Origin of the sequence: Falsiroseomonas sp. (assembly GCF_041690465.1) — a bacterium.
Taxonomy (GTDB): domain Bacteria; phylum Pseudomonadota; class Alphaproteobacteria; order Acetobacterales; family Acetobacteraceae; genus Falsiroseomonas.
The window spans coordinates 115,344-170,286 of sequence record NZ_JAWLHG010000005.1 but is presented as its reverse complement, the minus strand read 5'-3'; the positions used below and the strand labels follow the sequence as shown (position 1 = coordinate 170,286).

55 protein-coding genes (2 of these 55 only partly in view) are annotated in these 54,943 nt (G+C 70.9%); 30 read left to right on the top strand and 25 right to left on the bottom strand.

The features are described from left to right. A protein-coding gene (gene ppsA / locus ACESM1_RS08205; RefSeq protein ID WP_372619220.1) for a phosphoenolpyruvate synthase crosses the window boundary here: on the bottom strand, nt 1-1,999 show its 5' portion. The gene continues 392 nt to the left of window position 1, outside the view; 1,999 of the gene's 2,391 nt are visible here — the first part of the coding sequence; the start codon lies at nt 1,997-1,999; the stop codon falls past the left edge of the window. Between the two features lie 151 nt (nt 2,000-2,150). Here ppsA and ACESM1_RS08200 point away from each other — a divergent pair, with 151 nt between their 5' ends. Next, nucleotides 2,151-2,798 (top strand): phosphoribosyltransferase, encoded by a 648-nt coding sequence (locus ACESM1_RS08200; protein ID WP_372619219.1) that lies wholly within the window; start codon nt 2,151-2,153, stop codon nt 2,796-2,798. On the opposite strand, the gene ACESM1_RS08195 is transcribed toward ACESM1_RS08200, so the two are convergent. Beyond that, nucleotides 2,785-3,741 (bottom strand): 1-phosphofructokinase family hexose kinase, encoded by a 957-nt coding sequence (locus ACESM1_RS08195; protein WP_372619218.1) that lies wholly within the window; start codon nt 3,739-3,741, stop codon nt 2,785-2,787. The genes ACESM1_RS08200 and ACESM1_RS08195 overlap by 14 nt on opposite strands. 111 nt (nt 3,742-3,852) lie before the next feature. On the opposite strand from ACESM1_RS08195, the gene ACESM1_RS08190 reads away from it, so the two are divergent. From ACESM1_RS08190 to ACESM1_RS08150, 9 genes are all read left to right on the top strand, one after another. Further along, complete coding sequence (locus ACESM1_RS08190) at nt 3,853-4,860, top strand: LysR substrate-binding domain-containing protein (RefSeq protein ID WP_372619217.1); 1,008 nt, start codon at nt 3,853-3,855, stop codon at nt 4,858-4,860. Between the two features lie 26 nt (nt 4,861-4,886). Then, on the top strand, nt 4,887-5,858 hold the full coding sequence (locus ACESM1_RS08185) for a catechol 2,3-dioxygenase (RefSeq protein ID WP_372619216.1): 972 nt from the start codon (nt 4,887-4,889) through the stop codon (nt 5,856-5,858). A 93-nt stretch (nt 5,859-5,951) separates the two neighbouring features. Next, nucleotides 5,952-6,668, top strand: coding sequence for a PIG-L deacetylase family protein (locus ACESM1_RS08180; protein ID WP_372619215.1), 717 nt, complete (start codon nt 5,952-5,954; stop codon nt 6,666-6,668). Beyond that, the gene (locus ACESM1_RS08175) at nt 6,665-7,504 is read left to right on the top strand and encodes an alpha/beta fold hydrolase (protein WP_372619214.1); all 840 of its coding nucleotides are present in this window, start codon (nt 6,665-6,667) and stop codon (nt 7,502-7,504) included. The genes ACESM1_RS08180 and ACESM1_RS08175 overlap by 4 nt, the downstream gene beginning before the upstream one ends. 22 nt (nt 7,505-7,526) lie before the next feature. Continuing rightward, nucleotides 7,527-8,210 (top strand): 4-carboxy-4-hydroxy-2-oxoadipate aldolase/oxaloacetate decarboxylase, encoded by a 684-nt coding sequence (locus ACESM1_RS08170; RefSeq protein WP_372619213.1) that lies wholly within the window; start codon nt 7,527-7,529, stop codon nt 8,208-8,210. Continuing rightward, nucleotides 8,203-9,066 carry an ABC transporter substrate-binding protein gene (locus tag ACESM1_RS08165; protein WP_372619212.1) on the top strand — a complete coding sequence of 288 codons (864 nt, stop codon included), beginning with the start codon at nt 8,203-8,205 and terminating at the stop codon, nt 9,064-9,066. The genes ACESM1_RS08170 and ACESM1_RS08165 overlap by 8 nt, the downstream gene beginning before the upstream one ends. A gap of 18 nt (nt 9,067-9,084) precedes the next feature. Next, a complete protein-coding gene (locus tag ACESM1_RS08160) occupies nt 9,085-10,053 on the top strand; it encodes a Bug family tripartite tricarboxylate transporter substrate binding protein (RefSeq protein WP_372619211.1) in 969 nt (322 codons plus the stop codon). Nucleotides 10,054-10,057: 4 nt separating this feature from the next. Next, complete coding sequence (locus tag ACESM1_RS08155) at nt 10,058-10,942, top strand: amidohydrolase family protein (protein WP_372619210.1); 885 nt, start codon at nt 10,058-10,060, stop codon at nt 10,940-10,942. Between the two features lie 3 nt (nt 10,943-10,945). Then, complete coding sequence (locus ACESM1_RS08150; RefSeq protein ID WP_372619209.1) at nt 10,946-11,836, top strand: NAD(P)-dependent oxidoreductase; 891 nt, start codon at nt 10,946-10,948, stop codon at nt 11,834-11,836. A 19-nt stretch (nt 11,837-11,855) separates the two neighbouring features. On the opposite strand, the gene ACESM1_RS08145 is transcribed toward ACESM1_RS08150, so the two are convergent. From ACESM1_RS08145 to ACESM1_RS08135, 3 genes are all read right to left on the bottom strand, one after another. Further along, nucleotides 11,856-12,320 (bottom strand): hypothetical protein, encoded by a 465-nt coding sequence (locus tag ACESM1_RS08145; protein ID WP_372619208.1) that lies wholly within the window; start codon nt 12,318-12,320, stop codon nt 11,856-11,858. Nucleotides 12,321-12,490: 170 nt separating this feature from the next. After that, nucleotides 12,491-13,363, bottom strand: a complete 873-nt coding sequence (locus ACESM1_RS08140; protein ID WP_372619207.1) for a pirin family protein — start codon at nt 13,361-13,363, stop codon at nt 12,491-12,493. Between the two features lie 56 nt (nt 13,364-13,419). Further along, nucleotides 13,420-14,394 (bottom strand): hydroxyacid dehydrogenase, encoded by a 975-nt coding sequence (locus tag ACESM1_RS08135; RefSeq protein WP_372619206.1) that lies wholly within the window; start codon nt 14,392-14,394, stop codon nt 13,420-13,422. A gap of 95 nt (nt 14,395-14,489) precedes the next feature. Between ACESM1_RS08135 and ACESM1_RS08130 the strand changes: the two genes are divergently transcribed. From ACESM1_RS08130 to ACESM1_RS08120, 3 genes are all read left to right on the top strand, one after another. Continuing rightward, complete coding sequence (locus tag ACESM1_RS08130) at nt 14,490-15,830, top strand: acyclic terpene utilization AtuA family protein (RefSeq protein ID WP_372619205.1); 1,341 nt, start codon at nt 14,490-14,492, stop codon at nt 15,828-15,830. 1 nt (nt 15,831) lies between these two features. Next, a complete protein-coding gene (locus ACESM1_RS08125; protein WP_372619204.1) occupies nt 15,832-16,152 on the top strand; it encodes a hypothetical protein in 321 nt (106 codons plus the stop codon). A 77-nt stretch (nt 16,153-16,229) separates the two neighbouring features. Further along, the gene (locus tag ACESM1_RS08120; RefSeq protein ID WP_372619203.1) at nt 16,230-16,847 is read left to right on the top strand and encodes an NIPSNAP family protein; all 618 of its coding nucleotides are present in this window, start codon (nt 16,230-16,232) and stop codon (nt 16,845-16,847) included. 6 nt (nt 16,848-16,853) lie between these two features. Here the strand turns inward: ACESM1_RS08120 and ACESM1_RS08115 are convergent, their stop codons facing one another. The 8 genes from ACESM1_RS08115 to ACESM1_RS08080 form a co-directional block, all read right to left on the bottom strand. Next, nucleotides 16,854-17,732 carry an NAD(P)-dependent oxidoreductase gene (locus ACESM1_RS08115; protein ID WP_372619202.1) on the bottom strand — a complete coding sequence of 293 codons (879 nt, stop codon included), beginning with the start codon at nt 17,730-17,732 and terminating at the stop codon, nt 16,854-16,856. Continuing rightward, nucleotides 17,729-20,098 carry a xanthine dehydrogenase family protein molybdopterin-binding subunit gene (locus ACESM1_RS08110; RefSeq protein WP_372619201.1) on the bottom strand — a complete coding sequence of 790 codons (2,370 nt, stop codon included), beginning with the start codon at nt 20,096-20,098 and terminating at the stop codon, nt 17,729-17,731. Before ACESM1_RS08110 ends, ACESM1_RS08115 begins: the two co-directional genes overlap by 4 nt. Continuing rightward, nucleotides 20,095-21,156 carry an ABC transporter ATP-binding protein gene (locus ACESM1_RS08105; RefSeq protein ID WP_372619200.1) on the bottom strand — a complete coding sequence of 354 codons (1,062 nt, stop codon included), beginning with the start codon at nt 21,154-21,156 and terminating at the stop codon, nt 20,095-20,097. The genes ACESM1_RS08110 and ACESM1_RS08105 overlap by 4 nt, the downstream gene beginning before the upstream one ends. 4 nt (nt 21,157-21,160) lie before the next feature. Then, nucleotides 21,161-22,087 (bottom strand): carbohydrate ABC transporter permease, encoded by a 927-nt coding sequence (locus ACESM1_RS08100; protein ID WP_372619199.1) that lies wholly within the window; start codon nt 22,085-22,087, stop codon nt 21,161-21,163. Beyond that, nucleotides 22,087-22,980 carry a carbohydrate ABC transporter permease gene (locus ACESM1_RS08095; RefSeq protein WP_372619198.1) on the bottom strand — a complete coding sequence of 298 codons (894 nt, stop codon included), beginning with the start codon at nt 22,978-22,980 and terminating at the stop codon, nt 22,087-22,089. The genes ACESM1_RS08100 and ACESM1_RS08095 overlap by 1 nt, the downstream gene beginning before the upstream one ends. A gap of 1 nt (nt 22,981) precedes the next feature. Further along, complete coding sequence (locus ACESM1_RS08090) at nt 22,982-24,322, bottom strand: ABC transporter substrate-binding protein (RefSeq protein ID WP_372619197.1); 1,341 nt, start codon at nt 24,320-24,322, stop codon at nt 22,982-22,984. A gap of 143 nt (nt 24,323-24,465) precedes the next feature. After that, nucleotides 24,466-25,371, bottom strand: coding sequence for a polysaccharide deacetylase family protein (locus ACESM1_RS08085; protein ID WP_372619196.1), 906 nt, complete (start codon nt 25,369-25,371; stop codon nt 24,466-24,468). Between the two features lie 59 nt (nt 25,372-25,430). Then, nucleotides 25,431-26,189 (bottom strand): hypothetical protein, encoded by a 759-nt coding sequence (locus tag ACESM1_RS08080; RefSeq protein WP_372619195.1) that lies wholly within the window; start codon nt 26,187-26,189, stop codon nt 25,431-25,433. Nucleotides 26,190-26,409: 220 nt separating this feature from the next. On the opposite strand from ACESM1_RS08080, the gene ACESM1_RS08075 reads away from it, so the two are divergent. Genes ACESM1_RS08075 through ACESM1_RS08060 form a run of 4 tightly spaced genes read left to right on the top strand, consistent with a single transcriptional unit; the run spans nt 26,410 to nt 30,563 of the window. Further along, nucleotides 26,410-27,390: a TRAP transporter substrate-binding protein gene (locus tag ACESM1_RS08075; RefSeq protein WP_372619194.1), complete on the top strand. Its 981-nt coding sequence runs from the start codon at nt 26,410-26,412 to the stop codon at nt 27,388-27,390. Next, on the top strand, nt 27,387-27,851 hold the full coding sequence (locus ACESM1_RS08070) for a TRAP transporter small permease (protein ID WP_372619193.1): 465 nt from the start codon (nt 27,387-27,389) through the stop codon (nt 27,849-27,851). Before ACESM1_RS08075 ends, ACESM1_RS08070 begins: the two co-directional genes overlap by 4 nt. After that, a complete protein-coding gene (locus ACESM1_RS08065; protein WP_372619192.1) occupies nt 27,848-29,122 on the top strand; it encodes a TRAP transporter large permease in 1,275 nt (424 codons plus the stop codon). Before ACESM1_RS08070 ends, ACESM1_RS08065 begins: the two co-directional genes overlap by 4 nt. Then, nucleotides 29,112-30,563, top strand: coding sequence for an amidohydrolase family protein (locus ACESM1_RS08060; RefSeq protein WP_372619191.1), 1,452 nt, complete (start codon nt 29,112-29,114; stop codon nt 30,561-30,563). The genes ACESM1_RS08065 and ACESM1_RS08060 overlap by 11 nt, the downstream gene beginning before the upstream one ends. Here the strand turns inward: ACESM1_RS08060 and ACESM1_RS08055 are convergent. The 4 genes from ACESM1_RS08055 to ACESM1_RS08040 all read right to left on the bottom strand — a co-directional run bounded on the left by ACESM1_RS08055 (nt 30,519) and on the right by ACESM1_RS08040 (nt 35,843). After that, the gene (locus ACESM1_RS08055; protein WP_372619190.1) at nt 30,519-31,022 is read right to left on the bottom strand and encodes a (2Fe-2S)-binding protein; all 504 of its coding nucleotides are present in this window, start codon (nt 31,020-31,022) and stop codon (nt 30,519-30,521) included. The genes ACESM1_RS08060 and ACESM1_RS08055 overlap by 45 nt on opposite strands. Continuing rightward, entirely contained in the window at nt 31,009-31,845 is an 837-nt protein-coding gene (locus tag ACESM1_RS08050; protein ID WP_372619189.1) for an FAD binding domain-containing protein, read from the bottom strand. Before ACESM1_RS08050 ends, ACESM1_RS08055 begins: the two co-directional genes overlap by 14 nt. Next, nucleotides 31,842-34,220: a xanthine dehydrogenase family protein molybdopterin-binding subunit gene (locus ACESM1_RS08045; protein WP_372619188.1), complete on the bottom strand. Its 2,379-nt coding sequence runs from the start codon at nt 34,218-34,220 to the stop codon at nt 31,842-31,844. The genes ACESM1_RS08050 and ACESM1_RS08045 overlap by 4 nt, the downstream gene beginning before the upstream one ends. Nucleotides 34,221-34,295: 75 nt before the next feature. After that, the gene (locus tag ACESM1_RS08040) at nt 34,296-35,843 is read right to left on the bottom strand and encodes a UxaA family hydrolase (RefSeq protein ID WP_372619187.1); all 1,548 of its coding nucleotides are present in this window, start codon (nt 35,841-35,843) and stop codon (nt 34,296-34,298) included. Nucleotides 35,844-35,945: 102 nt separating this feature from the next. Here ACESM1_RS08040 and ACESM1_RS08035 point away from each other — a divergent pair, with 102 nt between their 5' ends. Next, complete coding sequence (locus ACESM1_RS08035) at nt 35,946-36,737, top strand: alpha/beta fold hydrolase (RefSeq protein WP_372619186.1); 792 nt, start codon at nt 35,946-35,948, stop codon at nt 36,735-36,737. A gap of 7 nt (nt 36,738-36,744) precedes the next feature. Here the strand turns inward: ACESM1_RS08035 and ACESM1_RS08030 are convergent, their stop codons facing one another. Beyond that, complete coding sequence (locus ACESM1_RS08030; RefSeq protein WP_372619185.1) at nt 36,745-37,713, bottom strand: Bug family tripartite tricarboxylate transporter substrate binding protein; 969 nt, start codon at nt 37,711-37,713, stop codon at nt 36,745-36,747. Nucleotides 37,714-37,805: 92 nt separating this feature from the next. On the opposite strand from ACESM1_RS08030, the gene ACESM1_RS08025 reads away from it, so the two are divergent. Next, nucleotides 37,806-38,879: a mandelate racemase/muconate lactonizing enzyme family protein gene (locus tag ACESM1_RS08025; RefSeq protein ID WP_372619184.1), complete on the top strand. Its 1,074-nt coding sequence runs from the start codon at nt 37,806-37,808 to the stop codon at nt 38,877-38,879. Here ACESM1_RS08025 and ACESM1_RS08020 read toward each other — a convergent pair whose 3' ends face one another. Both ACESM1_RS08020 and ACESM1_RS08015 read right to left on the bottom strand, forming a co-directional pair. Then, nucleotides 38,880-39,812, bottom strand: coding sequence for an SMP-30/gluconolactonase/LRE family protein (locus ACESM1_RS08020; protein WP_372619183.1), 933 nt, complete (start codon nt 39,810-39,812; stop codon nt 38,880-38,882). 11 nt (nt 39,813-39,823) lie between these two features. Next, complete coding sequence (locus ACESM1_RS08015; RefSeq protein ID WP_372619182.1) at nt 39,824-40,387, bottom strand: carboxymuconolactone decarboxylase family protein; 564 nt, start codon at nt 40,385-40,387, stop codon at nt 39,824-39,826. Nucleotides 40,388-40,490: 103 nt separating this feature from the next. Here ACESM1_RS08015 and ACESM1_RS08010 point away from each other — a divergent pair, with 103 nt between their 5' ends. The 3 genes from ACESM1_RS08010 (at nt 40,491) to ACESM1_RS08000 (ending at nt 42,172) form a co-directional block, all read left to right on the top strand. After that, nucleotides 40,491-41,291 carry an SDR family NAD(P)-dependent oxidoreductase gene (locus tag ACESM1_RS08010; protein ID WP_372619181.1) on the top strand — a complete coding sequence of 267 codons (801 nt, stop codon included), beginning with the start codon at nt 40,491-40,493 and terminating at the stop codon, nt 41,289-41,291. Between the two features lie 86 nt (nt 41,292-41,377). Further along, nucleotides 41,378-41,566 (top strand): DUF3008 family protein, encoded by a 189-nt coding sequence (locus ACESM1_RS08005; RefSeq protein ID WP_372619180.1) that lies wholly within the window; start codon nt 41,378-41,380, stop codon nt 41,564-41,566. Nucleotides 41,567-41,596: 30 nt separating this feature from the next. Further along, entirely contained in the window at nt 41,597-42,172 is a 576-nt protein-coding gene (locus ACESM1_RS08000; RefSeq protein ID WP_372619179.1) for an inner membrane-spanning protein YciB, read from the top strand. Here ACESM1_RS08000 and ACESM1_RS07995 read toward each other — a convergent pair. Both ACESM1_RS07995 and ACESM1_RS07990 read right to left on the bottom strand, forming a co-directional pair. Next, the gene (locus ACESM1_RS07995; protein ID WP_372619178.1) at nt 42,099-43,070 is read right to left on the bottom strand and encodes a dienelactone hydrolase family protein; all 972 of its coding nucleotides are present in this window, start codon (nt 43,068-43,070) and stop codon (nt 42,099-42,101) included. The genes ACESM1_RS08000 and ACESM1_RS07995 overlap by 74 nt on opposite strands. Then, entirely contained in the window at nt 43,067-45,397 is a 2,331-nt protein-coding gene (locus ACESM1_RS07990; RefSeq protein WP_372619177.1) for a penicillin acylase family protein, read from the bottom strand. Before ACESM1_RS07990 ends, ACESM1_RS07995 begins: the two co-directional genes overlap by 4 nt. A gap of 152 nt (nt 45,398-45,549) precedes the next feature. Between ACESM1_RS07990 and ACESM1_RS07985 the strand changes: the two genes are divergently transcribed. The 8 genes from ACESM1_RS07985 to ACESM1_RS07950 all read left to right on the top strand — a co-directional run bounded on the left by ACESM1_RS07985 (nt 45,550) and on the right by ACESM1_RS07950 (nt 53,116). Continuing rightward, on the top strand, nt 45,550-46,053 hold the full coding sequence (locus tag ACESM1_RS07985) for a ferritin-like domain-containing protein (protein WP_372619176.1): 504 nt from the start codon (nt 45,550-45,552) through the stop codon (nt 46,051-46,053). Nucleotides 46,054-46,176: 123 nt separating this feature from the next. Next, the gene (locus tag ACESM1_RS07980) at nt 46,177-47,409 is read left to right on the top strand and encodes a thiamine pyrophosphate-dependent enzyme (RefSeq protein ID WP_372619175.1); all 1,233 of its coding nucleotides are present in this window, start codon (nt 46,177-46,179) and stop codon (nt 47,407-47,409) included. Between the two features lie 3 nt (nt 47,410-47,412). Beyond that, nucleotides 47,413-48,426: an alpha-ketoacid dehydrogenase subunit beta gene (locus tag ACESM1_RS07975; protein WP_372619174.1), complete on the top strand. Its 1,014-nt coding sequence runs from the start codon at nt 47,413-47,415 to the stop codon at nt 48,424-48,426. A gap of 7 nt (nt 48,427-48,433) precedes the next feature. Next, nucleotides 48,434-49,666: a dihydrolipoamide acetyltransferase family protein gene (locus tag ACESM1_RS07970; protein ID WP_372619173.1), complete on the top strand. Its 1,233-nt coding sequence runs from the start codon at nt 48,434-48,436 to the stop codon at nt 49,664-49,666. 1 nt (nt 49,667) lies between these two features. After that, the gene (lpdA, locus tag ACESM1_RS07965) at nt 49,668-51,065 is read left to right on the top strand and encodes a dihydrolipoyl dehydrogenase (RefSeq protein ID WP_372619172.1); all 1,398 of its coding nucleotides are present in this window, start codon (nt 49,668-49,670) and stop codon (nt 51,063-51,065) included. Nucleotides 51,066-51,228: 163 nt separating this feature from the next. After that, on the top strand, nt 51,229-51,597 hold the full coding sequence (locus tag ACESM1_RS07960) for a hypothetical protein (protein ID WP_372619171.1): 369 nt from the start codon (nt 51,229-51,231) through the stop codon (nt 51,595-51,597). Further along, nucleotides 51,594-52,145 carry a hypothetical protein gene (locus ACESM1_RS07955; RefSeq protein ID WP_372619170.1) on the top strand — a complete coding sequence of 184 codons (552 nt, stop codon included), beginning with the start codon at nt 51,594-51,596 and terminating at the stop codon, nt 52,143-52,145. Before ACESM1_RS07960 ends, ACESM1_RS07955 begins: the two co-directional genes overlap by 4 nt. Before the next feature lie 125 nt (nt 52,146-52,270). Further along, the gene (locus ACESM1_RS07950; protein WP_372619169.1) at nt 52,271-53,116 is read left to right on the top strand and encodes a universal stress protein; all 846 of its coding nucleotides are present in this window, start codon (nt 52,271-52,273) and stop codon (nt 53,114-53,116) included. A 15-nt stretch (nt 53,117-53,131) separates the two neighbouring features. Here the strand turns inward: ACESM1_RS07950 and hpxZ are convergent, their stop codons facing one another. The 3 genes in view from hpxZ to ACESM1_RS07935 are tightly spaced (at most 4 nt apart) and all read right to left on the bottom strand, a layout consistent with a single transcriptional unit that may run on beyond the window. Next, a complete protein-coding gene (gene hpxZ / locus ACESM1_RS07945; RefSeq protein WP_372619168.1) occupies nt 53,132-53,509 on the bottom strand; it encodes an oxalurate catabolism protein HpxZ in 378 nt (125 codons plus the stop codon). A gap of 4 nt (nt 53,510-53,513) precedes the next feature. Next, complete coding sequence (locus tag ACESM1_RS07940) at nt 53,514-54,908, bottom strand: AtzE family amidohydrolase (RefSeq protein WP_372619167.1); 1,395 nt, start codon at nt 54,906-54,908, stop codon at nt 53,514-53,516. Continuing rightward, nucleotides 54,905-54,943: the end of a DUF4089 domain-containing protein gene (locus tag ACESM1_RS07935; RefSeq protein WP_372619166.1), read on the bottom strand. 165 nt of this gene lie beyond the right edge of the window; only the last 39 of its 204 coding nucleotides appear in the window; the start codon falls outside the window, past its right edge; it ends in the stop codon at nt 54,905-54,907. The genes ACESM1_RS07940 and ACESM1_RS07935 overlap by 4 nt, the downstream gene beginning before the upstream one ends.

The window sequence follows — 54,943 nt, the reverse complement described above, 5'->3', positions numbered from 1 at the left end:
GCTTCAGCCCGTTCTCCGCCATCAGCGCCAGCACGCGGTCGGCCTCGGCGGGCGTGCGGCAGAACGGCACCATCAGGATGATGTTGTCGAGGCCGATCTCCTCCCGCGCCATCTTCATCGCGCGGCATTCCAGCGCGAAGCCCTCGCGGTAGCGCTCGGAGTAGTAGCGCGAGGCTCCGCGCAGGCCGAGCATCGGGTTCTCCTCCACCGGCTCGAACTGCCGCCCGCCGACCAGATGCGCATATTCGTTGCTCTTGAAGTCGGAGAGGCGGACGATCACGGGATGCGGATGGAACGGGGCGGCGATGCGCGCCACGCCGCGCGCCAGCGTCGTGACGAAGTATTCCGCCTTGTCGCGCCAGCCGCGGGTGATCTGCTCGATCTCGCGCCGCGCCGCGCGGTCCTGCACTTCGTCGAAGCGCAGCAGCGCCATCGGATGGGCGCGCACCACGGCGTTGATGACGAACTCCATCCGTGCCAGCCCGACACCCTTCGCCGGCAGGCGCCAGGCGCGCAGCGCGGCGGCGGGGCTGGCGATGTTCAGCATCATCGCCGTCTTCGTGCGCGGGATGGCGGCGAGGTCGAGCTCCGCGGCCTCGAAGGGCAGCGCGCCGTCATAGACGCGGCCTTCGTCGCCTTCCGCGCAGGAGACGGTAACGGGCTGGCCATCATGCAGGGTTGCCATCGCCGCGCCGGTGCCGACCACCGCGGCGATGCCGAGCTCGCGGCTGACGATGGCGGCGTGGCTGGTCGCGCCTCCATGGTCGGTGACGATCGCGGCGGCCTTCTTCATCAGCGGCACCCAGTCGGGGTCGGTGGCCTCCGCCACCAGTACCGCGCCTTCGGGGAAGCCTTCGATGTCCTCGGGGTTGCGCACCAGCTGCGCGGGGCCGGTGGCGATCGCCTCGCCCACCGCGGCGCCGCGCAGCACCGGCCGCGCCTTCGCCTTCAGCCGCCAGGTCTTCAGCGTGGCGGCCTTGCGCGAGCCATGCACCGTCTCCGGCCGCGCCTGCACGATGGCGAGTTCGCCGGTCTGCCCGTCCTTTGCCCATTCGATGTCCATCGGGCGGCCGTAATGCCGCTCGATCGCGAGCCCCCAGCGCGCGAGCTGCAGGATCTCGGCATCCTCCAGCACGAAGCCATCGCGCTCGCGTCCGGTGGTCTCCACCATCATAGTGCGTGCGCTGCCGCCTTCGGCGTAGACCATCTTGCGCGCCTTCTCCCCGCGCTGCTTCTCCAGGATCGGCACCTTCGCGGGGTCGGCCAGCGGCGGCTTGAACACCAGGTAGCGGTCGGGGTTGACCGCGCCCTGCACGATCGGCTCGCCGAGCCCCCAGGCCGCGCTGATCACCACCACGCCGGGGAAGCCGCTCTCGGTGTCGAGCGTGAACATGATGCCGGAGCCGCCGAGATCGGCGCGCACCATCACCTGCACGCCGATGGAAAGCGCCACCTTCAAATGGTCGAACCCCTGCATCTCCCGGTAGGAGATCGCACGGTCCGTGTACAACGAGGCGTAGCAGTGCCGGCAGGCCTCGAGCAGCGCGCGCTCGCCGACGACATTGAGGAAGGTCTCCTGCTGGCCGGCGAAGCTGGCGGTGGGCAGGTCCTCCGCGGTGGCGCTGCTGCGCACGGCGACGGCCGGATCCGGCGCGCCGCTGCGTTCCGCCAACTCGCGATAGGCGCTGCGGATCGCCTCGGCCGTCGCCTCCGGGAAGTGGGCGTCGAGGAACAGGCGGCGGATCGCGGCGCCGGTCTGCTGCAGCGTGGCGCGGCCCTCGCGCAGCTCCGCCAGCCGCTCGGCCATCGCTTGGCCGATGCCGTTGGCGGCGATGTAGTCGCGGAACGCCTCGGCGGTGGTGGCGAAGCCCGCCGGCACGCGCACCCCGGCCTCGCCAAGGCGGGCGATCATCTCGCCGAGCGAGGCGTTCTTGCCGCCAACGCGCGGCACATCCGCGGAACTGACCGACTCCAGCCAGAGCACCGGCTGCCTTGCCATGCGGGACTCCCCCTTGCTCCGATACGCCGTCCGATACTCCGCGCAGCTTGGGCCAGTGGCCACGGCGCGAAAAGCACGCATGCGTGAAGGCGCAGCTTTATCACGCGGCCACCGGCATCCCGTTTCAGGGCTGACGAAGGAGGCTGCGCCCATGGCCCTTGTTGAGCCAACCCACTTCACCAACCGCGCGGAAGCGGGGCGCCTGCTCGCCGCCCGCGTGCAGGCGCTGCACCCCACCGCCCCGATCGTCTATGCCCTGCCGCGCGGCGGCGTGCCGGTGGCGGCCGAGGTCGCGGCCGCGCTCGACGCGCCGCTCGACCTGGTGCTGGTGCGCAAGATCGGCGCGCCGGGGCAGCCGGAGCTCGGCATCGGCGCGGTGGTGGATGGTGGCGAGATGGTGCTGAACCCCGACATCGTCGCCGTCACCGGCGCCACCGAGGCGTTCATCGCCGCCACCCGGCAGCGCGAACTGGTGGAGATCGAACGCCGCCGGGAACGCTACCTGCCGGGTCGCCAGCCGCTCGATCCGCGGGGGCGCACCGCGGTGGTGGTTGATGACGGGCTGGCGACCGGCGCCACGGCGCGCGCGGCGCTGCGGGCGCTGCGCCGGCGCGGCGGCGCGCGGCTGATCCTCGCCGTGCCGGTGGCACCACCAGAGGCGCTCGCCGACCTGCGGGACGAGGCGGACGAGGCGGTTGCCGTGATCGAGTCCGGCCTGCCCTTCGGCATCGGCGGCTTCTACGATGATTTCCACCAGCTTACCGACGCGGAGGTGATCGAGATCCTCAGCCGCCGGTGAGATGCGGGCGGAGCGCGGCGTGGATCGCCTCCACCTCGGCGCGGCTAGCATGCGCGGTGCCCGCGGCGGCCACTGTCGCCCCCCCGGCGGCGCTGCCCCAGACGAAGGCGTCCTCCGGCACCGCGCCGCCTGCCAGCGCCAGCACCATGGCGGCGACGAAACTGTCGCCGGCGCCGGATGCGCCGCGCACCGGCACGTCGGGCGCCGGAAGCCGCCAGCAGCGCCCCTCCGCCGTCGCCAGCAGCGCACCGCGATGGCCGAGCGTGACTGCAACCAGCCGCGCCGCGCCGGAGCGCGCGAAGGAGATCGCCGCCGCCTCCAGCGCGCCCGGCTCGGAGAGGTCCTGCCCGACCAGTGCCTCGAACTCGCCGAGGCTCGGCTTCACCAGATCCACCAGGCCGCGCTCCTCCAGCGCGGTGCGGAGTGCGGCGCCCGAGGTGTCGAGCGCGACCTGCTGGCCGCGGGCCCGCGCCTCGCGGGCGGCACGGGCGTAATAGCCGGGTCCGACGCCACGCGGCAGGCTGCCGCTGAGCACCACCCAGGCGCCCGCCTCCTCCGCCAGCGCGTCCAGCGCCGCCCGGCATTCGCCATCCTGCAGCATCGGGCCTTCCGGGACGAAGCGATACTCCAGCCCGCTGGCGCGTTCGTGGACCACCTGGCTGATGCGGGTGCGCCCGGAGACCGGCACGCTGCGCCGCGGCACGCCGCACTCGTCCAGCAGTTCCTCCAGCAGCCGTCCGGTCACGCCGCCGGCCAGCACCACGGCCAGAGTCTCACCACCCAGCGATCGCACCACGCGGGAGACGTTGACGCCGCCCCCGCCCGGGTCAACACGCTCACTGAAGGTGCGGATCTTGCGCACGGGCCGCACCGCCTCGGCCTCGCAGGCGAGGTCGATGGCCGGGTTGAGGGTCAGCGTGACGATGCGGCTGTCGCGATCCATGGAGTCCTGAACGTCCTTCCTGGCGGAAGTCTCCCCAAGGCGCCGACCCGGCGCAACGGTGAACCTTCCGCGCCCGGCCCCCAGCTGCCATGGTGGCGGCCGGACAGCACGATGCCACGCCGCTACCTCGACCGGAAACTCAAGCTGTCGCTGCTGCGGCTGGCGGATGCGCTGGACACGCAGGGCAGCCTGCTGAAGGCCGGCGCCGCGCTCGGGCTGACGCAGCCGGCGCTGTCGCGCAACCTGCGCGAACTGGAGGACTTGGCGGGCGAGCGCCTGTTCGAGCGCCATGCGCGCGGCGTGCGCCCGACCCAGGCCGGCGTGGTGGTCATCCGCCTCGCGCGACGCCTTCTGGCCGAGCTTCGCCGCGCAGAGGAGGAGCTGGACGCGCTGGGTGGCGCGGAGGGCAGCACGGTCGCGATCGGCGTGCTGCCCGTCGCTTCGGTGGGGGTGTTGCCGGGCGCGCTGATCCGGCTGCGGCAGAGCCATCCGGGCCTGCGGCTGCGGCTGGAGCAGGGACGCACGGAGGAACTGCTGCCGATGCTCGCCGCGCGCGAGTTGGATCTGGTGGTTGGCCGGCTCTACACGCCCGCCGTGCCGGACGGTTTCCTGCGCCAGGCGCTGTGGGAGGAGCCGATCTCCGTGCTGGCGCGCGAAGGCCACCCGCTGCTGGGCTCACCCGGGCCGGTCACCGCCGCGATGCTGGCGCGGCACGAGCTGGTGCTGCCGACCGTCAGCCAGCGCGTCGGACAGGAGATCGACCAGCTCGTCGCGCTGCTCGGCCTGCCGCGCGACGTGCCGCTGCGGTCGTCGTCCTATGGTTTCATCCGGGAGATGCTGCTGGCGAGCGACTGCCTCTCCATCATGCCACGCTCGATGATGGTGGGAGACCTGTTGCGTGGCGTGCTGAAGGTGGTGCCGCTGCCGGTGCCCGCGCCGCCGAGGCCGGCCGGCATCATCCTGCCGGCCGAGCCGCCGCCCTCGCCCGCGACGGCCGCCTTCATCGGTGCGTTGCGCGGCTTCGTGGCGGAGCTCTCGGCCCATGGGCTGGGAGATATGCCGGAAGCTGATAGCTCTCCGAGCAGAAGCGATAGGACGCGACGCGTCCGAAGCGCCTAGGTTCCGTCGCGATGCGGAGGAACGCCATGCAGGCCGAGGAGCCGGTGATGGACATCGCCCATCTCGGGCATGTCGAGCTGCTGACGCCGAAACCGGAGGAGAGCCTGCGCTTCTTCACCGAGGTGATGGGCATGACCGAGAGCGGCCGCCAGGGCGACAGCGTGTTCCTGCGCGGCTGGGACGATTACGAGCGATTCTCGCTGCAACTCACGGCCTCACGCAGTTCCGGCCTCGGCCATGCCGCCTTCCGCACCCGCAGCGCGCCCGCACTGGAACGCCGCCTCGCCGCGCTGCGGGCCGCAGGCTGCGAGGCGACGCCGCTCGAGGACAATTTCGGCCACGGCACCGGCTGGCGCTTCCGCGACCCCGATGGCCACCCCTTCGAGCTCTACTGGGAGACCGAGTGGTACGAAGCGCCGCCCGATCGCCGCCCGGTGCTGAAGAACCAGCCGGAGCGCTACCCGGCGCGCGGCGTGAACGTTCGCCGGCTGGACCACTTCAACTGCTTGGCGGTGGACGTCCGCGCCTGCCGCACGTTCTTCGAGCGCACGCTGGGATTTCGCTGCACCGAGCGCATCGAGCTGGACAGCGGCGAGGAGGCGGGGATGTGGCTGACCGCCACCAACAAATCCTACGACTTCGCCTTCACCAGGGAAGCGCATGGCGTGCCTGGCCGCTTCCACCATGTGACCTTCGCGCTGGACAGTCGCGAGGCGATCCTGCAGGCCGCGGATACCTTCCTGGAAGCGGGCGTCTTCATCGAGACCGGTCCGCACAAGCACGCCGTGCAGCAGACCTTCTTCCTGTACGTCTACGAGCCCGGCGGCAATCGCGTGGAAGTGGCGCATGCCGGCGCGCGGCTGGTGCTGGCGCCGGATTGGAAGACGATCACCTGGACCGAGGCGGAACGGCGCAAGGGCCAGGCCTGGGGGTTGCAGACGATCGCCAGCTTCCACACCCGCGGGACACCGCCGTTGCCCGATGACGAGCAGCCATGAGGCGCGACCGCCCCCTTGCGCGGCATGGCCATCCGTGCTGCGCCACATTCCTTGATTTCGACCGACTTCGTGACCTGCAGGGAACCTCGTGACATGGCCAACACTGCCCTCGTCGTCAGCGCGCATTCCGCGGATTTCGTCTGGCGTGCCGGCGGCGCGATCGCGCTGCATGCCGCGCGCGGCTGGCAGGTGACGGTGGTCTGCCTCAGCTATGGCGAGCGCGGGGAATCCGCGAAGCTGTGGCGCCAGCCCGGCATGACGATGGAGCGCGTGAAGTCCTCCCGCGAGGCGGAGGCGAAGCGCGCGGCGGAGGCGCTCGGCGTGCACGATATCCAGTTCTGGGACCTCGGCGACTATCCGATCAACCTGACGCAGGACGCCTTCTTCCGTCTGGTGGACGTGTATCGCGCGATCCATCCGAAGTTCATGCTGACCCATTCCGAGAAGGACATCTACAACCACGACCATCCGGCGGTGACCGCCTGGGCGCAGAACGCCCGCATCACCGCGCAGGCGCACGGCCACAACCCGGAGCAGAAGGTGCTGGGCGCGCCGCCGGTTTTCCTGTTCGAGCCGCACCAGCCCGAGCAATGCGGCTGGAAGCCCGACGTGCTGCTCGACATCAGCAGCGTGTGGGAGAAGAAGCGCGCGGCGATCGAGTGCATGGAAGGGCAGGAGCACCTCTGGGAATACTACACCCGCGTGGCCCTGCAGCGCGGCGCACAGGCGGCGCGCAATTCCGAGAAGGCGATCAAGTGGGGCGAGGGCTACCAGTCCGTGTTCCCGCATGTGGTGGAGACGCTGGCGTGAGCGCCGTGACGCAGGCACGCGGCGCTTTCGCCGCCCCGCCCCGCCGCGCCGGCTTCCTTGAGCGTCCGGATTGCCGCATCGCCTATGAGGTCACCGGCGAAGGTCCGCCCATCGTCTTCGCGCATGGCCTCGGCGGCAACCTGATGTCCTGGTGGCAGCAGGTCGCGCATTTCGCGCCGCGCTACACCTGCGTTGCCTTCTCGCATCGCGGCTTCTTCCCCTCCACCGCGCCCGAGGGGGGACCGGATCCGCGGGAATACGCGAACGACCTCGCGGCGCTGGTGGATGAGCTGGGCCTGGGGGATATCCGCATCGTGTGCCAGTCCATGGGCGGCTGGACCGGCGTGGAATATGCGCTGCTGCGGCCGGGCCGGGTGAAGGCGCTGGTGCTGGCATCCACCACCGGCACGCTCGATCCGCGCCAGGTGCCCAACGGCGTGCCGGATGTCGATGTCGCGGCGGCGCGTGGGTCGCTCGCGGCCCGCGGCATCAACCCGGCGGCCGGCGCGCGCATGGCGGAGGAACAGCCGGCACTGCACCACCTCTACAACCACGTCGCGTCGCTTTGCGTCGGGCTGGACCGCGAGGCCGTGCGCAAGCGCATCCACGCCATGCGCAACCGCCCGCCGGCGGACTTCACCGCGGCGAAGTGCCCCGTGCTGTTCGTGCCGGCGGAGGAGGATGTGGTGCTGGCCTATTCCGGGCCCGCCGTCGCGGCCGCCATCCCCGGGGCACGCGCGGTGATGCTGCCCCGCGCCGGCCATTCCGGGCATTTCGAGCGCGCCGCGGAGTTCAACGGCATCGTCGAGGCGTTCTTCGCCGAGGTGGGTGCATGAGCATCGTGCCGGAGGCGCGCTGATGAGCATCGTCCGTCGGAACCCACCGCGCGTCGCGCCGGAGCTGGCTGCGCAGTTCGCGCCCTATGGCGTCGCGACCATCCACGAGGCGCAGGGTCGCAAGGGCCTGCTGCAATCCCACATGCGCCCGATCTATCCGCGCGCGCGGGCGGTCGGCACGGCGGTGACGGTCTCCATCCCGCCAGCCGACAACTGGATGATCCATGTCGCGGTGGAGCAGTGCCGCGCCGGCGATATGCTGGTGGTGGCACCGACCTCGCCGTCCGACGCCGGCTATTTCGGCGAGCTGCTGGCCTGCTCGCTGGCCGCGCGCGGCGTGGTCGGCCTGGTGATCGAGGCCGGCGTGCGCGATGTCGCGGCGCTGCACGAGATGGGTTTCCCGGTGTGGTCGCGCGCCGTCTCCGCGCAGGGCACGGTGAAGGAGACGCTCGGCAGCGTGAATGTGCCGATCACCATCGCCGGCCAGCTGGTCGAGCCCGGTGACCTCGTGATCGGCGACGATGACGGCGTGGTCGTGGTGAAGCGCGCGGAAGCCGATTCGGTGCTGAAGGCCTCCGCCGCGCGCGAGGCGAAGGAGAACGCGACGCGCCTGCGGCTCAAGGCCGGCGAGCTCGGCCTCGACATATACGGCATGCGCGAGGCGCTGGCGAAGAAGGGGCTGCGTTACGAGGATGCAGATGGCTGAGCCCGCAACCCTGCGCGCCGCCATCGGCCGCTATCGGCATACAGAGGCGATCCTCTCGGGCGCCATCGCGTCGCCGCTGTTGAAGCTCGACTGCGCTGACCTGCCGGTGCCGAGCCGCGCCTTCGCGCCGATGGTGCGCGAGGCGCGCTACGACGTCAGCGAGATGGCCATCGCCACCTTCCTGATGGCGAAGGCCTGGGGCAAGAAGCTGGTGCTGCTGCCCGTCACCCTCGCCGCGCGCTTCCAGGAAGGCGCGCTGCTCTGCCGCGCCGATGGCTCCGTGCGCGGCCCGGCCGACCTGGCCGGCAAGCGCGTCGGGGTGCGCGCCTACAGCCAGACCACGGGCATGTGGCTGCGCGGCACCCTGGCTGAGCGGCATGGCGTCTCGCCGGACGCCGTGCGCTGGCTCACCTTCGAGGATGCGCATGTCGCCGAGTACAGCGACCCGCCCTGGGCCGAGCGCGCGGCGAGGGGCGCCGACATGCTGGCGATGCTGAAATCGGGCGAGCTGGATGCGGCGATCTTCGGCAACGACACGCCGCAGGATCCCGCCCTGCGCACCGTCTTCCCGGATGTCACCGCGGCGGGCGAGGCATTTCGTGCGGCACATGGCTTCGTGCCGGTGAACCATCTGGTCTGCGTGCAGGCGGAGATCGCACTCGACCGCCCCGAGCTGGTGGTGGAGCTGACGCGCATGCTGCGCGATGCGCTCGCCGGCTCCGCCTTACCGGTCGGGCGTGCCGCGCTGCGTCCGGCCATGGAGCTGGCCAGCCGCTACTGCGCCGAGCAGGGGCTGCTGCCGCGGCCGCTCGGCCTGGACGAGGTCTGGGAAGGCCTGCCGCCCGCCATCGACTGACGTCACTGGAGGAACGACATGACACGCATCACCCGACGCGCCGCGCTGGCTGCGGCGCTCGCGCTTCCCGCCTTCGGCGCGCGTGCACAGCTCTTCACACGACCGATCCGGATCGTCGTGCCGTTCGGCACTGGCGGCGTCGCCGACCTCACGGCGCGTGCCGTGGCGCAGCACATCGCGCCGCTGCAGGGCCAGCCGGTGGTGGTGGAGAACCGGCCGGGCGCCGGCGGCATCGTTGCCCTCCAGCAGCTTGCGTCCTCGCCGGCCGACGGCCACACGCTGATGGTCGCCAGCAACGGCACCGCCATCAGCCGCAGCCTGTTCCGCAACCTGCCACTCGACCCGCTGACGGACCTGGCGCCCATCGTCACCATGGGCGCCTTCCCGATCGCCGTGGTCGTCAAGCCGGACTCGCCGATCCGCGACATCCGTGATCTCGTCGCACGCATGAAGGCGGAGCCCGGCAAGCTCAATGTCGGCAGCATCACCCGCGGCAGCACGCAGAACCTCTCGGCCGAGCTGTTCAAGATCCGCACCGACACACAAGCCGAGACGGTGGTCTTCCCGCAGACGCCGGCGCTGGTCACCGCCCTGCTGCGCGGCGACGTGGACTTCGCCTTCGAGATCACCGGCCCGATCTTCGGCCAGATCCAGGCGGGCGCGCTGCGCGTGCTGGGCGTCACCTCGGCCGAGCGGGCCGCGAACCTGCCGCAGGTACCGACGCTGCAGGAGCAGGGCGTCGCGAATTACGACGTCGCCTCCTGGAACGCACTGGTCGCGCGCGCCGGCGCGCCGGCCGAGGCGATCACGACGCTCAACCGCGCGGTGAACGAGGCGCTGGCCAAGCCGGAGTTGCGCAATGCGCTGACGGCGGTGGGCGTGGAGCCGCGCGGCGGCACGCCGGAAGCCATGGGCGCGCTCCTCGCAGCCGATACGGCGCGCTGGGCGGAAGTAATCGAGAAGGCAGGCATCCAGCGGCAGGGCTGAGACGGTGAACGAAACCCGCAAGATCCCGACCTGCAAGGGGCCGGACCCGGACACGCGCACGCCGCGCTACCGCCCGCCCCCCGGCGCCTGCGATGCACACTGCCATGTCTTCGGACCCGGCGACGTGTTCCCCTACGCGCCGGACCGCGCCTATACGCCGCCCGACGCACCCTTCGAGGCGTTGCAGAAGCTGCACCGGATCCTCGGGCTCGACCGTGCGGTGATCGTGCATGCCTCCTGCCACGGCAGCGACATGACGGTGACGCTGGATGCCATCGCGCGCTCGGGCGGCGCCATCCGCGGCGTCTGCGTGGTGGATCAGGGCGTGACGGAGCAGGACTTCGCGCGGCTGCACGAAGGCGGCATCCGCGGTGTGCGCTTCAACTTCGTGAAGCACCTCGGCGGCATGCCGGACATGGCATTCTTCCAGCGCGTGCTGTCGCAGGTGGAACCGCTGGGGTGGCATGTCGTGCTGCACCTCGATGCGCAGGATATCGTGCCGCTGGCCTCCACCATCGCCGCGATCCGCATCCCCTTCGTCATCGACCACATGGCGCGGGTGAAGGCCAAGGACGGCGTCGAGCAGCCGGCCTTCCAGCAGTTGCTGGAGTTGATGCGCAACCCGCTCGCCTGGGTGAAGATCTGTGGCATGGAGCGCATCTCCTCCACCGGCGCGCCGTTCCGCGACGCACTGCCCTTCGCGCGCAAGCTGGCGGAACTCGCGCCGGAGCGCGTCCTGTGGGGCACTGACTGGCCGCATCCGAACATCGCCGGCGACATGCCGAACGATGGCGACCTGCTGGACCTGCTGGCCGAGGCGCTGCCGGACGAGGCGGCGCGCCGTCGCGTGCTGGTGGACAACCCGACCCGCCTCTACTGGAACGATTGAGCCATGACCCCGCAGCGCATCGCCATCATCGGCTTCGGCGAGGTCGGCAGCATCCTTGCGCGCGACCTGCGCGCAGCGGGACATCGCGACACCGTGGCCTTCGACATCGCCTTCGCCGATGCCGAGAGCAAGGCGTCGCGCAACGCGGCAGCCCAGGGTGTTCGCACCACCGTCTGCGGGGCGGAGGCGGCGGCACGTTCGGACCTGGTGATCTGCGCGGTCACCGCGGGCTCGGCGCTCGATGCCGCGCGGCATGCGCGCAGCGGATTCGGGCACGGGCCCTTCTACCTCGACGTCAACTCCGTCTCACCCGGCACCAAGCGCGAGGCGGCCGCGATCATCGAAGCGGGCGGCGGCCGTTACGTGGAAGCAGCGGTGATGACCAGCGTCCCGCCGCACGGCATCCGCGCGCCGATGCTGCTCGGCGGGCCGCATGCCGAGGCGTTCCTGCCGGTGGCCGAGGCGCTCGGCATGCGCGCGGAGGTCTTCTCCGCCGATGTCGGCGGCGCCTCCTCGGTCAAGATGTGCCGCAGCATCATGATCAAGGGGCTGGAGGCGTTGACCACCGAATGCATGCTGACCGCGCGCCATTACGGCGTGGAGCGCGAGGTGCTGGCCAGCCTCGGCGACACGCTGCCGCACAAGGACTGGCCGGCGCTCGCGCGCTACGTGATGAGTCGCGCACTGATCCATGGCCGCCGCCGCGCGGAGGAAATGCGGGAAGTGGCCCGCACCGTGCAGGAAGCCGGGCTCACGCCGCTGCAGAGCGCCGCCACCGCGGAACGCCAGGACTGGGCGGCCGAGCAGGGCAGGGCCCTGCCGCGCGAACTGATCGAGGGCGGGGAATTGCTGCCGCTGCTCGACGGCATCCTGGCGATGCGCAGGCGCGGCTGAACGCGAGCAGCATTCCCGTTCAGGCCTCCGCAGCGCGGAGTGCGGCGACGGCACGGGCGTGCGCTGCGCCATCCGCCCGCTCCATCGCGTCGAAATCGCCGCGCAGCGCCTTCAGCGCGACACGCTCGCGGTCGATCTCGCGCGTGGTACGCACGCCAAGGCGGCGGATGACCGGAATCGGCGGGCACCAGCCCTGCACCGCGTGCTGCAGCAGGAAGGCGGTGACGACAGCCGGCAGCGCGAGCCAGCGCCGGTCGGAGACCGCGGCCAGCACCGTCCCCGTGAAGGCCAGCGTCGCTGCATTGGCCTCGAGCACGCGCTCGGTGTCCCATTCGGCGTCCAACTCGCGCAGGCGCTGGTCGATCCTGTCCGGGTGCTCCGCGAAGAAGCGGACGTTCCGCTCGATCTGCGCCGCGATGGCCCGGTTCAGATGGTCGGGCGTATGCGCGGCGACGCGGGTTCCGGTGTCTGGCAGGTAGCGCATCGGCTGGCTCCTCCGTTTGGATGATCGGCCGCGAGCCCGGCTTTGAACATGTGGGGTTGCGCGATCAACTCCCGGCGCCCGGGCCGGTTCCACCGGACGCCAGGATCCAGACGGCGGCCAGGCGCTCATCGGCCCGGCGGACGGCCAGATCGCCTCGCTGGCCTGGCCGGCTACCCGTCGGATGCGGACAGGCCGCCGAAGCGGCCCGCCTGGTAGTCGCGCACCGCCTGCACGATCTCCTCGCGCGTGTTCATCACGAAGGGGCCATGCGCCACCACCGGCTCGCCGAGCGGGGCGGCATGGCCGAACAGCGCGACGGTATCGTCTGCGCCGGCGGTCAGCTCCACGGTGTCGCCCTCATCCGTGAGCGTGACGAGGTGGAAGGCATCCGCCTGCCGCCCGGCCACCGCAAGCGAGCCGCGCGCGACGTAGAGGAACACGTTGCGCCCGGCCGGCACCGGCGCCGCGATCCGTCCCCCCGCCGCGAAGCGCAGCACTGTCATCGCCACGCCGGTCAGGGACTGGATCGGCCCCTCCTGACGATCCCAGGTGCCGGAGATCAGCTCCACGCTCACGCGCCCATCATCGGCCGGCAGCGTCGGGATATCCTCGTGCTGCACCCCGACATAGGTGGGCTCGGTCATCTTCAGGCGTCCCGGCAGGTTCACCCAGAGCTGCAGGATCTCGAGCGGTCCGCCGCTGCGCTTGAAGCTCTCCGGCGAGATCTCGGCATGCACGAGTCCGCGCCCAGCCGTCATCCACTGCACGCCGCCGGCGCGGATCACGCTCTCATGCCCGCCGCTGTCGAGATGGGCGAGCTCGCCTTCCAGGATGAAGGTCACCGTCTCGAAGCCGCGATGCGGATGCGGGCCGAAGGGCAGGCCGTTGTTGCCCGGCGGATAGACCTGCGGGCCGTGGTGGTTGAGGAACAGGAAGGGATCCACCTGTTCGAGCCCCGGGCCGGGCAGCGGGCGGCGCGTGGTCAGGTCGCCGATGTCGTCGCGCAGTGCGGGATGCAGGGCCCTGACGGTTCGTGTGCTCACAAGCGCCTCCTGTTCTGCCGGTCGGCGGACCCGGCTCGCCTTCAGGTCAACGCCGCTCAGCGCCGGCGGTGCTCCCAGACCTCGGGGCGCGCGAGATGCGGCGGGCGGCGGCCGGCCAGCACATCCAGCACCTGGTCGGCGCATTGCAGCGCCGTCTCGCGCATCGCCTCCTCCGTCACGCCGGCGATATGCGGCGCGAGCACCGAGTTGGGCGCCGCGAGCAGCGGCTCGTCCGGCCCCGGCGGCTCGATGCGGAACACGTCCTGCGCGGCGCCGGCGATCCGGCCCGCGCGCAGTGCCTCGGCGAGCGCGGCGGTGTCCACCAGCTCGCCACGCGCGGTGTTCACCAGATAGGCCGTGGGCTTCATCCAGGCGAGCGAGGTGGCGTCGATCATGTGGCGGGTGTCCGGCCGCAGCGGGCGGTGCAGCGAGACCACATCCGCGGCTTCCAGCAGGGCTTTCAGCGTGCGGGCGCGCTCGGCACCGGCCTCGGCCAGCGCCTGGTCGGGCGTGCCGGGCGAGAAGACCAGCAGCCTCATGCCGAAGCCGTGCCGCGCGATCGCGCCGGTCATCCGCCCGATCGTGCCAAAGCCGGCCAGGCCGAACACCTTGCCGTGCAGCTCCATCATCCGACCCTCGTAGCGCAGCGTCCAGTCGCAGCCACGCACGGCGGCATCCGCCGGGATGACCTGCCGCGCGAGCGCGAGCGCCAGGGCGATGGCGTGCTCCGCCACGCTGCGGGCATTCGCAGTGGGCGTGAACGCGACCGGGATGCCGAGCGAGGCCGCATGCGCCACGTCGATCCGGTTCATCCCGACGCCGTGGTTCACCACCAGCTTCAGCGATGGCGCGGCATCCATCGCGGCAGAGTCCATGCCGGCGTTGCGGGTGATCACGGCGACGCAGCCCGGCATCTCGCGTGCCACCGTGGCCATGTCGTGGGCGCTGGCGAAGCGTGGCGTCACGCCGCCCTCGCGCAGACGGTCGAGGCCGGCCCGATGGATGGGCTGGACGATGAAGCACTCGGGCATCAATCTCGCGGTCCCATGAGCATGAACGCCGCAGCGTCGCGTCCTTCGGCTGCCGATACGGCGGCCGCAGCCCACAGGCAACCGGGGCGCCGCGCATGAAGCGGATCCGCATCGGCGCGGGGGCAGGGTTCTCGGGCGACCGGATCGAGCCGGCGGTGGAACTCGCCGAGCAGGGCGGGCTCGACTACCTGGTGTTCGAGTGCCTGGCGGAACGCACCATCGCGCTGGCGCAACAGGCACGTCTGAACGACCCCGAGGCCGGCTACGACCCCTGGCTGGAGGAGCGGATGGCGGCGGTGCTGCCGGCCTGCCTGGCGCGCGGCATCCGCATCGTCACCAACATGGGGGCGGCGAATCCGGAAGGCGCGGCGCGGCGCACCGCAACCATCGCGCGGCGGCTCGGCGCGTCGCGGCTGAAGGTGGCGCATGTCACCGGCGACGACGTGGCGGGCGCCCTGCGCGGCAGCGCCCTGCCGCTGCTCGACCGCCCCGGAACGGTGACGCAGATCGAGCACGCAATGATCTCCGCCAACGCCTATTTGGGCGTGGCGCCGATCGTGGCCGCGTTGCAGGCGGGCGCCGATGTGGTGGTGACGGGGCGCGTCGCCGATCCGGCGCTGTTCCTCGCACCGATGGTGCGCGAGTTCGGCTGGTCGCTGGAGGATTGGCACCGCCTCGGGCAGGGCACGCTGGTCGGGCATCTGCTGGAGTGCACCGGGCAGCTCACCGGCGGCTACTTCGCCGATCCCGGCCGCAAGGACGTGGCCGATCTCGCTCGGCTGGGCTTCCCCTTCGCCGAGGTGGCGGAAGATGGCAGCGCCGTGCTCGGCAAGGTCGCCGGATCGGGCGGGGAGCTGAGCCGCCGCAGCTGCACGGAGCAGCTGCTGTACGAGGTGCACGACCCCGCCGCCTATCTGCAGCCGGACGTGACGGCGGATTTCAGCGGCGTGCGGTTCCGCCAGCTCGGCCCCGACCGCGTGGCGGTGGAAGGCGGCACCGGGCGCGCGCGGCCAGAGACGCTGAAGGTGACGATCGGCTATCGCGACGGCTTCATCGGCGAGGGCCAGATCTCCTACGCCGGCGAGGGCGCCGTCAGCCGCGCGCGGCTGGCGCTGGACGTGGTCGCGGAACGGCTTCGGCTGACGGGCATCGGCGTGTCGGAGCTGCGCTGCGACATCATCGGCGTGGACTCCGTGCTGCGCGGCCCCCTCCCCGCCGGCCGCGACGAACCGCTGGACGTGCGTGCCCGCATCGCCGGCCGCACGGCGACGCTGCGCGAGGCGCAGCGCATCGGGCGCGAGGTGGAGGCATTGTGGCTCAACGGGCCGGCGGGCGGCGGCGGCGCAACCTGGGCGGCGCGGGAGGTGATCGCCGCGACATCCGTGCTGCTGCCGCGGGAGCAGGCGCGGCCCCGCTTCGGTTTCGCGGAGGTGTGAGATGAAGCTGCGCGACCTGGCCCATGCGCGCGCAGGCGACAAGGGCGACACGTCGAACATCGCCCTCATCGCGCATGATCCGGCCGAGTTCGGCTGGCTCGCCGAGCAGGTGACGGAAGCGCGCGTGAAGGCGCATTTCGGTGCGATGGTGGGCGGCGAGGTGCTGCGCTACGCGCTGCCGCAGCTCGGCGCGCTGAACTTCGTGCTGCATGGCACGCTCGGCGGCGGCGTGACCCGCTCGCTCTCGCTCGATGCGCATGGCAAGTCGCTGAGTTCCTCGCTGCTGGAGATGGAAATCGCGCCACCGCCCGGCCGCGGCTGAGCCGGCGCATACCCCCCTTCCCTGCGCGCCGCGACATGGCCAGCATGGCGCGCCACAATCGTCGGAGGAGGACCGCCATGCCGATCTACGAGCTCGCCACACTTTCCACCGCCATCGGCGCCGCGCCGCAGGCCGCTTCCGCCATCACGGCGTGGTGCGGGGATTCGGGGGCGAAGGGCAGGCTGCTCGGCCTGTGGGGAACCGATCTCGGCGCGCTCAACCAGGTGCTGGTGCTGCGCAGCTTCGCATCGCCGGAGGAGCTGCATGCGGAGCGGCAGCGCACCCAGGCGAGCACCAGCCCCTTCGGCGGCGGCGCCTGGCTGACCGCCATGGCGCAGGACACCTACACGCCGCTGCCCTGGCTGCCACCGGTGGAGCCGGGCAGCTTCGGCCCGGTCTATGAGGTGCGCACCTATGTGGTGAAGCCGCAGGGCCTGCCGCCGCTGATCGAATCCTGGCGCAACCAGCTGCCCGGGCGGCTTGAGCTTTCGAAGCTGCTGGTCGCGATGCACACGACGGACGGGCCGACGCGCTTCACGCATATCTGGCCGTATCCCAGCACGAACGACCGCGCCGCGACCCGCGCCGGGGCGATCAAGCGCGGCACCTGGCCGCCGAAGGGCGGACCGGACAACCTGACCGGCGACATGCGCAGCTGGATCTGCCTGCCGCTGCCGGGCTCGCCGCTGACCTGACGGCGATCAGCGATAGGCGGCGATGATGGCCTGGGTGCCGACATCGCCGCCGAGCTCGCCTGCGATGCGCTCGAACAGCTTGCGCGACTGCGCAAGGCCCGGCAGGGCAAGGCCCATCGCCTCGGCCTCCGCGACAGCGATGCCGAGATCCTTGAGGAAGTGCTTCACCATGAATCCCGGCGCGAAATCGCCCGCCAGCATCTTCGGGCCGAGCACGGTGAGCTGTGTCGAGCCGGCGGCGCCGGGGGCAAGCGCGGCGACCACGCTCTCGCCATCAAGCCCCGCGCGGCGGGCGTAGGACAGCGCCTCCGCCACGCCCATCACGGCGGAGGCGATGGCGATCTGGTTCGCCATCTTGGTGTGCTGGCCGGCACCCGGCCCGCCCATGTGCCGGATGGACTTGCCCATGCGGGCGAAGACCGGCTCGGCGCGGGCGAAGGCGGCCGCCTCGCCGCCGACCATGATGGACAGCGCGGCGTTGCGGGCGCCCGGCTCGCCGCCGGAGACCGGTGCATCCAGTGCGGCGCAGCCCTTCGTTGCAGCGGCCTGCGCCAGTTGCGCGGCCAGCCGCGGCGACGAGGTGGTCATGTCCACCAGCAGCGTGCCGGGCCTGGCGCCGGCGAGCAGTCCATCGGCGCCAAGCCAGACCTGCTCCACATCCTGCGGGAAGCCGAGGATGGTGATGACCACATCGCTGGCCGCGGCAAGCGCGGCCGGTGTCTCGGCCCATTGCGCGCCGGCGTCGAGCAGCGCCTGCACGCGCGGCCCGCGCGAGCGGTTGGCGATGGTCAGCGGATGACCGGCAGCGCGCAGGTGTCCGGCCATGGGCGCGCCCATGATGCCGATTCCCATGAATCCGATGCGGGGAAGCGTGTCGTTGCTCATGCGTTGTCCTTCGCGGCCTGCAGCGCGGCCCAGATGCGCGCCGGCGTGGCGGGCTGGCTTTCGAGATGCGCCCCGGCCTGCGCCAGCGCGTCGTTCACCGCGTTCATCAACGCGCCGATGCCGCCCATCGTGCCGCCTTCCGCCATGCCCTTGATGCCGGCCGGCGTGCGCGGGTTCGGCGTGTCGTGGTGGGAGAGAGTGAAAGGCGGCAGGTCCTCGGCACGAGCGATCGCGTAGTCCATGAAGGAACCGGCCAGCGCCTGGCCGTCCGCGCCATAGGCTGCGTGTTCCAGCATCGCACCGGAAAGCCCCATGGCCGTCGCGCCATGCGTCTGACCCTCGACGACGAGCGGGTTGATGCGGGTACCGGAATCCTCCGCCACGACGTAACGCAGGATGCGCAGCGCGCCGGTGACGCGCTCGACCTCGACCGCACAGGCATGCGTGCTGTTGGAGTAGGTCATCGCCGGCGGATCGTAGGCGAGCACGGTGTGCAGCCCGGGCTCCATGCCCGGCGGCAGGCGCAGCGGATCGAGATGCGCGGTGCGCGCGATCTGGGCAAGGGTGAGGCCGGTGTCTGCCCAGGCCTCCTCGACGCGCCGCAGCACCTTGCCCTCGCGCAGGTCGAGGCCATCGGCGCTGTTCAGGTCGAGCATCGCCGCGGCAATCGCCAGCGCCTTCGCCTTCAGCCGCAGCCCGGCCATGTAGAGCGAGCCGCCGCCCGCCGCCGCGCCGCGGCTGCCGCGGCTGCCCATGCCATAGGGCGCGATGTCGCTGTTGCCGATCTGGACCTGCACATCCTCAAAGGCGGCGCCGACGCCCGCCGCGGCGGCCTGGGCGAGTGTCGTCTCGTAGCCCTGCCCCGATCCCATCAGCCCGCAGGAGGCGATGACGACGCCTGAGGGCTCGACGCGGATGGTCGCAACCTCGTGGCCCGAACCGGCGATGCCGGCCGACCGGTAGAAGGCCGAGCCGTAGGTGGTGCTCTCCACCACGGTGCAGAGGCCGATGCCGAGCAGCGTGTCGCCGCGTTGCGCCTGCTGCGCGCGCAGCTCGTCGTAGCCAAGCGTCGTGGCGGCGGCCTCCAGCGTGACGCGCGGCGTCAGCGCGTCGTAGCGCTCGCCGGTGGCGGTGATCCAGGGCAGGTCGGCTTCGCTGATCGAGTTGATGCGGCGAAGCTCCAGCGGATCCAGATGCAGCTCGCGCGCGATGGCGTCCATCGTGCCCTCCATGATCCAGGAGGTGACGGCCATCGGCGCACGCATCGGGCCGGCGGGGCATTTGTTGGTCAGCCAGACCGTGACGTCGTAGCCGTATTCCTTCAGCCGGTACGGTCCTGGCAGGATCAGCGCGATCACGCGTGCCATGTAGTTGGCGGGGAAGAAGGACCAGGCGCCGAAATCGGCCTCGATGGCGCAGGTAAGACCGAGCAGCCTTCCATCGCCGGCGACGGCAGCGCGGGTGGTGATGGTCTCCTCGCGCGCCATCAGCGCGGCGGTCAGGTTCTCGCTGCGTGTCTCGCGCCAGCGGATGGGGCGGTTCAGAAGACGCGCGGCGGCAGCCAGACAGAAATCCTCGCGCAACGGGATGATCTTCTGCCCGAAGCCGCCGCCCATCTCGGGGCTCTCGACGGTGACCTGGAACTCCTTCAGGCCAAGTCGCGCCGCCAGCGCGCTGCGATAAGGATGCGGCGCCTGGGTGCCGGTGCGCATGGTCAAATGCTCGCGTCCGGCATCCCAAATCGCGAGCACGCCGCGGGGCTCCATCGGTGCATGGGTCTGACGGTGCTGGCCGAAGCGCGTTTCCACCACGCGGTCGGCGCGCGCGAAAGCGGCGTCGAGGCCGGATGTGGCGAAGGCTTGGTGGGAGACGCGGTTGCCCGGCACGGCGGGATCCACCAGCGCCGCGGCGCCCGCCGCATCGGCGATGGAGGCGATGGCGGGAAGCGGATGCCAATCCACCTGCACGAGTTCCGCCGCGTCCTCCGCCGCAACGCGGCTTTCGGCCAGCACCATCGCGACGGGATCGCCGACGAAGCGCGCCGCTTCGACGGGCAGAACCGGCATTTCCATCGGCAGGAGGCCCTCGATGGGCGGAGCCATGCGCAGCGGCGCGATCAGGGGGACCAGGTCGCGGCCGGTCAGCACCGCAGCGACGCCGGGGATGGCGCGTGCCGCGTCGCTCTCGATGGCGCCGATGCGCGCATGCGGATGCGGGCTGCGCACGAAGACAGCATGCAGGCAGCCGGGCGGCGCGGCGATGTCGTCGAGGAAGCGGCCCTGGCCCATCAGCAGCCGCCGGTCCTCGCGCCGCCGCTGTGCCCGGCCGAGCGGGCCGCCCGGTTCGGGGGGCGGCGGCGTGGTCACAGCCGCGACTCCGTCGCGCGGTCGAACAGGTGAAGCCGCGCGGGATCGAGGCCGAGCGCCAGCACCTCTCCTTCCCGCGCGCGCCAATCCTTCGGCACGCGGAGCGTCAGCGGCACGTCGCCGGGCGCGATCACCTCCAGCAGCGTCTCCGAGCCCAGCGGCGAGACGAGGTCCACGCGCGCTTCCAGCGTGACGAGCCCGGGACCCGGCGGCGCCACATCCTCCGGCCGCAGACCGAGCATCACCGCACGACCAGGTGCGGCGGCACCTTCGGGGAGCCTCAGGCGCAGCGCTCCGCGGACGAAGCTGCCGTCGGGCGCGATCTCGCCCTCCACCAGGTTGATCTGCGGGCTTCCAAGGAAGCTGGCGACGAAGGTATTGGCAGGGCGGGCATAGATGCCCTCCGGCGTGTCGAGCTGCTGGACCAGGCCACCACGCATCACCGCGATGCGGTCGGCCAGCGTCATCGCCTCCGCCTGATCGTGCGTGACATAGACGAAGGTGGCGCGGAGGCGGTGGTGCAGGTGCTTGATCAGGCTGCGCATCGAAACCCGCAGCGTCGCGTCGAGGTTCGACAGCGGCTCATCCATCAGGAAGACGCTCGGCTTGCGCACGATCGCGCGGCCGAGCGCAACGCGCTGGCGCTGCCCGCCGGAGAGCTGCGAGGGACGGCGGTCCAACAGATGCGAAATCTCCAGCTGCTCCGCGACATCCTGCACCGCACGCGCGATCTCGGCGCGCGGGGTGCGACGCAGCGCGAGCGGGAAGGCGATGTTCTCCCGCACGCTCTTGTTCGGATAGAGCGCATAGGACTGGAACACCATCGCGACCTCCCGCTGGTGCGGGGGCTGCCAGGTGACGTCCTTGGCGTCGAAGCGCAGCGTGCCGTCGCTGATCTCCTCAAGGCCCGCGATCATGTTGAGCGTGGTGGTCTTGCCGCAACCGGAAGGTCCGAGCAGGACCATGAACTCGCCGTGCTGGATGGTGAGGTCCAGCCGGTCCACGGCGACGACGCTGCCGTATCGCTTCGTCAGTTGCTCGCAGGTGATCGTCGCCAAGGGATCAGCCTTTCACGGCGCCGGCAGTGAGGCCGGAGACGATATAGCGCTGGAACAGCACCGCCATCAGCACCGGCGGGATGATGGCGATCACGCCGGCCGCGTTGACGAAGGAGAAGCTGGTGGTGAAGTCCATGACGAAGCCCGAGATGACAATGGGCAGCGTCTGCGCTGCGACATTCTGCGTCAGCACCAGCGCGAAGACGAACTCGTTCCAGGAGGTGAGGAAGGCGAAGGTCAGCGAGGCGACGAGCGCCGGCAGGGACAGCGGGAGGTACACATGCCGCAGCGCGCCCCAATGGCCGCAGCCGTCAATGCGTGCGGCGCGGTAGAGGTCGCGCGGAATGCCTTCGAAATAGGAGATCAGGATGAAGATGGTGAAAGGCACCGTGATGGCGAGGTAGGTCACCACCAGCGCGCCCAGCGTGTTGATCAGGCCGAGGTTCCGGATCACCAGGAACAGCGGCACGATCAACGCAATGTCCGGCACCACGCGCGTCGCCAGCACCGTGTAGAGCGTCGCGCGGCGACCGCGGAAGTCGATCACCGCGATGGCATAGGCGGCGGTCACGGAGAGCAGCAGGTTGAGCGCCGCGACCCACAGGCCGACGGTCAGGCTGTTCCACAGCGAAGGGATCAGGTTCGCGGCGCCGGATGGAAGAAAGCCGCCGGTGGCAGGGTCACCCTGGCGACGCGTCTCGTAGGTCACCTCGCGCTCGGCCGCGTTGAGGATGGCGTCGAAGTTGGAGAGGTTCATCTCGGGCGGCAGCCAGTTCGGCGGCACGGCGGTGATCTGCGCCTCGGTCTGCAACGACGATGAGACGAGCCAGGCAACCGGCCCGGCGACGTAGAGGACGAACAGGGCGGAGAAGAACGTCAACAGCAGCGCGCGCAGGATGCGCGGCGCGACGGGGCGGGCGGCGCGGGCCATCAGATGCGCTTCCCCAACCAGCGGATCACCGCCCAGGAGAGCAGGAACGTCACCATCGCCAATACGTAGCTCATCGCAGCCCCGGTGCCGAAGCGCAGGCTGCGGAAGGTCTCGACATAGATCAGCCAGGACAGGACGAACGAGGCATCGCCCGGCCCGCCCTGCGTCATGATCAGGAACAGGTCGAAGTGGCGGATGCTGATCATCGTTTCATAGACCAGCACCAGCATGAGGCCGGGGCGCAGCGCCGGAAGGGTGACATGGGCGAAGCGCTGGAGGACGTTGGCGCCGTCCACCTTGGCGGCGCGGTAGAGGTCGTCCGGGATCGCCTTCATGGTGACGATCAGCAGCAGTGCCGCCAGCGGCATCTGCTTCCAGATCGCGGCATTGGCGATCAGCAGCAGCGTGAGATCGGGGTCGCCGAGCCAGGCGCGGTAGCGGTCGAGCAGGCCCAACTGCACCAGCAGCGCATTGAGCAGCCCATAAGTCGGATCGTAGATCCACTTCCACATCAGGCCATTGACCACCGAGGGCGTCGCCCAGGGCACCAGCAGCAGTGCGGCGAGCAGCCGCTGGCCGGGGAAGGCCTCGTTCAGCAGAAGCGCGACGAGGATGGCGAGCAGCGTGGTCACTGCCACCGTCACCACCGTGTAGAAGGTGGTGCGCGAAACGGCGAGCCAGAACCGCTCATCCTCGAAGATGCGGAGGTAGTTGTCGAATCCGACGAAGGGACGGCGCAGGGGGCGCGTCAGCACGATGTCGTGCAGGCTGACCCAGAAGGAATAGAGGATCGGGTACGCCGCCACGACGAGCAGCACCGCCACCACCGGAAAGACCAGGATGGCGGCGCTGCGTTCGTCGTAACCGAACCTCCGGTTGAGCGCGGCGAGCACGTCAGCGGAAGGCGCGGCGCAGTTCGGTCCACTTGTTGCCCGCGCTGCGCATCGCAGCCTCCGGCTCCGCGCGGCCGAGGCAGACGGACTGCCAGGCCTGGTTGGCGGTTTCGACCCATTCACCGAACCAGGGCGAGATCACGTCCTTCTTCTTCGCCAGCCCCGCCTGCTGCGCGATGATCGCGCCGCCGCCAGCCCAGCGCTGCCAGAACTCCTGCACCGCCGGATCCTGCGCCAGCGGCATCGCGCAGGAGGGCAGGCCGACATCGGTCAGCAGCAGCCGCTGCATCGAGTAGTTGCCGGAGGTGTCGCGGCCGCCGAAGAACTCGATGAAGCGCACCGCGCGCTCGCGCCGCGCGCGGTCGGCCTTGGCTCCAGGCGTCATGCCGTAGAAGCGTATCCAGCCGCAGGTGGCGTTGGTGCCGTCCGGTCCGCCCTTCGGCATCAGCGCGATGCGGATCTTCCCCGCGGCCGACGCCTGCGAGGGATCGTTGAGCGCGCGAATGCGGTAGGTCGGCACGATTCCGAAGGCGTGCGCACCGCCACCCATGGCCCGCAGGCCGTTGATCTCCGGCGTCTCCACTGCACCCGGGGAGACGATCTTGTGCTGATGGATCGCGTCGCGCAGGAACTGCGCCGCGCGCACGGCGCCGCGGTTCGCATCCGCCATCACCGACACGCCCTGCTCATCCGTGAACCGGCCACCGAAGGCGAAGGTCAGTGCGCTGACGAACTCGATCAGCCAGGTGTCGGCCGCCAGCGAGAGCAGCAGCGGATAGTCGGAGATCCCCTGCTGCTTGATGCGAAGTGACTGCTGGACCACTTCCTCCCATGTCGTGGGCGGCGCGGAAATGCCCGCGCGCTGCAGGATCTCCGTGTTGTACATGAAGGACATGTGGTCGCCGTAATAGGCCAGCCCGTACTGCCTGCCGCGATAGGTCATGGACTGCGTGCAGTACTCGGCAGCCTCGGCATTGTAGCGCATCAGCTGCGGCACGTCGTTGATCTCGGCGAGCCAGCCGGCCTCGGCGAATTCCGGCAACCAGGCGTCGGAGATCCAGGCGACATCAATCGGCGCGTTGCCGACCAGGCGGGTGACGAGGGCGGTGCGGTACTGCGCCCAGGGGAAGTTCTCGTAGTTGACCCGGATGTTCGTCGCGCGTTCGAAGGCGGAGATCTGCGCCTTCACCTGGTCCACAGCGGCGGACCAGCCGACGAAGTTGAGGGTGCCGCCAGCCTGTGCGGCCGCCGGCCCTGAGCCGATGCCGGCGAGCATCGCAGGCGTTCCGAGCAGGCCCGCCAGGATCCGGCGGCGGGGACTGGTGAGCGCAGGAATCGGCATGGCGTGGCTTCCTTCTCCGTCGCGTGCAGTATTTGCGCGCGCCGGCCGGCTGTCCAGGCAGCCGCCGCCGGCTGCCAGCTTGCGACAATGGCAAGGACCCGGCGACGGACCCCTATGCCGAACCATAGGCGCCCGGGCGGTGCTCAGCCGAGCAGTTCGGATCCAGGCACGACGCCACGCGGCAGGCCGGCGACGTGGTCGGCAAGCGCCCCGGGCCGCGTGATCCACAATCTGTCGCGGTGCGCCAGGATGTGCCGCAGCGCATCGCGCAACGGGCGCAGTCGGAACGGCTGGCCCACGATGAAGGTGTGCAGCACGATGCTGCACACCAGCGGGCGGCGCACGGACTGCGCCAGCATCTCGTCGAACTGGTCCACGATCATCTCGGCGAACTCGCGCCCGGTGTTGTGGCGGAAGACCACGGCGGGGCTGTCGTTCAGCTCGACGCTGTACGGGATGGAGAGGATGGGGCCGGCGCGGGTGGCCATCCAGAAGGGCTGGTCGTCGGCGGGCCAATCCATCACGTAGCCGAACCCCTCCTCCTTCAGCAGGTCGAGCGTGGCATTGCCCTGCGCCAGCCAGGGGCCGAGCCACCCGCGCGGCGGCGCTCCCGCATGGCGCGCGATGCCGTCGCGCGATTGCTGGATCACGCGCCGCTCGTCCTCCTCCCACATCGCGTCCTGGCGCTCCGCATTGGTGCGGCCATGGCCGACGAACTCGTCGCCGCGCGCCAGCAGCGCGCGGCCGATCTCCGGCATCATGTCGAGCGCGGCGCTGTTGCAGTTGTGCGCGGCGGGCAGGCCGAGCTCATCGAGCATCTCCAGGATGTTCCAGACACCGACGCGGTTGCCGTAGTCGCGCCAGGCATAGTTGCGCTGCGTCTGCGGCGCGCCCACCACCGTGCTGTCGCTGCCCAGCCCTGCGCGGAACGCGTGGTGCTCGATATTGGTGAAGACCATCACGGCGAGCCGCGCTCCGCCCGGCCAGGTGTAGTCCGGGCGGGACACGATGGCGCTGGGGGCGTAGCGGGAATGCTCGGGCAGCTTCATGTCGCAGGTCCTCTCGTCTCTCGGGCACCGGCTGCGCCAGCGCGGCACCCTGCCGCAGGTCAGCCGGCCAGCACACGCTCCAGCATCACGCGGCGGCAATCCATCTCGTAGTCCAGCCCGGTCACCGGCGGCCGGCAATGGTGCCAGATGAGCCCGTGCCGTGCCGCGCCGCGCGCCACGATCTCCTCCGCCAGGAAGGGATGGATGTCGAACACGGTGTAGAGCTGCGTCGCGGTTGTTCCCGCCCAATCGCCGCCCAGCGCCGCCATGCGGCGCTCCATCTCGCCGAGCACCCAGCGCGCCTTGCGCCGCATGCCGTCCGGCGAGGTGTCGCCGAGGGCAACGATGTGGTCCCGATAGTTCGCATGCCCTTCCGCCGCCTCGCCGCTTCCCGCCACGACGAAGGCGGGCGCAGCCTGCGGATCAGGCACGGTGTAGCAGAAGGCATGGAAGCCGGGTTCGGCGGGCGGCGCCAGTTCGGGGCAGACATTGCTGCGCGCCACCGGATTTGCACCGTCCTCGAGCAGGATGCCCCAGTCGCGCAGCACCGCGGAGTAGCTGTTGTTGAACTGGCGGAAGCCATCCTCCGTGAAGGGCGCGGGGGAGCGGAGTTCGCAGGCGCAAAAGGCGCTGCGCGGGCGGCCCATTGCTTCCAACCACGCGGCGATTCGCCCCCATCCTTCCGTCATAGGCACAGGATCGGCGAAGCGAACGCGCTCGATGCGGAAGCCGGGCAGTGCGGCAACGCCAGCGGAGTACTGGAAGACGCCGGGCAGGAACCGGTATCCGGCCTTGGAAACGTCCCTGGTGTGAGTCATGGTTGGGGGCCTTCCTCGTGCGGCGAAGTCGCCAAGCAGTGAAGCGGAGACGCCGGTCCGGGGCAATCGCCGCGGGACGGTTTGCACAACGCCTGCGCAACCGCTGCTGCACCGGGCGGCAGGTTGGCGTGGACTGCCCGCGATTCGGCCCGCCCTGCCCCTTGCGCCCCGGTGCAAGCCCGGCCTTCACTCCGCAGCCTCAGACCGGAGTCACACCCCGATGCTCGTCCGCCGCAATCTCATCCTCGCCGCCGCAGCGCTCGCCGTCCCGGGCGTGGTTCGTGCGCAGGACGCACGGACGCTGCGCATCGGCAGCGCGCTGGACCCGCAGCACCCCATCATCATCGGCGCGGGCGCCATGGCCGCGCGGCTCGAGCAACTCTCCGGTGGCAGGTTGAAGGCGGCGATCTTCCCGTCCTCGCAGCTCGGCGCACAGCGCGAGATGTGGCAGAACGTGCAGGCGGGCGTGCTGGACGGCGTGATCGACGCGACCGCCAGCATGGTGAACTTCGTCGGCCAGTTCGGCGTGCTCGACCTTCCCTACCTGGTCCCGGACAGCGCCAGCGCCTTCCGCCTGCTCGACGGGCCGGTCGCGGAGACCGAGCTGGTGGCACGCGGCGCACGCGCCGGCTTCCGCGTGGTGAACTTCTGGGAGGTCACCTTTCGCAACATCTACACGCGGCGGCCGGTGAATTCGCTCGCCGACCTCGCCGGCCTGAAGATCCGCGTGATCCCGAATCCCTCCTTCATCGCGCTGTTCCGTGCGCTCGGCGCGGCGCCAACGCCGATGGCCTTCGGCGAGATCTACACCGCCTTGCAGCAGGGTGTGATCGACGGGGCGGAGAACGACAACGTGACCTATCTCTCGGTCCGCCACGCCGAGGTGGCGCGCAACCTGGCGATCACCAACCACATGATGCTCGTCAATGCCTTCGTGATGAGCGAGCGGCAGTTCGCACGCCTTTCCGCCGAGCAGCAGGGCTGGGTGCGCCAAGCCTCGCTCGTGGGGCGCGAGGCGGTGACGGCCGAGCGCACCGGCCGCGAGGCGCGCGCGCTGACCGATATCGCCGCCGCAGGCGTGAACATCACCCGCCCCGACCTCGTCCCCTTCGTCGAGGCAGGCCGCCGCACCTATGCGCAAAGCGAGGAGCGGCTCGGCAAGGACCTGGTCGCCCGCGTGGCGGCCGCCGCACGCGGATGAGGCGATTCGACGCCGGGCTGGCGCGGGTGGAGACCGCGCTGCTCGGCCTGCTGGTGCTGGCGATGACGAGCGTGACGCTTGCCCAGGTGGTGGCGCGGTACGTCTTCGGCGCGCCGCTGATCTGGAGTGAGGAGGCGGCGCGCTATCTCTTCGTGTGGGTCTCGATGTTCGGCGCGGCGCTGGCCGTGCGGCAAGGCAGCCACTACGCGCTGACGGCGCTGGCGGAGCGCCTGCCCGCCCCGGCGCAGCGCCTCGCACGGGGCGTCGTCCTGGCGGTCGCGGGCGGGTTCCTGCTGATCCTGCTCGTCACCGGCATCGAGGAGACCATGCAGGCGCATCTGCAGGATGCAGCGACGCTGCCTTTCCGCATGTCGCTTCCCTACGCGGCCCTGCCGGTCGGCGCGGGGTTGATGCTGCTGCACCTCGTGCTTCGCGCGGCCGGCCTGGGGGCGCGCGCATGATCGGCGCGCTTGTCGCCTTCGCGGCCTTCGTCGCGCTCGGCGTGCCGATTGCCTTCGGCATCGGCGCGGCGGCAGCGATCGGGCTGTGGCTGATGGACGGCGTGCCGCTCACCATTGTCGCCAGCCGCACCTTCGGCGCGATCGACAGCTTCACCTTCCTGGCGATCCCCTTCTTCATCCTGGCCGGCGAGCTGATGGAGACGGGCGGCATCTCGCGCCGACTGATCGCGCTGGCCACCGCGCTGGTCGGGCACGTCCGCGGCGGCCTGGCCAATGTCACGGTGGTCGCGATGATGCTGTTCTCCGGCGTCAGCGGCAGCACCAACGCGGATGCGGCGGCGGTCGGATCGGTGATGATCCCGAGCATGCGGCAGAAGGGCTGGGAAGCCGGCCACGCCGGCGCGGTGGTGGCGGCTGCGGCGGGCATGGGCATATTGGTGCCGCCCTGCCTGACCATGGTTGTCTATGGCTCGGTGACGAACACTTCCATCGCTGCGCTGTTCGCCGCCGGGCTGCTGCCCGCGCTGGTGATGGCCGGAGCGCTGCTGCTGCACATCCGCTTCCAGGGCGCGGGACCGCCGCCGGAGCGCCGCATGCCGATGGGAGAGCGGCTGCGCGTCCTTCGCGGTGCGGCGCTTGCGCTCGGCCTGCCGGTCATCATCTTCGGCGGCGTCCTCGGCGGCGCCTTCACACCGACGGAAGCGGCCGTCGTCGCCGTGGCCTATGCCGTGCTCGCCGGCGTGCTGCACCGCGAGCTCACCCCGGCCTTCTTCTGGGGGGCGCTGGTGCGGTCCGGCATCTCCACCGGCGCGGTGATGCTGATGATCGCCGGTGCCAACATCCTGGCCTGGCTGCTGACGGTGGAACAGGTGCCGCAGACGCTCGCGGCCTTCATCGCCGAGGTCGGCGGCGGGCGCATGGGTTTCCTGCTGCTCAGCTTGGTCGTCTTCCTGGTGCTGTTCGCGCTGCTCGACGGCATCCCGGGGATGCTCATGCTCATCCCGGTCTTCGTGCCGATCGCGAAGGAGCTCGGCATCGATCCGCTGCACTACGGGCTGATCATGACGACGGTGATGGGCATCGCGCTATTCCTGCCGCCGCTTGGTGTCGGCCTCTACATCGTGCTCGGCATCTCGGGCGCCTCGCTGCCGGCGATCTCCCGGGCGCTGGCGCCCTATCTGCTGACCATGTCGGCGGTGGCGGTGGTGGTCGCACTCTGGCCGGACCTGGTGCTGGTGCTGCCGCGGATCATGGGCCTGCATGCGGCCTGAAAGAAGCGCCTCCGGCTTGGTGATCCGGCCACGCGCCGGCTGTCTCTGCTGCGCGCCGGAGCGCATCGGCTTCGTCTCGGAGCATGTCGGCACTGTCGCGGCGGTTTCGGCCGAGGTGGCTTCCGGCCACTGGGTCATGCCGCCGCTGGCCAATGCGCATGACCATGCGCGCGGCGTGCGCCCGACCTCTCTCGGCGCCTTCGACCTGCCGCTCGAGATGTGGCTGGCGGTGATGACCGGCGCGCCGGTGGCCGATCCCTGGCTGGTGGTGGCGAATGCGCTCGGCCGGCAGGCGCTTTCGGGCTGCGGCGCAATCATGATCCACTACACGCGCCCGCAGGACCCCGCGCGAATTGCCGATGAACTGCGCGAGGTCGCGATGGCGGCGCAGATGGTGGGCGTGCGCGTGGCGATCGCGGTGGCGCTGCGCGACGTGAATGCGCTGGGCTATGCGCCGGACGAGGCCGTGCTCTCCGCGCTGCCCGGTGAGGTCGCGGATGCGGTGCGCGCGCGGCTGCTGCGTGCGCCCGCACCACCGGCCGACCAGATCCGGCTGGTGGAGGACCTTGCCGCGGAACTCGACGATCCGCTGGTGGACGTGCAGTACGGTCCCTACGGCCTGGAATGGTGTTCCGGCACCATGTTGCGCCTGATTGCGGAGCGCAGCGCACTCACCGGCCGACGCGTCCACATGCACCTGCTGGAGAGCCCCATCCAGCGGGCCTATCTGGATGCGGCCTTCCCGCAGGGGCCGCTGCGCTTCCTGGATTCCATCGGCCTGCTGTCCCCGCGGCTCTCCATCGCCCATGCCACGCATCTGCGCCCGGACGAAATGGAACTGCTGGCGGAGCGCGGCGTCGCCGTCAGCATCAACACGTCCTCCAACCTCAACCTGCGCAACGGCCTCGCCCCTGCGGCGGAGATGCACCGGCGCGGCGTGCGGCTGGTCACGGGGCTCGACGGCTTCAGCGTGGATGACGACGACGACGCCCTGCGCGAGCTGCGGCTGAACTGGATGCTGCATCGCGGCGTTGGCCTGGAGGATGGGTGGCCACTGCCCAGGCTGTTCGAATCCTCCACCGTCGCTGGCCGCGAAGTGCTGGGCGGCGGCCGCGATGCCGAGGTGCTGGCGCCAGGTGCGGCCGCCGACCTGTTGGTGCTGGCGCGCGACGCCGACGATGTGCTGATCCCCGCCGAGGAGCCTGCGCTACTGGTGCACCGCTCGACGCGTGCGCAGGTGCGCCAGCTTATCGTCCACGGGCGTGATGTGGTGCGCGACGGCGCCCTCTGTGGCCTGGACCTGGCCGCGGCCCGGGCCGAGCTGGATGCGCAGGTGCGCGTCAACGCCCCCGATGCACGCGCTTGGCGCGAGGTCGCGCGGCGGTACGCCGAGGGGCTACGCGCCTTCTACGCCGCCGGCCTGCATCGCGCGGGCGGCTGACGCGACGGCATCCACGATCGGCTGGTAGCCGGTGCAGCGACAATAATTGCCGCTGAGATGGTCGCGGACCTCCTCGCGCGTCGGCGCGGGGTTCTGCTGCAGCAGCTCGGCCGCCTGCAGGATCATCCCCGGCGTGCAGAAGCCGCATTGCAGCGCGGCATGCGCGACGAAGGCCTCGCGCAGCGCAGCGACCTCGGGACCGGTGGCGGCCTCGATCGTCTCGACGGTGCCGCCATCGGCCTGCACGGCAAGCACCAGGCAGCCGCGCACGACCGCGCCGTCCAACCGCACATGGCAGGCGCCGCAAACGCCGTGCGCACAGCCGACATGGCTACCGGTGAGGCCGAGCTCCGCGCGCAGCCATTCCACCAGCGTCTGGCGCAGCGGCGTGCGGCCGGCAACGCGCCGGCCGTTCACGGTGCAGGCGATCTCGGCGAGCGGTTCGTCAGGCGGCAGCATGCAGGCTCTCCGTCGCGCGGCGCAGCAGCACCTGCGCGAGATGTAGGCGATACGGCGCCGGGGTCTCGGCGGACCCGAGCGGCTCCGCGAGGCGTGGCAGCAGCGCCGCGGCATCGGCACCGGCCACCAGCGCCGCCTCGATCTCCGGCAGTCGGCGCGGTGCCGGCTCCACGCCGCAGAAGCTGAGGCGCGCCTCCGCGATGAGTCCGCCTGCGCGCCGCGCCATCACGGCGAGGCCCGCCATCGCATAGTCGCCGCGACGGCGCGCGACCTCCTCGAACCAGGCGGTCCAGCCGGCTGCGCGCGGGATCTCGACGCGCAACAGCAACTCATCCGGCCGGCGCGCCGTGGCGTAGAGGCCGATGAAGAACTCGGCGGCCCTGATGCGCCGCTCGCCCGCAGCCGAGGCCAGCACCATCGTCGCGTCCAGCGCCAGCATGCAGGCCGGCAATTCTGCTGCCGGATCGGCGAGCGAGAGGCTGCCGCCCAGCGTGCCGCGGTTGCGGATGGCAGGATGCGCCACCTCGCGCAGCGCCATCGCCAGCAGCGGCGCCTCGGCAGCTACGGCCGGATGCGCCAGCACCGACGCATGGCGCGCCATCGCGCCGATGCGCAGCGCGCCCTCCACCACCGCGATCGCCTCCAGCCCAGGCAGGCGGTTGAGATCCAGCAGCAGTGCCGGGCGCGCGACGCGCATCGCCATCATCGGGACCAGGCTCTGCCCGCCGGCAAGCGGCATTGCCCCCTCCCCCTCGCGCGCCAGCACCGCCAGCGCCGCGTCGAGCGTCTCGGGCCGCACATAGGCGAAGCGGGCCGGCGTCATGCGAGCCGCCCCAGCGCGCGCAGCACCGCAACGGGATGGATCGGCAACTCGGTCACCGCGCCGCCGCCCGCTGCTTCCAGCGCATCGTTCACCGCGTTGAGGATCGCCGCCGGCGCGCCACAGGTGCCGGATTCTCCCGCCCCCTTCGCGCCCAGCGCGCTGCCGGCGTAAGGCGTTTCCACATGCCCGAGCGCGATGTCGGGTATGTCGGTGGCCATCGGCAGCAGGTAATCGGCCAGCGTGCCGGAGAGGAATTGCCCGCTTTCCGCGTCGTAGCGGCAGGCTTCGAGCAACGCCTCGCCGATGCCGGTCGCCACCCCACCGCGATACTGCCCGTCCACCAGCAGCGGGTTCAGCACCCGGCCGCAATCGCCCACCATCCAGTAGCGCAGCACGCGCACCAGCCCGGTGTCGCGGTCGAGTTCCACCAGCGCGGCATGCACGCCGTTGTTGGCGAGTGTCGCATCGCCCTCGCGCCGGTAGTGGAAGGCGGCGGAGAGGCCGGGCGTGACGCCCTTCGGCATCTCATGCCCGCGGAACAGCATGAGCCGTCCCAGCTCCGCCAGGGTCATGCGCGCCGTGCCTGCCTGGTCCAAGATCTCGCCGCCGCGGATGTCGAGCGTCTCAGGCGCGGCCTGCAGCAGCGCGCCGGCGGCTTCGAGCAGTTGCGCGCGCAGCCTCCGGCCGGCGCCCCAGATGGCCTCGCCCCCGATCGCGGCGCCGCGGCTGGCCCAGGCGCCGCCGCCATGCGGCGCGGCGGCGGTGTCGCCCGCCTCCACGCGCACCGCCTCGGCGGCCACGCCCACCGCATCCGCCAGCACCTGCGCCAGGCCCTGCGTGATGCCCTGGCCGATCTCGGTGATCGAGGCCTGGGCGCTGATCTCGCCGGTCGGCTCCAGCGTCGCCACAACGGTATCGGTCGCCGCCACGTTCACATGGGCAGCACCATAAGCCACGGGGCCGGCCGCGGTGAACTCCACCACCACGGCGAGACCGAGGCCGAGCAGCCGGCCAGCCTCGCGCCCGGCCGCGATCCCCGCGCGTAGTGCGGGCAGGTCCATCAATGCGCGTGCCTTCTCCAGCGCAGCATGGTGGTGCAGACCGTGCAGCGCGGCGCCGAACGGATTGGCGCAAGGCATCTCGTCCAGACGCAGCAGGTTGCGCGCGCGGAAATCCCACGGGTCCTCGCCGCGGGCGCGAGCGGCCTTCTCAATCAGATGCTCGGTCATCGCGCAGCCGATCGGCGCGCCCACCGCGCGGTACTGGCCGGTTGGCACCTTGTTCTGCAGCGCGCAATCGATCCGCGCGCGGCCATGCGCGAAACGATAGGGCGTGCCGACCGCGCGCAGCATGCTCATCGCCTCCAGCGTGCTGCTGCGCGGATAGATCGAGACGGCGCCGAGGCCCTGCAGGTCCTGCACGTCGAAGCCCAGGATGTTCCCCGCCGCATCCACCGCCATGCGCGCGGTGACGATGTGCTCGCGCGCATGGATGTCGGCCATCAGCGCCTCCATCCGGTCCGACACCCAGCGCACCGGGCGGCCGAGCAGGCGCGACGCCGCGGCGACGGCGAACTCGTCCTGGTAGACATGCATCTTGATGCCGAAGCCGCCACCGACATCGGCGCAGATCACGCGCACCCGGTTGATCGGCAGGCCGAGCTGCTCCGCCAGGTGCAGCCGCATCTGGTGCGGCATCTGGTGAGAGAGCCGCAGCGTCAGCGCACCGGTGCCCGGCTCCCACGTTGCCACTGCGCCGCGCGGCTCCAGCGGCACGCCGGTGTGCCGCGTGAAGCTCAGGCGTTCCTCCACCACCAGCGCAGCTTCGGCGAAGGCCGCATCCGGCTGGCCGTGCTGGATCGTGCCGCCCCAGGCGCGGTTGCTCTCCAGACCCGGATGCACGGGCGGCGCGCCAGGCGCGAGCGCGGCGTCCAGGCTGGTGACGGCCGGCAACTCGTCCCACTGCGCCACGATCGCCTCGGCACCGTCCTCGGCGATAGCGCGCGACGCGGCGAGCACCATCGCCACCGGCTCGCCCTGCCAGGTCGCGCGGCCTGCGGCGAGCGGCCCCTGCTCCGGCGAGACGAGGCCGGGGAACGCCTTCGAGACGGTGCGCCAGGGCCGGCACATCGCGGCCAGGTCGGCCGCCGTCAGCACCGCATGCACGCCCGGCAGCGCCGCGGCAGCGCCTACATCGAGCGTGAAGCGCGCATGCGGCAGCGGGCTGCGCAGGAAGGCGGCGTGCAACTCGCCGCGCTCGGTGTGATCATCGAGGTAGCGCCCGCCACCGGCAACGAGCCGCCGCGTCGCCTCTCGCGGCATGGCGCGGCCAATCGCCGTTTGCGGCATGGCGCGGCCGGTGGCCGTGTCCGGCATGCGAATCCCGTCCTGCTGCATCCGCGCCAGTGAAGCCGAGCCGCCGTGCGAGGGCAACCGCGCGGCGGCCTGGCGCTATCCGGTGATGCCGATCTGCCAGGGCGCGAACTCATGCCGGCCGACGCCGAGCTCCTCGCTCTTGCTCTTCTGGCCGGAGGCGATGCGCAGCAGCAGGTCGAGGATGCGCTCGCCCATTTCGGACAATGTCGCGGTGCCGTCCAGGATCTCGCCGCAGTTGATGTCCATGTCGTCTTCCAGGCGGCGAAACATCGGCGTGTTGGTCGCCAGCTTCACCGAGGGCACCGGCTTGGCGCCGTACATCGAGCCGCGGCCGGTGGTGAAGGCGACGATGTTGGCGCCGCCGGCAATCTGCCCTGTGGCGGAAACCGGGTCGAAGCCCGGCGTGTCCATGAAGACGAAGCCCTTGGCGGTCACCGGCTCGGCATAGCGGAAGACGCCCATCAGCGGACCCGTGCCGCCCTTCATCATCGCGCCGAGTGACTTCTCGAAGATGTTGGCGAGGCCACCGGCCTGGTTGCCGGGGCTGACCACACCGTTGATCTGCGTGTCGCGGCCAGCCGCATAGACATCCTTCCACCAGCGGATGCGCTCCAGCAGCTTCTCGCCGATCTCCTGGCTGGCGGCGCGACGCGTCAGCGTGTGCTCCACGCCGTAGATCTCTGGCGTCTCCGACAGAATCCCGGTGCCGCCATGCCGCGCCAGCAGGTCCACCGCCGCGCCCAGCGCCGGGTTTGCGGTGATGGAGGAAAACCCGTCCGAGCCGCCGCATTGCAGCCCGATGCAGAGATGTTCAGCGCTGACGGTGCTCCGCGTCGCGCGGTTGGCCTCGGGCAGCATCTCCTTCACCACGGCGATGCCTGCCTCGATGCTCTTCTTGGTGCCGCCGACCTCTTGCATCACCATGGTGCGCAGCAGCGGGCCGGGCTGCAGCCCCTGTTCGGCGAGCAGGCCGGCGATCTGGTTGCGCTCGCAGCCTAGCCCAACCACCAGCACGCCGGCGACATTGGCGTGGCGCATGTAGCCGCCGAGCGTGCGGCGCAGCAGCTGCATCGGCTCGCCCGAGAGTTCCATGCCGCAGCCGGTGGAGTGGGTGAAGGCGGCCACGCCGTCCACGTTGGGATACGCCGCCAGGCGCTCCGGCGTGAACCAATCGGCGATCGCATGGGAGACGGTGGCAGAGCAGTTCACGCTGGAGACGATGGCGATGAAGTTGCGCGTGCCGACGCGGCCATCGGCGCGGAGGATACCCTGGAAGGTCTTGCGTTCGGCTTCGGGAACCATCTCTACCGGCCGGAAGTCGCGGCCGATGGCGGGATCGCGGTCGAACTCGCGGAAGGCGATGTTGTGGCCGTGCAGCATGGTGCCCGCGGGCGTGTCCTCCGCCGCGAAGCCGATCGTGACCTGGTATTTCAGCACCGGATCGCCCTTGCGCAGGTGCTGGGTGGCAATCTTGTAGCCCGCCGGCGCCTTCTGCTGCGCGATGACATTCTCGCCCGGGATCACCGTGCCCGGTTCGATGTCCACCCGGGCGACGACGACATTGTCGTCCGGGTGCAGGCGGATGACCGGGCCGTTGAGCCGCTTCGCGTCGAGATCAATCATCTGGCCATCCTCCGTCTTCCGCCGCACTCTGCCCCGGGCGGCGGGGGCCGGGCCAGCCCCGGCATCGGATTGCAGCCATACACCGGCGGGAGGAGCAGCCAAATGCCCTGGCTGACGACGCATGACATCGCATTGCGCTATGAACTGCTCGGCAACGGGCCGGAAACGCTGCTGCTGCTGCACGAAATGGGTGGCTGCCTGGAAAGCTGGGATCACATCCTGCCGCTGCTGCTGCCCCGCTTCCGCGTGCTGCGCTACGACCAGCGCGGGGCGGGGCTTTCGGAGAAGCCCGCCGCACCGCTCACCATGGAGGACGCCGGCCGCGACGCCGTGGCGCTGATGGATGCGCTGGGCATAAGGGCGCCGGTTGTGGCGGTCGGCACGGCGGTGGGAGGCGCGGTGGCGCTGCACCTCGCGGCCGCCTTCCCGGAGCGGATTCGTGCCGTGATCGCCACCTCGCCGGCCACCGGCGTGCCGGCCGAGGCGCGCCAGGCGCTGCTCGACCGCGCCGACCAGCTGGTGCGGGAGGGCACGCGGGCCGTGGTGGATGCCGGGCTCGATCAGGGCTATCCGCCGGTGCTGCGGGGCGACGGCGCGCGCTTCGCCGCCACGCGCGCGCAGCGCCTCGGCGCCAGCGCCGCAGGGCAGGCGGCGACGATGCGCATGCTCGCGGGGCTCGACATGCGCGCGCCGCTCGCACGCATCCGCTGCCCCGTTCTGATCCTGGCCGGCGAGCACGATGGCACAAGACCACCGGCCCGCGTGGCGGAGGTCGCCGCCGCCGTGCCGGGCGCCACCTACGCCGTGATGCCGAGCGGCCACTTCATGGCGATCCAGACGCCCGAACTGCTCGCGGCGGAAATCGCGCGGTTCCTGGATGCGATCCCCGCCTGAGCCCGCGTCAGTCCGCGGTGATGTTGGCGCGGCGGATCACTTCGCCCCACTTGTCGAGCTCGGAGCGGATGAAGGCGGTGAACTCCGCGCGGCTGTTGCCGCCGGGGATCGAGCCGAGGTCCTGCAGGCGGCGGTTGATCTCCGGATCGCGGATCGCTCCCGCCACGGCCTCGTGCAGCCTGGCGAGGATCGGCTCCGGCACCTGTGCCGGCGCGACGATGCCGTGCCAGTTGCTCGCATCCACGCTCGGCAGGCCGACCTCGGCCATGGTCGGCACGTCGGGGATCCAGGGCAGGCGCTGTGGGGCGCCGACCGCCAGGGCGCGTACCGTGCCCGAGCGGATATGGGGCAGCAGCACCGGAAGATCGGCGAAGCCGACCTGCACCTCGTTCTGCAGCAGCGCCGTCGCAAGCGGCCCACCGCCGCGATAGGAGACGTGCACCATGTCGAGCCCGGCGGCGTTGCGGAACTGCTCGCCGGCCAGATGCGGCATGCTGCCGGTGCCGGTGGAGCCGTAGTTCAGCCGCCCGGGCTGGGCGCGTGCGGCGGCGATGAGCTCCTGAATGGTGCGGTAGGGCATCGCCGCAGGCACCACCAGCGGCTCCGGCACGGAGACGGCCAGAGTCAGCGGCGCCAGGTCGCGTAGTGGATCGTACGGCGTGCCGCGGCCGAGCCGGGGCGAGATGGCAAGCGCCCCGGCGCTGCCGATGGCGATGGTGTAGCCGTCCGGCGCCGCTTTCGCGGTGACGTCCACGCCCGTGACGCCGCCCGCACCGGCACGGTTCTCCACCACCACCGTCTGGCCGAGGGTAGCGCTCACCTTCGGCGCAAGCAGGCGCACGACGATGTCGCTCGGCCCGCCGGCGGCGAACGGCACGATGAAGCGGATGGCTCGGTTGGGGAATGCCTCCTGCGCGGTGGCAGGCAGGGCGGACAGGGCGCAGAGCAGCGCCCCGGCAGCAAATCGCAACAGCATGTTCTCCTCCTTCGCCGGCTTCTGTGGCCGACCAGACAATGCGACTATCCCCTTATCACGGCAGCGGGCGAAAGCCAGTGGAGGCGCAGGACATGCGGATCAGGCGCGTCGATAGCCGCATCCACCGCAGCGCCTTCGGCTACGGCGCCGGCGAGCATGGCAGCGGCGGCAATCTGCGGCTCCGCGAGATCGAGACCCTGCTGGTGCGCGTGGAGACCGAGGACGGCCTGCATGGCTGGGGCGAGGGATTCGGCTTCACATTGGCGCGCACCACGCAGGCTGCGGTGGAGCGGCTGCTCGCGCCGGCCAGCATCGGCCAGGATTCGCGCGACATCGCGGCGCTGTCGCGGCTGCTGCATCGGCGCTTCCACAATTTCGGTCGCAACGGCCCGGTCAGCTTCGGCATCTCGGCGATCGACATCGCGCTCTGGGACATCGCAGGGAAGCGTGCCGGAAAGCCGTTGCATGCGCTGCTGGGCGAGGCCGCCCGTGGGCGCGTGCCGGCCTATGCCAGCCTGCTGCGGTACGGCGAGCCGGCGCTCGTCGCGCGGAACACGGCGGAGGCGCTGCGGCGCGGCTACCGGCAGGTCAAGCTGCACGAGATCGACCTCGCCTGTATCCGCGCCGCGCGCGACGCCGCGCCGCCCGATGTGCCGCTGATGCTTGACATCAACTGCGCGTGGAACAGCGTGGAGGAAGCGCTGCGCTTCTGCCGGGCGGTGGCCGGCATGAACATCGGCTGGGTCGAGGAACCGCTCTGGCCACCGGAGGATTTCGCCGCGCTGGCTACGCTGCGCGGCGCCGCGCCCTGCTCGATCTCGGCCGGGGAGAACCTTGGCGGGGCGGACGACTTCCAGCGGCTGTTCGCCGCGGGTGCGGTGGATGTCGCGCAGCCCAGCGTGACCAAGCATGGCGGCCTCTCGGCGATGCTGGAGATCGCGCGGCTCGCACGCGCAGCCGGTGTCGGCCTGGTGCCGCACTCGCCCTATTTCGGCCCAGGCCTGCTCGCCACGCTGCACCTGCTGGCCGCGACGCCGGAGGCGGTACCCGTCGAGATCTACTTCGCCGACCTCGATGCGCCTCCGTACGGCAGTGCACTGGCGGCGCGGGACGGCTTCATCTCGGTTCCCGACGCGCCGGGTCTTGGGCTCGAGCCCGTCTTCTGATCAGCCGCCGGGGGCGCCCTGCGTGTTGACGTAGAGCGCATAGACGGAGTGGCTCGCGGCCATGAACAGGCGGTTCCGGTGCCGCCCGCCGAAGCAGAGATTGGCGCAGCGCTCCGGCAGCGCGACATGGCCGATCGGCTCCCCGGTGGGATCGAAGACGCGCACGCCGTCCAGCTCGGGATCGCCCATGCCCCAACCGCACCAAAGGTTGCCGTCAACATCCACGCGGAACCCGTCGGGCGTGCCCGGCCCCGCGGAGATCAGCACGCGCGAGTTGCGCAGCCGCTCCCCGGCGACGTCGAAGACACGGATGGCGCGCGGCTCAGCGCGGGATTCGATGACGTAGAGCCTGGTGAAGTCGGGCGAGAAGGCGAGCCCGTTCGGCCCGGCCACGTCATCGGCCACCATCGTGATACGCCCGGTTGCGCCGTCGATCCGCCATACACAGGCGGGCATCTCCTGCGGCGCCGCCTCGCCCTGATAGTAGCCGGCGATGCCGAAATCAGGGTCGGTGAACCAGATCGAGCCATCCGCATGCACCACCACGTCGTTCGGCGAGTTCAGCCGCTTGCCCTCCACCCGGTCGGCCAGAGTGGTGATGCTGCCGTCGTGTTCCGTGCGACTGACGCGGCGCCCGCCATGCTCGCAGGTGATGAGGCGCCCGTCGTGATCCCGCGTGTTGCCGTTGGCGTTGCCACTCGGGCGGCGAAAGGTGCTGACGGCGCCGGTCTCCTCGTCCCAGCGCAGGATGCGGTCGTTCGGGATGTCGCTGACCAGAAGGCAGCGATGGTCACCGAACCAGACCGGGCCTTCCGCCCAGCGCATCCCGGTGAACAGCCGCTCGACCGAAGCCAGCGGCAGCACACGACTGCGGAAGCGCGGATCGAGCATGCGGATCGCGGGATCGGGGTAGCGGAGGCTTTCCTGCCACATGATGTCGTTCCTCATGCGAGGTCGGGGTCGGCGAGTTCCGGTGCCGCGGCCTCGGGCAGCCCGATCTCGAAGGCGTTCAGCGTCAACGCGACCAGGCTGTAGTAGCCGAGCAGGCCGACCAGCTCGACCATGCCTCGCTCGCCCAGCGCCTCGGTGCCGCGGCGGTGCAGCGCCTCCGGCACGCGCCCGGTCGCGAGCAGCGTGCCGGCCACGTCGTACACCGCCTGCTCGCGTGCATCGCGCAGGGCAGGCGGGCGACGGGCGGCAATGGCGGCGACCACGTTGGGGTCCATGCCGGCCTTCAGCCCCTCGCGCTTGTGCGCGGTCCATTCGTAGTGCGAGGTCCAGTGTCGTGCGCAGACCAGGATGGCGAGTTCGGAAAGTCGCGGCTCGAGCGTGGTCTGGTAGCGCAGAAGCTCGCCGAGGCGCTGCGCGCGGCGTGCGAGTTCAGGGTTGCGGATCCAGGCGATCATCGGCGCCGGCACGCGGCCGCGCAGGCCGGAGATGGCCTCTCCGCACGCCTCGCGCTGGGCCTGCGTCATCTCCGCATCGGACGGCAAGGCAAGGCGGGCCATGGATGCTTCCTGTTCATGCTGACGCGCAGCACCCTATCGGGCCATTGCCAAACCGGGAAGCCGGAGGCAGAGCCGGGGCAGACAAGGCCATAGGGAGTCCAGAATGTCGCAGCGCTTCGTCGGCAAGGTCGCGATCGTCACCGGTGCGGGCTGCATAGGACCCGGCTGGGGCAATGGACGCGCCATCGCAGTGGGCCTGGCGCGCGAGGGCGCGACCGTGCTCGGCCTGGACCGCAATCCGGATTCGATGACCGAAACGGCGGAGCGCATCACCGCCGAAGGTGGCCGCTTCGAAGCCGCGTCCTGCGACGTCACCGAAAGCGCCGCGATTGCCCGGATGGTGGCGGAGACGATGGCTCGGCACGGCCGCATCGACGTGCTGGTCAACAACGTCGGCGGCTCGGCAGCCGGCGGGCCGGTGGAGATGGCCGAGGAGATCTGGGACCTGCAGATCGACACCAACCTGAAGAGCGTCTTTCTCACCTGCAAGCACGTGTTGCCGGTGATGGAAATGCAGGGCGGCGGCGCCATCGTGAACCTGGCCTCGACCTCCGGCATCCGTTGGACCGGCGCGGCGCAGGTGGCCTATGCGGCCGCAAAGGCCGGCGTGATCCAGCTTTCCCGCGTGGTCGCAATGCAGTATGCGGCGAAGGGCATCCGCGTGAACACCGTGGTGCCCGGCCAGATGCACACGCCGATGGTGGAGGCCCGCCTGGCCGGCCAGCGCGCGGGCGGCGACGTGGAGAAGCTGGTCGCCAGCCGCCTCGCCCGCATCCCGCTCGGCTTCGCCGGCGACGGGCGCGACACCGCGAATGCCGTGCTGTTCCTCGCCTCGGAGGAGGCGCGCTTCATCACCGGCACGGAGCTGGTGGTGGATGGTGGCATGACCGTGCGTTGCGGCTGACAGGCGGCGCGAACGAGCGTCGGCGAGGCGCGTTTCCGGCACGTCTGACGCGATCCCATCCCCGGTCGCGTCGAGGAGGTTGGACGATGCCCGCCAAGTCGAAGAAGCAGCAGATGGCCGCCGGCGCGGCGCTCTCCGCCAAGCGCGGCGAGAAGCCGAAGTCCAGCCTGAAAGGCGCCTCCCGCAGCATGGTCGAATCCATGAGCGAGAAGGAGCTGCATGACATGGCCAGCGCCGAGCGCAAGGAGTTGCCGGAACGGGACAGCAAGGACTGAGCGGCGCGGCTCGGCCAGGGACGGGCGGCCATGCAGGCCGGGCGCGATAGGCGACGCACCCTGGCGCGGCGGGTCGCGGTGGAGTTTGGACCGCTGCTGGCCTTCTTCATCGCCAACGCGATCTGGGACATCTACGCGGCGACGCTCGTCCTGATGGGCGCCGCCATTCTCTCCTGCGGCTACGCGCTGCTGCACGAAGGGCGCCTGCCGGTGCTGCCGCTGGTCAGCGCCGGGCTGGCGGTGGTCCTCGGTGGGCTGACGCTCGCCCTCGGGCAGCCCTGGCTGATCAAGCTGCGCCCGACCATCCTGAATGGCGGGATCGCCTTGGCCTTGGCAGTCGCGTTGGCCATTGGCCGCCTGCCGCTTCGCCGCGCCTTCGGACGGGAGTTGCGGTTGCCCGACGACGCATGGCGCACCCTCACCCGGCGGGCGATCGTCTACCTGGCCGCGCTGGCGGCGCTGAACGAAGTTGTCCGGCTGAACTTCTCGACCGATACCTGGGTCGCCTTCAAGACCTTTGGCGTGGTCTCGCTCAACCTGCTGTTTGCAGCGAGCCAGATTCCCCTGGCGCGACGCAGCCGGGCTGCCGCGGCGCGCGACCGATAGTCTGCTCCAGGAAGGCAAGCAGCTCGGCATCGGACTGTGCGAGGATCTGCTCGTCGCGCAGCATGTGGTAGCCGCGCGGATCCATGTTGGCGACCAGCATGGCGGTGCGGCTCGCGGGCCCACGCATCGTGAGCCGCGTGCGCATGTCCCAGACGCGGTTGTCGGGCTCGACGACGAAGGCGTAGCGCTTCAGGCTCCAGCGGGTGAATCGCGGTTTCAGATCCTTGGAATCCCACTGGTGGTATGCCTCGGGATAGAGATGGATGCGCGCATCCGCACCGCCCCGCTGCAGGTCTTCGGCGATCGCATGGCTGCGCTCCACGCAGACATTCTCGTCGAGGCCGCCGATGAACAGGCGGACAGGTGCGCCGGTCGCGGTCGGGTCGGTGAAGCGTGCCACCGTGCAGCCGTAATAGGAGGCGTGGGCGGCGAAGCGCAGCCCGTCCGGCGCATAGGTCTCCGCAATCTGGCGATAGGCGGCGAAGGTCGAGACCATGGCGCCGTAGGAGAAGCCGATCACAGCGATGCGGTCACGATCCACGAAGGAGAGCCCGGCCAGCCAGTTCAGCGCGGCATAGGCGTCGGCGAGCATCGCCGCTTCCGTCACGCGCAGCGCGCGCAGCGGGTGGCTGAGTTTCTGCGCGCGGCGCGGCCCGAAGGTGTCCACCGCGAGCGCCACGTGCCCCTGCCTCGCCAGCATCCGCGCATAGCGGAGCTCGCGCTCCGGAATCACGCCGCCAAGCCCCTCCAGCACCACGACGGCCGAGCGGCGCTCGCCCTGCCCGATTCCGGTCGGCAGGAACAACGTGCCGCCACCGGTCATCGGCGAGCCGTGCGGATCCGTGACGACCTGCGAGAGCGTCCAGGGATTGCGTGTCGGGAACTCGACTTTGGTCATTCAGCATTGCCTCCTGGGGCTGTTCCAACCCGGGAGATGGACGGTCGTTCCTCTGCGCCGGCATCGCGGGCCGCGCCGTTGCGAGGTTGCAGGGTCTGAAGGTGCGGAAAGCCGGCCTGGACGCCCGCGGCCGTCATTGGCATCCGGATCATGCCGCCCTCGCGCCACAGCGGCAGCTGGTCCAGAAGCGTGTCGCTGCCGAGCCAGCCATCCTGTCCGCCCAGCAGCACCACGCGAGAGGAGTCGGGCTCCGCCAGGTCCGTCACGAAGCGCGCGATCGAGCCGAAGAAGGCGCGGTGCGGGCGCGGCACGGCCGGGTGCGCCGTCTTCATCACGGCGTCGCTGGTGCCGCCCGCCGGCAGGTCCGCGAAGATCAGGCGGCGCCCGAAAACCGGCACGGTGCCAAGCGGATGGGCGATGCGCAGGCGATGGATGTCGCCCCAGACGCGCCAACGCCCGAGATCCCGCGCCGCCTTGCGGAGCGCGAGCGCGAGCGCGCGGCGCAACGCATCCGGCTCAGCGCTGTCCAGGTCCTGCGCGATCAGCGTACGCGCCGTCCAGATCGCCGCATAGAGAGCGCGTTCCATCTCGCTGTGACGCTGCTCGCTCAGATGCGCCAACAGCAACTCGAAGGCGAGGGCGGGGCGCGAGTCCGCCGGATAGCTGCCATCCCACGCCCCGATCAGAGGCAGCACGGCATCCATGTCCCGCCGCAACGCCGCATCGGCGTCCGCCCGCAACGATCCGGCGATCCGCAGTAGCCGGTCGCGGAGGGCCAGCGAGCCGGTTACCCGCACGTCGCGCTGCAATTCGGCCATCGCGTCCAGCGTCACCGGTCGCGCCTCGGCGAGGACCTGGGACAGCCGTTCGGCGCGGTCCACCGGCGAGAAGAAGAAGCTGACGGGGACAGGCATCTCCGCCGGCCGATCATTCGCCGAGACGACGAAGCCACGCGGCGGGTCGCGTTCCGGCGGGAAGTCACGCGCGGTGGCGAAACCCTGCCAGTGCGCGATCGCCTCGGGCGGCTCGGTAAGCCCGGCGGCGCGGCGCGAAACGGGACGGCGGGGATACTTGCCCGCGATCTGCTTCGCAACGCCGCCTGCCGCCTCGGCGACCACGAAGTTCTGTCCCGGCACGGCCATCATCTCGGCCGCAGCCGCGAACGCATCGAAGTTGCGCGCGCGGTTCATGGCCAGCATCGCGCCCAGTTCGTCGGAGGCATCGTGACCGACCCAACGCAGCGCGAAAGGTCCGCCGCGCATCGGCAGCGCATCGGAGACCAGCGGGCCCCATCGCGTCTCCCGCAGCGTGGTGCGCACGGGCGCACCGCCGCGCACGCGGATCACCTCCTCGCGCGTCGCGGTGATCTCGGCCGGCGTGCCGGAGAGGTCGAACAGGTCGCTCACGGCCGCATGCGGGCTGGTGCCACCCCAGGCCAGCCAAGGGTTCCGGCCGATCGCGACGAAGGGCAGGCCCGGGAGCATGAGGCCGACGACGTGGTAGCTCGGGCAGCGATAGCCGGCGGCGAGCCAGATGTTCGGCAGCGTGATCGGAAGATGCGGATCGCTCGCGAGCAGCGCGCCGCCGCTGGCGCTAGCGCCGCCGGACACCGCCCAGGCATTGCTGCCGCAGCGTGCGGCGGCGAGTGCGATGGCGCTGCCGAACAATGCCTCCGGGTCGCGCCCGGACAGGCTGGCCACGCTGCCGGTGCCATGCGTCATCAGCCGTTCCCACAGGTCCGGCCAGCCACTCTCGTGGCGCAGGCGCATCAGCTTCAGCCAGAGCACCCAGTTCACGTCGGCCACGGCGGCGCGGCCGACAGCCATCACATCCTCGGCGGTCCAAGGCTCGCGCCCGACGCCGCCGAGCAATGCGCAGTCCGGAGGCAGTTCCTTCAACCGCGTCGCGTGATGGTTGAGCCCCGTCACGAAGCCGTCGAGCCAGCGGCGCGTCTCGGGTGCCATGGCGGCCAGGATGCCGGGTACGGCGCGGGTGATGCCGATGCTGCGCAGCGCACGGTCCACATCGATCGCCACCGGGCCGACGAGTTCCGCGGTCCGGCCCAGCGCGACGTGGCGCAGCACTTCCATCTGGCCGAGTCGGAGATGCGCATGGACGACGCCGAGTGCGACCGCGACGTCATGATCCACGTCCGCCTCGATCCAGGGCACCTGGTGGTGGTTCCAGCGCAGCGTCACCGGCCGTTCCAGCGGCGCATCCTCCAGCGGGATGGCTGCCAGGCGCTGCGCCAGGTCGCGCGGCCGTGGCCGGCCCTGCCTCAGCAGGGCGCCGGCGAGAATGGCGAAGGAGCGTGCTGCCCGAAGCATGGCGGGCCAACCGGCGGCGAAGCCGGCGGTTCCGTCCCGATCACGAACCCGCGGCGTGTGGGCAGCGTTCCGTCGATGACGGGGGACCGCACGGCACGAGCCGGGCGGCAGCTCCCGCCACAAGATCCACCCGAGCCACGGAGGCCATTCCCATGGGCCTGTTCTCGAAATCCATCAAGACGCTTGACGACCTGTTCGTCCACACGCTGCAGGACATGTATTACGCCGAGCAGCAGATCGAGAAGAACCTGCCGACGATGATCGAGAAGGCGACCGATCCGCAGCTGAAGCAGGGGCTGCAGAGCCATCTGGCCGAGACGAAGAATCAGATCAAGCGCCTGGAGCAGGTGTTCCAGATGCATGGCCAGACCGCCAAGGGCACGACCTGCGATGCGATGAACGGCATCCTGGACGAGGCGAAGGACATCCTCGGCGTCGCCAACGACAATGACGTGATCGATGCGGCCATCATCTCCTCCGCGCAGGCCGTCGAGCATTACGAGATCACGCGCTACGGCACGCTGGTCGCCTTCGCCAAGCAGCTGGGGCGGCAGGACTGCGCCAGCGTGCTGCAGCAGACGCTCGATGAGGAGCACGCAACGGACCGCAAGCTGACCGCGATCGCCGAAAGCCGCGTGAACCGCAAGGCGGCCTGACCAGCCGCCCCTGCCCGGACGGCCCGGAGGTCCGAAACACCTCCGGGTCGTTTGCGTTGTGGGGTAGCGGGCACGGCCCGGCGCCGCGACGGCGCCGGGCCGGCGCGCCACGGGGAGCATGCGATGACCGAGCGCAAGCCGCTGTCCCTCACGGTTCCTGGACCGCCCGCGCGGCCCGGCGATGCGCCGGATTTCAGCCGGCTGCAGATTCCGCAGGCCGGCAAGGTGCGGCGGCCGCCGGTCGATGTGCCGGCGCATGAGATCCACGACCTCGCCTATTCCATCGTGCGCGTGCTCAACCGGCAGGGCGAGGCGGTTGGCCCCTGGGCGCCGTCGCTCGATGCCGAGGCGCTGAAGCAGGGGCTGCGCGCGATGCTGACGGTGCGCGCCTTCGACACGCGCATGATGATGGCGCAGCGCCAGGGCAAGACCTCCTTCTACATGATGTGCACGGGGGAGGAGGCGATCGCCTGCGCCTTCCAGACGGCGCTCGAGAAGGGCGACATGAACTTCCCCACCTATCGCCAGCAAGGGTTGCTGATCGCGCAGGACTACCCGCTGGTGACGATGATGAACCAGATCTTCTCGAACGAGCAGGACCCGTTGCGCGGACGGCAGATGCCGGTGCTCTATTCGGTGAAGGATGCAGGGTTCTTCTCGGTGTCCGGCAATCTCGGCACGCAATACGTGCAGGCTGTGGGCTGGGCGATGGCCTCCGCCATAGGCGGCGACACGCGCATCGCGGCGGGCTGGATCGGCGAGGGATCCACGGCGGAGAGCGACTTCCACGCGGCGCTGGTCTTCGCTTCCGTCTATCGTCCGCCGGTGATCCTGAACGTGGTCAACAACCAGTGGGCGATCTCGTCGCCACAGGCGGTCGCCGGCGGCGAGAGCACCACCTTCGCCGCGCGCGCGCATGGCTATGGCATTCCCTCGCTGCGTGCGGACGGCAATGACTATCTCGCGGTGCGCGCGGTGGCAGACTGGGCGGTGGAGCGCGCGCGCAGCAACCTCGGCCCGACGCTGATCGAATGGGTCACCTATCGCGCCGGCCCGCATTCCAGCTCCGACGATCCTTCCCGCTACCGTCCGAAGGAGGAATCCGACGCCTGGCCGCTCGGCGACCCGATCGAGCGGCTGAAGAAGCACCTCATCGTGCGCGGCGACTGGACCGAACAGCGCCACACGCAACTACAGGCCGAGGTGGAGGAGGAGGTGCTGGCGGCCGCACGCGAGGCCGAACGCCACGGCACGTTGCACACCGGCCCGAAGCCCAGCACCGCCGCCATCTTCCAGGACGTGTTCAGGGAGATGCCCCGCCACCTGCGCGAGCAGCGCCAGGAGATGGGGGTCTGAGCCATGCCGCGCAGGACGATGGTGGAGGCGATCCGCGACGCAATGGACGTGATGATGGCGCGCGACGCGCGCGTCGTCGTGTTCGGCGAGGATGTCGGCTTCTTCGGCGGCGTCTTCCGTGTCACGGAGGGGTTGCAGCGCAAATACGGTCCCTCGCGCTGCTTCGACACGCCGATCTCGGAATCCGGCATCGTCGGCGTCGCCGTCGGCATGGGCGCCTATGGCCTGCGCCCGGTCGCGGAGATCCAGTTCGCCGACTACATGTATCCTGGCTATGACCAGATCGTCTCCGAGGCAGCCCGGCTGCGCTATCGCTCGGCCGGCGATTTCACGGCGCCGATCGTGGTGCGCATGCCCTGCGGCGGCGGCATCTTCGGCGGCCAGACCCACAGCCAGAGCCCGGAGGCGCTGTTCACCCATGTCTGCGGGCTGAAGACCGTCATCCCCTCCAACCCGCACGACGCCAAGGGCCTGCTGATCGCCGCGATCGAGGATGACGACCCCGTGATCTTCCTGGAGCCGAAGCGGCTCTACAACGGCCCCTTCAGCGGCCACCACGACCAGCCGGTGGTGCCCTGGTCGAAGCATCCGCTCGGCGAGACGCCGGACGGACACTACACGGTCCCGCTCGGCAGCGCGGTGCTGCGGCGCGAGGGCGAGGCTGTGACGGTGCTGGCCTACGGCACGATGGTGCATGTCGCCGAGGCGGCAGTGGACGAGACCGGCGTGGATGCCGAGATCATCGACCTGCGCACGCTGGTGCCGCTCGACGTGGAGCTGATCGAGCGCTCGGTGCGCAGGACCGGCCGCTGCGTCATCCTGCACGAGGCGACGCGCACCTCCGGATTCGGCGCCGAGCTCTCGGCGCAGGTGCAGGAGCGCTGCTTCCACCACCTCGAGGCGCCGATCCTGCGCGTGACGGGCTGGGACACGCCCTACCCGCATGCGCAGGAGTGGGATTACTTCCCCGGCCCCGACCGCGTCGGCCGCGCGTTGCGCGCCGTGCTGGAGGCGTGAGGTGGCCATGCGCGTCATCAAGGTACCCGACATCGGCGAGGGCATCGCCGAGGCGGAGCTCGTCGCCTGGCATGTGCAGGTCGGCGACCTGGTGCGCGAGGAGCAGCCGCTCGCCGAGGTGATGACCGACAAGGCGACGGTGGAGATCCCCGCCCCCTTCGGCGGCAAGGTCGCCGCGCTCGGCGGCGAGGTCGGCAGCCTGCTTGCCGTGGGCAGCGAGCTGATCCGGCTGGAGGTCGCCGGTCCGCCCGAGGCCGCGCCGCCGCCCGCGCCGGAACGCGTGCCGCCCCCACAGGAACCGCCGGCACCGCGGCCGGCGCCCCGGCCGGAACCCGCGCCCACCGTGCCGCCGACGCGCCATGTGCAACGTGCGGCAAGCGACAAGCCGATCGCCTCGCCCGCGGTGCGCCACCGCGCGCGCGAGGCGGGCGTGGACCTGCGCCAGCTGCGCGGCAGCGGCCCGGCCGGGCGCGTCCTGCACGAGGATCTCGAGGCCTTCCTGCGCGGCGGCGCGGCCACGCGCGCAACGCCGTCGCGCCGCGACGACATCGAGGAGGTCCGCATCACCGGCCTGCGCCGCCGCATCGCCCAGCGCATGGCCGAGGCGACGCGGCGCGTCGCCCATTTCTCCTATGTGGAGGAGTTGGACGTCACCACGCTGGAGGAGTTGCGCGCGGCGCTGAACGCCAGCGCCGGAGACAAGCCGAAGCTCACCCCCCTGCCCTTCCTGATGCGCGCCATCGTCAAGGCCTGCGCCGACTTCCCGCAGATGAACGCGCATTACGATGACGAGGCGGAGGTGATCCGTCGCTTCGGTGCGGTGCATCTCGGCATCGCCACCCAGACGCCCTCCGGCCTGATGGTGCCCGTCATCCGCCATGCCGAGGCGCGCGACCTGCATGACTGCGCGGCCGAGGCGCGGCGGCTGGCGGAGGCCGCCCGCCAGGGCCTCGCCACGCGCGAGGAGCTGGGCGGGTCCACCATCACGCTGACCAGCCTCGGCGCGCTCGGCGGCATCGCGGCGACGCCGGTGATCAACATGCCGGAAGTGGCGATCGTCGGCGTGAACCGCATGGTCATCCGCCCCGTCTGGCGCGATGGCGGCTTCGTGCCGCGGCGGATGATGAACCTCTCCTCCTCCTTCGACCATCGCGTGGTGGATGGCCACGATGCCGCCGCCTTCATCCAGCGCATCCGGGAGCTGATCGAGACGCCCGCGCTGCTGTTCATGGAGGGCTGAAATGGCGGAGGCGATGACCGCGCGCCTGCTCGTCATCGGCGGCGGCCCCGGCGGCTACACCGCGGCGATCCGTGCCGGGCAGCTCGGCCTGGACACCGTGCTGGTGGAGCGCGGGCGGCTCGGTGGCACCTGCCTCAACGTCGGCTGCATCCCGTCAAAGGCGTTGATCCATGTCGCGGCAGAATTCGGCCGTGCCGCCGACCATGCGCGCGGCTCCGCCTTCGGGCTGCGCGCAGGCCCGCCGGAACTCGATCTCCGCCAGGCGGTCGAATGGAAGGACGGCATCGTGGACCGCCTCAACGCCGGCGTCGCATCGCTGCTGAAGCAGAGCCGCGTGCGCATCCTGCACGGCCAGGCGGTGCTGCTGGACGGCAAGACCTGCCGCGTCGAGACCGACACCGGCACGCAGACCATCCGCGCGGAGCATGTGCTGCTCGCCACCGGGTCGGAGCCGGTCGAACTGGCCGCGCTGCCCTTCGGCGGCAAGGTGATCTCCTCCACCGAGGCGCTGTCGCTCACCGAAATGCCGAAGCGCCTGGCGGTGGTCGGTGCCGGCTATATCGGGCTGGAACTCGGCATGGCCTTCGCACGGCTCGGTGCCGAGGTCGCGGTCGTGGAGGCGGCGGAGCGCATCCTGCCCGCCTGGGACGCCGATCTCACGCGCCCGGTGCTGCGGCGGATGGAACGCCTGGGCATGGACGTCCTGACCGGCGCGGAGGCGCGCGGCCTCTCGGCCGATGGCACGGCGCTGCGCGTCGCGCTGCCGGGCGGCGCGGAGCGCGGCATCGCGGCCGATGCCGTGCTGGTCGCCGCCGGCCGCCGGCCCTGCACGCGCGGCTTCGGGCTGGAGACCCTGGATCTCGCCATGGCGGGCCCCTTCATCCGCGTGGACGCGCGCTGCGCAACCTCCATGCGCAACGTATGGGCGATCGGCGACGTCACCGGCGAGCCGATGCTGGCGCATCGGGCCATGGCGCAGGGCGGCATGGTCGCGGAAGTGATCGCCGGCGCGCGGCGCGCCTTCGACCCGGTGGCGATCCCGGCGATCTGCTTCACCGAACCGGAGGTGGTCTCGGTCGGCGCCTCGCCTGCCGAGGCACGCGCGGCGGGGCAGGAGGTGCGGGTGGGCCAGTTCCCCTTCTCCGCAAATGGGCGCGCGCTGACGGAGGATGACGACGGAGGCTTCGTGCGCGTGGTGGCGCGCGCCGACAACCACCTGCTGCTCGGCCTTCAGGCGGTCGGTGCCGGCGTCTCGGAGCTGGCTTCCGGCTTCGCCCTGGCGCTGGAGATGGGCGCCAGGCTGGACGACATCGTGGGGACCATCCATCCCCACCCGACGCGGGGCGAGGCGGTGCAGGACGCGGCGCGCAAGGCGCTCGGCCAAGCGCCGCACGGTTGAGGCGCGATCCTGCCGAGCAGGGGCCGATTGCTTCCGCCGGCGGATCGCCAAACCGCCTATGCGTCGAGGCGTTCGCTGGAATGTCCGGCAACAGGCCACATGGCCATCGTGCCAATGCGCCGCGTGCCCAGGACATCCGACACGCAGATAGTGGAGCAGGCCGATGAACGCCAGGATTCAGAATGTACTGAAAGCCACGGCCGCCGTCGTCGTGGCGGCATCGTTCCTTGCGGCGCCAGGTCCCGTCTCCGCCCAATGGGGTGGCTATGGCTACGGCTATGGCCCCTACGACCGCAGCACGATGTACGGGGGCGGCTACGGCGGCGCCTACCGCGGCGGCACGGAAGAATACTACGACCGCATGGAGAGCCGCACCGACGAGCTCGACGATGAGAGCATCTACGTCACCGAGGCGATGGAGGACTACTATAATCGCATGGAAGAGCGGTCCGACATGGCCGGCTATCGCGGGTATGGCGGCTATGGTGGCCTCTATCGCGACTACCGCGGCTACTACGACTGGGGCTGGTGAGCCGCGCTCCCGCCTGCGCCGCGTGTGGGCGCGGCAGTCTCGCCAATCGGCTGAAATTCGATTTCCGGCTTCTGGAGGTTCTTCCGATGACCTTGAAGAGCAAGCTTCTCGCAATCGCCGCCTCGGCGGCTCTCATGGCTGGGCCGGCGCTTGCGCAGCAATCCCCGCAGTCCCAGTCCCGGCAGGGCCAGGGGCAGGGCGGCTGGCAGCAGCAATCGCGCGCTCCGTCCCAGTACACGCGCGAATCAGGCCGCATCGTCCAGGTACGCCAGGTGCGTGTGCGCGGCGAGCAGACGCCGAACCATCTGGTGGTGGTCGAGACATCGGAGGGCCGGCGTCTTGTCGCGGATCTCGGCCAGAACGTGCGCAACATGGATCTGCGTCGCGGCAGCCAAATACAGCTCCGTGGTGAGGTCGTCCGGGTCGGGCCGCGTCACGCGGTGCTGCTGGCCGATGCCGCGCGCATCGGCGGTCGAACCTTCGACCTCGACCGGCCGGCGATCGCGATGATGCCGCAGCGAGGCGGCTCCGCTTCGGGCGGCAACTGAAGCTGCCCTGGCACCCCATCGGGTCTCGACGAGGCTCGCGCGGGAGCGTTCCCATTGATGCGCATCAAGGCGGGAGCCACCAACGGTGGTAAGCTCTTGGGACTGACGCCTTGAAGGAGGCTACCGTGACGATCCGCGACATCCTGGTGCATCTCGACGGAACCGCCGCCTCGACGGCGAGGCTGGACCTGGCGGCAGACCTTGCTCGACGGCTTTCGGCGCATCTCGTCGGGCTCTACGTGGTGGATGTGCCGCTGCCGGTCTTCGCGGGCGGCGATGTCGGCGGCGGTGCCGTCACGGCGGAGCTGATCACTGCCATGCGGGAGGATTCGCTGGCGGCGGCGGCGCGCGTGGCCCCGGTGTTCCGGGAGAAACTGCGGCGCGACGGCATCGCCGGCGAGTGGCGGGAGGCGGAGGGCACCACGGCCGCGCAGGTCGCGCTGCACGGCCGCTACGTGGACCTGGTGGTGGTCGGCCAGGCCAATCCCGACGGCAGCAATCCGGGCGCCGCTGCGGCGGTAGAGGCCGCGCTGTTCACCAGCGGCCGGCCGGTGCTGGTGGTGCCCTCGATCTGGGCCGGCGGCAGCGTCGGGCGGCGTGCGCTGGTCGGCTGGAACGCCAGCCGGGAGGCCGCGCGCGCGGTGAACGATGCCCTGCCGCTGCTGAAGGGCGCCGAGAACGTGACCGTGCTGACGATCAACGCCCAGGCGACGCCGGACGGCCACGGCGAGGAGCCCGGGGCGGACATCGCGCTGCACCTCGCCCGCCACGACCTTCAGGTCACCGTGCGCCGCATCGCCGGCGCCGAGATCAGCGCCGGCGACATGCTGCTGAACGAGGCCGCCGATCTCGGCGCAGACCTGATCGTGATGGGCGGATACGGCCATTCACGGCTGCGCGAACTGGTGCTCGGTGGCGCCACGCGCACGCTGCTCGGCCAGATGACGGTGCCGGTGGTGATGTCGCACTGACCGGCCGCGCCGGGCTCAGCCCGGCGCCATCATGCTCACATGCGCCGAAACCACGCGCCAGCCGAGGCCGGGGATGCGCGCCCAGGTCTGGCTCTGCCGGCCGAGCTTTTCGCCGCGGCGGAACAGCGTGTTGGCGGTGGCGAAGTCGCGGCCATAGGTGGTGATCGCCGTGCGTTCCAGCGTGCGTTCCAGCCCGGTGCCGGGGCGTGCAGCGCGGAAGGCCTGAATCTCCGCGGCACCATAGAGGTTCTCGCCGGCGCCGTAGCGGATGGTGTGCGGGCTTTCCCAGAACAGCTCGTCGAGCACGGCGACGTCGTTGGTCACCAGCGCCTGCTCGTAGCGCCGGAAGGCTTCGGTGACCTCGGCCAGTGTCTCGGGGTGGTTGATCTCCACGGGCTTACCTCGGCGGCTCGGGTGATGCGACAACGCCGGCGCGCTCCAGCGCGCCGGCGACACGGAACAGGGTGTCCTCGCGCCAGGGCGCGGCAACCAGTTGCACGCCGATCGGCAGCCCGCCGGTGCCCGCGGCGGCGGGGGCGGCCAGCGGCACCGTCATCGCCGGCAGGCCGAGGCAGGAGATCGGCTGGGTGAAGGCGCCGAGCGCCGGCCGCAGCGGAATGCGCTCGCCATCGATCTCGATCATGTCCTGGCCGATCGGTGTGGCGGCAAAGGGCGTGGCGGGGGTGAGGATGACGTCCACCGCCTCGAACAGCTTCAGCACCGCGTTGCGACAGGCGGCGCGGACGCGTTGTGCCTGCAAGAGCCAGTGCGCCGGCAGCAGCGCGCCGGCGAGGAAGCGGTCGCGCGTCAGCGGATCGAAATCGTCGGGCCGTGTGCGCAAGTCGGGCATGTGCAGGTTACCGCCTTCCGCCATGGTGATCAGTGAGGCGGCAGCGCGGATCCGCGCGATGTCCGGGATCTCGACCTGCGCGGTGGCGCCGAGGGCGCGCGACACTATCTCGACCGCCGTAACGGATTCGGCACGCCCGTTGCGGGCGAAATGCCCACCGGCGACGGCGATGCGCAATCCCGCGACGCCGGCGCGGAGGTGGGCGGAGACAGGCTCCGCCGCACGCCGCTGCTGCACGGGGTCGTCCGCATCCGCACCCTGCAGCGCGTCATAGGCCAGCGCCAGGTCGGCCACGTCGCGCGCGAAGGGGCCGACATGGTCGAGGCTGGCCGCGAACAGATAGGCGCCGCTGCGCGACAGCCGACCATAGGTCGGCTTCAGCCCGAAGATGCCGCAGAGCGAGGCGGGCACGCGGATCGAGCCGTTGGTGTCGGTGCCGAGCGCGATCGGCAGCATCCCCGCCGCCACCGCCGCCGCCGACCCGCCGGAGGAACCGCCCGCGATCCGTGCCGTGTCGTGCGGGTTGCGCGTCGGGCCGTGATGGCTGTTCTCGGTGGTGAAGCCGAAGGCGTATTCATCCATGTTGAGCGCGCCGAGACACACCGCCCCCGCCGCGTGCAGTTGCCGCACCAGGAAGGCATCGCGCGACGGCGGCGGCCGGTCGCGCTCGATGACCGAGCCGGCCAGCGTGGCGATGCCCGCCAGGTCGTAGAGGTTCTTCACCGCGAACGGCACGCCGGCGAGCGGCCCCGGGTCGCGCCCCGCCGCGACGGCGGCATCCACCGCGGCGGCCTCGGCACGGGCACGTGCGGCGGTGACCTCGGTGAAGGCGTTCAGCGCCTCATCCTGCGCCGCAATGTCGGCGAGCGTCTGCTCCACCACTGCCGCGGCGCGCAGCCGCCCGCTGCGGATGGCGAGGGCCGTCTCGGCGGCACGCCTCATCGGGCCGGCGCCGCCACGAAGACGGGCGCCGGCTC

Coding starts and splice junctions, on each gene's coding strand:
- ACESM1_RS08070 (WP_372619193.1), top strand. CDS start 27,387: ATGAGGCGATTCGACGCCGGGCTGGCGCGGGTGGAGACCGCGCTGCTC.
- ACESM1_RS07940 (WP_372619167.1), bottom strand. CDS start 54,908: ATGAGGCGTGCCGCCGAGACGGCCCTCGCCATCCGCAGCGGGCGGCTG.
- ACESM1_RS08065 (WP_372619192.1), top strand. CDS start 27,848: ATGATCGGCGCGCTTGTCGCCTTCGCGGCCTTCGTCGCGCTCGGCGTG.
- ACESM1_RS08200 (WP_372619219.1), top strand. CDS start 2,151: ATGGCCCTTGTTGAGCCAACCCACTTCACCAACCGCGCGGAAGCGGGG.
- ACESM1_RS08050 (WP_372619189.1), bottom strand. CDS start 31,845: ATGACGCCGGCCCGCTTCGCCTATGTGCGGCCCGAGACGCTCGACGCG.
- ACESM1_RS07970 (WP_372619173.1), top strand. CDS start 48,434: ATGCGCGTCATCAAGGTACCCGACATCGGCGAGGGCATCGCCGAGGCG.
- ACESM1_RS07985 (WP_372619176.1), top strand. CDS start 45,550: ATGGGCCTGTTCTCGAAATCCATCAAGACGCTTGACGACCTGTTCGTC.
- ACESM1_RS08035 (WP_372619186.1), top strand. CDS start 35,946: ATGCCCTGGCTGACGACGCATGACATCGCATTGCGCTATGAACTGCTC.
- ACESM1_RS08185 (WP_372619216.1), top strand. CDS start 4,887: ATGCAGGCCGAGGAGCCGGTGATGGACATCGCCCATCTCGGGCATGTC.
- ACESM1_RS08080 (WP_372619195.1), bottom strand. CDS start 26,189: ATGACTCACACCAGGGACGTTTCCAAGGCCGGATACCGGTTCCTGCCC.
- ACESM1_RS08135 (WP_372619206.1), bottom strand. CDS start 14,394: ATGCCCGAGTGCTTCATCGTCCAGCCCATCCATCGGGCCGGCCTCGAC.
- ACESM1_RS08085 (WP_372619196.1), bottom strand. CDS start 25,371: ATGAAGCTGCCCGAGCATTCCCGCTACGCCCCCAGCGCCATCGTGTCC.
- ACESM1_RS08145 (WP_372619208.1), bottom strand. CDS start 12,320: ATGCGCTACCTGCCAGACACCGGAACCCGCGTCGCCGCGCATACGCCC.
- ACESM1_RS08125 (WP_372619204.1), top strand. CDS start 15,832: ATGAAGCTGCGCGACCTGGCCCATGCGCGCGCAGGCGACAAGGGCGAC.
- ACESM1_RS08055 (WP_372619190.1), bottom strand. CDS start 31,022: ATGCTGCCGCCTGACGAACCGCTCGCCGAGATCGCCTGCACCGTGAAC.
- ACESM1_RS08030 (WP_372619185.1), bottom strand. CDS start 37,713: ATGCTGTTGCGATTTGCTGCCGGGGCGCTGCTCTGCGCCCTGTCCGCC.
- ACESM1_RS08195 (WP_372619218.1), bottom strand. CDS start 3,741: ATGGATCGCGACAGCCGCATCGTCACGCTGACCCTCAACCCGGCCATC.
- ACESM1_RS08115 (WP_372619202.1), bottom strand. CDS start 17,732: ATGAGCAACGACACGCTTCCCCGCATCGGATTCATGGGAATCGGCATC.
- ACESM1_RS08180 (WP_372619215.1), top strand. CDS start 5,952: ATGGCCAACACTGCCCTCGTCGTCAGCGCGCATTCCGCGGATTTCGTC.
- ACESM1_RS08090 (WP_372619197.1), bottom strand. CDS start 24,322: ATGCCGATTCCTGCGCTCACCAGTCCCCGCCGCCGGATCCTGGCGGGC.
- ACESM1_RS08130 (WP_372619205.1), top strand. CDS start 14,490: ATGAAGCGGATCCGCATCGGCGCGGGGGCAGGGTTCTCGGGCGACCGG.
- ACESM1_RS08165 (WP_372619212.1), top strand. CDS start 8,203: ATGGCTGAGCCCGCAACCCTGCGCGCCGCCATCGGCCGCTATCGGCAT.
- ACESM1_RS08015 (WP_372619182.1), bottom strand. CDS start 40,387: ATGGCCCGCCTTGCCTTGCCGTCCGATGCGGAGATGACGCAGGCCCAG.
- ACESM1_RS08005 (WP_372619180.1), top strand. CDS start 41,378: ATGCCCGCCAAGTCGAAGAAGCAGCAGATGGCCGCCGGCGCGGCGCTC.
- ACESM1_RS07960 (WP_372619171.1), top strand. CDS start 51,229: ATGAACGCCAGGATTCAGAATGTACTGAAAGCCACGGCCGCCGTCGTC.
- ACESM1_RS08100 (WP_372619199.1), bottom strand. CDS start 22,087: ATGGCCCGCGCCGCCCGCCCCGTCGCGCCGCGCATCCTGCGCGCGCTG.
- ACESM1_RS08040 (WP_372619187.1), bottom strand. CDS start 35,843: ATGATTGATCTCGACGCGAAGCGGCTCAACGGCCCGGTCATCCGCCTG.
- lpdA (WP_372619172.1), top strand. CDS start 49,668: ATGGCGGAGGCGATGACCGCGCGCCTGCTCGTCATCGGCGGCGGCCCC.
- ACESM1_RS08010 (WP_372619181.1), top strand. CDS start 40,491: ATGTCGCAGCGCTTCGTCGGCAAGGTCGCGATCGTCACCGGTGCGGGC.
- ACESM1_RS08025 (WP_372619184.1), top strand. CDS start 37,806: ATGCGGATCAGGCGCGTCGATAGCCGCATCCACCGCAGCGCCTTCGGC.
- ACESM1_RS08045 (WP_372619188.1), bottom strand. CDS start 34,220: ATGCCGGACACGGCCACCGGCCGCGCCATGCCGCAAACGGCGATTGGC.
- ACESM1_RS07980 (WP_372619175.1), top strand. CDS start 46,177: ATGACCGAGCGCAAGCCGCTGTCCCTCACGGTTCCTGGACCGCCCGCG.
- ACESM1_RS08020 (WP_372619183.1), bottom strand. CDS start 39,812: ATGTGGCAGGAAAGCCTCCGCTACCCCGATCCCGCGATCCGCATGCTC.
- ACESM1_RS08190 (WP_372619217.1), top strand. CDS start 3,853: ATGCCACGCCGCTACCTCGACCGGAAACTCAAGCTGTCGCTGCTGCGG.
- ACESM1_RS08075 (WP_372619194.1), top strand. CDS start 26,410: ATGCTCGTCCGCCGCAATCTCATCCTCGCCGCCGCAGCGCTCGCCGTC.
- ACESM1_RS08060 (WP_372619191.1), top strand. CDS start 29,112: ATGCGGCCTGAAAGAAGCGCCTCCGGCTTGGTGATCCGGCCACGCGCC.
- ACESM1_RS07990 (WP_372619177.1), bottom strand. CDS start 45,397: ATGCTTCGGGCAGCACGCTCCTTCGCCATTCTCGCCGGCGCCCTGCTG.
- ACESM1_RS07995 (WP_372619178.1), bottom strand. CDS start 43,070: ATGACCAAAGTCGAGTTCCCGACACGCAATCCCTGGACGCTCTCGCAG.
- ACESM1_RS08120 (WP_372619203.1), top strand. CDS start 16,230: ATGCCGATCTACGAGCTCGCCACACTTTCCACCGCCATCGGCGCCGCG.
- ACESM1_RS08000 (WP_372619179.1), top strand. CDS start 41,597: ATGCAGGCCGGGCGCGATAGGCGACGCACCCTGGCGCGGCGGGTCGCG.
- ACESM1_RS08160 (WP_372619211.1), top strand. CDS start 9,085: ATGACACGCATCACCCGACGCGCCGCGCTGGCTGCGGCGCTCGCGCTT.
- ACESM1_RS07975 (WP_372619174.1), top strand. CDS start 47,413: ATGCCGCGCAGGACGATGGTGGAGGCGATCCGCGACGCAATGGACGTG.
- ACESM1_RS08150 (WP_372619209.1), top strand. CDS start 10,946: ATGACCCCGCAGCGCATCGCCATCATCGGCTTCGGCGAGGTCGGCAGC.
- ACESM1_RS08170 (WP_372619213.1), top strand. CDS start 7,527: ATGAGCATCGTCCGTCGGAACCCACCGCGCGTCGCGCCGGAGCTGGCT.